Here is a 57,427-nt window from a genome sequence, read left to right on the forward strand (position 1 = left end):
GGCCGGCCCGGTGACGGGCGAGGGCGCTGTCCACGGTGCCCCGGGTGGTGGTGATCACCATCGTCCGGTCGTCGATCATGCTGAGCCGCCCGCGCATCCGTTCGGCGTGTTCCAGCAGCGCCTCGCGCAGCCGCAGCCGCTGCCGTTCCACCTCGTACGGGTCGTGCCGGCGGCTGGCCGGCTCGGCGAACTCGATCATCATCACGGCGATCTGGGTGGCCCGGGACTGCCGGATCTCGGCGGCCAGCCAGGCGCGGCGCAGCGCGTCGCGCACCGACGCGCGGGTGTGCTCGACCCGCCAGACCGGCACGCCCGCCTCGCGCAGGTCGCGGTGCACCGCACCGAGGCAGGTCAGGCAGGCTTCGACGGCACCGGTGGCGTACCGGTCGCGGTGGTAGGCGGTGACGTCGTCGAGGGTGGCGTAGAGCAGTCCGGTCGAGTCGGCGATCGGCAGGATCTCGGTCGGTGCGGGCACCTCGATGTCGTGGTACGTCTCCCGTACCACCCCGGCCTCGATGGTGTCGACGCTGACCGTCGGCAGCTGCCCGCCGGTCGCCAGCAGCATCCGGGACAGGGTGCGGTAAAGGTCGATGCCGCCATGGCGGATGTAGTCGACCTCGGCGCGCAGGTCACCGGCGGCGGTGGCGAGCGCGTGCGGGATCCGGCCGGTGAACAGCAGTACCTGGCAGAGCTCGTCGAGCTCGCGGGCCAGTTCCGGGGCCTGCTCCGGCCGGGCGTACGCGCGGCTGGTGAGTTCGCCGGCCCGCCCTTCGCCGGCGGCGACCTCCTGGACCAGCCGGATGGAGTCCTCCGGCCCGATGATGCCGATCATGTGTTGCTTGCCTCCACGTCGTCGCCGGCTTGCGGGCGGGCTGCTCAGCCAGGCCGTTCAACCGGTGTAGACGGTGCCGGTGATGCTGGCCGACAGTGGTGCCGCGAGCAGCACCAACGCCGACGCCACATCTTCCGGCCGGCCCAGGTCGGCTTCGATGTCGGCGACCCGGCCGGCATCGACCCCGTTGGTCCGCGCCTCGTCCAGCGAGCGGCGCATCAACGGCGTGTCGATGTCGCCGGGGCAGAGCGCGTGCACTCTGACCCCCCGTGGGCGAAGCTGGCGGTCCAGGGTCAGTGCCAGGCCGTGCAACCCTCCCTTGCTCGCGCCGTAGGCTACCGACCCGGAGCCGGTGAGCACGCCCGCCTTGGAGCCGACCAGCACCAGCACCCCGGTGCCGGCGGCCAGGTGCGGGACGGCGTGCTTGGCGACCAGGAACGGCCCGGTCAGGTTGACCGAGAGCACCCGGTGCCACAGCTCGATCGGCACACCGGTCACATCCAGGCCCTGGCCCTGCATGATCCCGGCGACATGCAGCACCGCGTCGATGCCGCCCCAGGCGGCGGCGACGCCGCCGAACGCGTCGGCCACCTCAATCTCGACCGTGACGTCGACCTGACGGGAGTAGGCCGTGACACCGAGGTGGCGAACCTGTTCGGCGGCGCGGGCCGCGCCGGCTCCGTCCGCGTCGATGACGGCGACCGCGGCGGCGCCGGCCGTGGCGGCGGCCCGGACGGTGGCCAGCCCAATGCCGGAGGCGCCGCCGAGCACCACGACCCGCCGTCCGGCCAGCACGGGCGCCGTACCGCTGGCCGGTGTGGCCGCCGCCGGATCCTCCGCCGGCGGGGTGTCCCGGGCGTCGCTGGTCACGCGCCGACCGTCCGGCGCACGGCGGCGGCCACGTCGGCGGCCTCCGGCACGACGGCGGCCTGCAACGCCGGTGCGGCCGGCATCGGCACATCCGGGCAGGCGACCCGGGCGATGGGGGCACGCAGGTCGGCGAAGCACTCGGCGGCGGCACGGGCGGCGATCTCCGCGCCGAAGCCGCCAGTCAGGTTGGCCTCATGGGCCACGACGAGCCGGCCGGTACGGGCCACCGACGCCGCGACGGTGTCGAAGTCGAGCGGATTGAGCCAGCGCAGGTCGATCACCTCGGCGTCGATGCCGTCGTCGGCGTGCAGCTGCCCGGCGGCGTCCAGCGACGCGGACACCATTCGGGACCAGGCGACCACGGTGACGTCCGCGCCGGGGCGGACCACCCGCGCGCCGCCGACCGGCTCCACCGCCGCGTCGGTGCGGACCTCGCCCCGAGTCGGGTACAGCATCCGGGCCTCGCCGACGACCACCGGGTCGTCGCTGGCCACGGCGGTACGCAGCATCTGGAACGCGTCGTCCGGAGTGGCCGGTAGAGCCAGCCGCAGCCCGGGGGTGTGCGCGAAGTACGCCTCCGGGGAGTGCGAGTGCTGGGCGCAGGCACCGGGGGAGTAGCCCTGCTGCATCCGGATCACCAACGGCACCCGCCACCGGCCGTTGCTGGCGTAGTGGATCGTCGGGATCTGGTTGACGAACTGGTCCATCGCGACGAACGAGAAGTCGGCGTACATGATCTCGGCGATCGGCCGCAGGCCGGTCATGGCCGCGCCGAGCGCCATGCCGAGGAAGCCGGACTCGGAAATCGGGGTGTCGAAGATCCGTGCCGAGCCGAACCGCTTGTGCAGCCCCTTCGTCGCGCCGAACGGTCCGCCGGGCAGGGCGACGTCCTCGCCGAAGTAGATGGTGTCGTCCCGGCTGTCCAACGCCCAGGTGAGGGCGGCGTTGACAGCCTGGATGTAGCGCAGGGACTCAGGCATGGACATGCTCCTTGACGGTCGCCGGGTCGGGCAGCGTCGTGGTGCGGGCGGCGGCGACGGCGGCTTCGATCTCGGCGTCCACCTCGGCGTCGATCGCGTCCAGGGCGGCGGTCAGCGCCGCGTCGGCGGCCTGCCGGATACGGGCGAGGGGTTCACGCTGACGGGCGGCGGCGATCTCGCCGGCCGGCCGGTAGTGCTGGGCGTCGCCGCTGTAGTGCCCGACCAGGCGTTCGGTCATCGTCTCCACGATGGATGGGCCGGAGCCCTCGCGGGCGCGGGCCACCGCCTCGTCGACGGCGGCCGCGACCGCGTCCGGGTCGTTGCCGTCGACGACCCGACCGGGTACGCCGTAGCCGGGTGCCCGCTCGGTGAGCTGGCGTACTCGCACCATGTCGGAGATGCGCGACATCTCCGAGTAGACGTTGTTCTCCACGACGACGACCAGCGGCAGGTCCAGCACGGCGGCCATGTTGATCGCCTCGTGCACGTTGCCCTGGTTCATGGCGCCGTCGCCGATGCTCACCACCGACACCGCGCCGGAGCCAGTGCGCTGCGCGGTCAGCGCCGCCCCGGTGGCTACCGGCACCCCGGCGCCGACGATGGAGTTCTCGCCGACGAACCAGCGGCTCGGGTCCGACAGGTACGGCGAGGCGGCCCGGCCGCCGCACAGCGCGCTGTCGCGGCCCATCATCTCGGCGAACAGTCCGGCGAGGTCGACGCCGCGAGCAATCGCCCAGCCGTGGCCACGGTAGGTGGCAGTCACGTAGTCGCCGTCACGCAGCGTACGGCAGGCACCGACCGGGATCGCCTCCTGGCCGTCGCACAGGTGGATCGACCCCGGGATCTCGCCGCCGTCCTTGAGGGCGGTCAGTCGCTCCTCGAACCGGCGGATCCGGGTCATCGACCGGTAGTCGTCCGGCAGCCCCATCACACCCCCAACGCTCATTAGTCCCTTATTGAGGCTCGTTGAGAATGGAGCCTAGACCAGGGGCATCATGCTATGGAAGAGTGAGGTGGCAAGTTTCTGGCCGTTATAGGTCTCAAATTTTCTGGGGGCAGCTATGGAGATCGTCGCCGTCGACTCGGTGGTGCTCGGCGACGCGCACTTCGTCCAGGTGCACACCGCCGACGGGCTGACCGGCGTCGGCCAGTCCGCCTGCTGGGGCTACCCCGCGGCGGTGCACGCCGTGGTCGAAGCCTTCCGCCCGTACCTGCTCGGCGCCGACCCGCGGCGGATCGAGCACCACTGGCACCACCTGTACCGGATGGGGCCGTTCCGCGGCTCGGTGCTCACCGCCGCCGTCTCCGCGATCGACATCGCGCTGTGGGACGTGCTCGGCAAGCAACTCGGCGTGCCCGTCTGGCAGCTGCTCGGCGGCCAGGTCCGGGACCGGATCCGGCTGCACCTGCTGCTGGGCGGCACCGGTGCCGACGACCTGGCCGCCCAGGCGGCGGCCGCCGTCGCCGACGGGTTCACCGCCGTCAAGTTCGACCCGCTGCCGGCCGACTACGCGAACCTGTCGGTGGCCCGGCTGGTCGCGCAGACCGAAGCCACCACCGCAGCCGTGCGCGACACCGTCGGGCCCGACGTCGACCTGCTGATCGAACTGCACCGCAAACTCACCCCGCTACAGGCCGAATCGGTCGTACCCGTACTGGCCCGGCACCTGCCGCTGCTGGTCGAGGACCCGATCCAGATCGACAGCGTCAGCAGCCAGGCCGACGTGGCGCGTCGGGCGGCCGGCGTACCGATGGCCAACGGCGAACGACTGCACACCATCTGGGAGTTCAAGGAGTTGCTCGCCCAGGGCGGTGCCCAGTACGTGCGCCCCGACGTCGGCCTGGCCGGCGGACTCAGTCACGCCCGTAAGATCGCCGCCCTGGCCGAGGCGCACCACGCCGCCGTGGTCACCCACAACTGCCTCGGCCCGCTGCTGACCATGGCGTCGGTGCACCTCGACGCGGCGATCCCGAACTTCGTCGTGCAGGAGTACTCGCCACTGGACGACACCCTCGCCGCCGGCCCCGCCCGCCCGGCGGTCCGCCGTGACGGCGGCTTCCTGCCGGTGCCCGACCAACCGGGCCTCGGCGTCACCCTCGACCTGACCGACGCCGCACCACTGGACCTCACCGGCCGGCCACTGACCCGGATTCCGCGCCGCGCCGACGGCTCCGTCGCCTACGCCGTCTGAGCCGGATCCTTCCGGCCTGCCCGACCCCTCCGGCGTACTGTGTCACTCCAATTCCGACAGGTCGGACGAGCGAGGGGTCGATACGCTTGTCGGCATGTCGCAACCGACGCCCGAGACCCGTTCGGACCGGCAACTGGTCTTCGCCTCCGACGAGGTGATGGGCCGGATCGCGCAGCAGGTCCAGCCGCAGATCCAACAACCTGCGTCGCGCCGTCGGCGACCAGCGGGGCCAGCGTCGCGGCGACCGCGCTGTGGGCCCTGCAGTTCGCCACGCTGATCGCGATCTTGGCGGTCGTCACCACCCTGGTCCGGCGGCGCGCCACCCCGGCTGAGCAGGGTGGTGACACCCCGCCCAGCCAAATCCTGTTGCGTGCCGTGCGCGGCGCGCTGTTCACCGTCGTCTGCGCGGCACTGGTGCTGGCGTGGCAAGGGCTGTCGGTCGGTCAGATCGCGGTGCTCGCCGGGACGATCGCCGCCCTCCTGCATCTGGCACCGATGTTCATCGCCCGGCTACTACTGCGCCGCCGACAGCGCGGCGACGCAGCAGCCCGGTGACTCGCCCCGTGACCCGGTGACCTCAGGCCGGTTCGACCGGTAGCCACAACTCACAGGTCGCGGTGCTGAAATCGGCAGCGCGGTCGAGCACCGCGACCATCGACGGACCTGGCCGCAGCCGCCACGGATTCGACGGGAACCAGTCGGCCGCCGTCGCCGCCCAAGCCGACTGCAGGGCCTGCGGGTACGGCCCGGCGACGCGGAAGACCGCCCACCTGCCGGCCGGTGCCGTCACGGCGTCCAGGTCGGCGGGCGTGGCCGTCTCCGCCGCGACCGCGACCCCGTGCAGGTAGGTCAGCTCGCTGCCTTCGGTGGCGTCCGGGTCGAGGTCGGCGAAGACCTGCAACAGGCCGGCCGGATCGGTGCCACACAGGTCTTTCAGCCGCCCATGCTCCTGGGCCGGCAGCGCGGCGATGTGCTGCTGGATGTGCGGGTTGACGCCGTGGTGGATCAGCGGGACCCGGGTCGCGTGTCCAACGAGCCGAAACTCGGGCCGGTCGACGATACGGGTGTCCATCGGGATGCTCCCTTCGACGGTCAGGCGGAACCTGAGCTGTAACTGGCTGCGAAGGGGGCCTCCATCGCGGCGCACGTCACTCGGGCCGACACCGTGGACCGCCCGGAACGCCCGCCCGAACGCCTCGGTCGAGCCGTACCCGTGCCGGACGGCGATGCTCAGCAGATCGTCGTCGCCGCGCACCAGCTCGGCGGCGGCAACCGTCATCCGGCGTCGGCGCACGTACTCCGACAGCGGCATCCCGGCCAGCGACGAGAACATCCGCCGCAGGTGGTACTGGGTCGTGCCGAGCGTCCTGGCCAGCGCGTCCATGTCGAGCTCCTCGGTCAGGTGCTCTTCGACGAGGTGGACCAGCCGGTTGAGTGCCGAGATCACGTAGGCCTCCCTTCGACGTCCAGCCTGGCCGAGCGCACCCTGGCGGTGCCCGACCGTCGTGGCCCGATCCGATCATCCGGCCGCCCGACCCGGTTTGGGCGCCGATCAGACGTCAGTCGGCGATCGGGCTGCGGCGCTCGAGCAGCACCACGTCGCGCCAGCGGCCGTGATGGCAGCCGACGCGCTCACGGGTGCCGATGGTGCGGAAACCACAGCTGTGGTGCAGGACGAGGCTGGCGGTGTTCTCGGGGAACACCCCGGCCTGGATCGTCCAGATGCCGGCCTGCTCGGTCGAGGCGATCAACTGCCGGAGCAGCAGCCGGCCCACGGCGCGCCCACGGGCGTCCGGGTGGACGTAGACGGAATGCTCGACGACTCCGGCGTAGACGCACCGGTCGGAGACCGGGGTGCACGCGGTCCAGCCGAGGACGGTGAGGTGAGCGGCATCGGCGTCAACGGCGACCCAGCGGTGGTCCGGCAATCGGGTGGCCGTGAAGCTGTCCCAGCCGGGCGGTTCGGTCTCGAAGGTGGCGTTGCCGGTGGCGATGCCGAGCCGGTAGATGTCGAGCACGACGTCGCGGTGCACGTCGGTCATCGGGATGAGCGTCACCGGCGGTGCCGCGCCGGTGTCGGTCACCGCGCGGCTCCGGCGGTGGTGGCGACGTCGAGGAGCCGGGACAGGGCGGCGAGCCGGGTCGGGACGATCCAGTAGTACACCCAGGTGCCCCGGCGCTCGCAGTCGATCAGGCCGGCTTCGCGCAGCACCTTCAGGTGGTGGGAGATGGTCGGCCCGGTCAGGGTGAACGCCTCGGTCAGGTCGCAGACGCACACCTCGCCGTCGGCCTGGGACGCGATCAGCGACAGCAGCCGCAGGCGTACCGGGTCGCCGAGGGCCTTGAAGCCGGGGGCCAGGCCCGTCGCCGCCCCGTCGGTGAGCGCCTCGTCGGTCAACGGGGCGCAGCAGGTCGACGGGTCCGGCACGACCGGCAACTCTTGTCTTGACACACGTCTAGTTTGACAATCATCAAGTCGGCGCGCAACCTTGCTGTATAGATATCCGTCTAAGCGGTGATCGAGGTGCGGGACGTTCCGTTGCCAAAAGCGGTCCGCTGTCAGGCGGGCGGCGGTGGGTGGCCCGGATGGTCGAAGACCGGGTACGCCCAGAGCGGCTCGCCGTCGGCGTCGGCGACCTCGGCGAACAGGTGTGCCAGCGAACGGGTCCACCGGGCCTGCACCTGCGACGCGGCGGTGACCCGGCTGGCGTTACCGAAGCCGTTGCGGGTCCGCAGCACGCAGATCAGCATTAGCCCGTACCGGTAGATGCGGTAGTCGTAGATGCCGGCCTCGTCGATCAGCGCTGACAACTCCGGCCAGACCTCGGCGTGCCGCCGCTCGTACTCCTGCTCGGCGCCGGGGCGCAGCCGGTACACGTGACACAGCTGCGCGCCCGGCGTCTCGCTGTCGGCGGGTGCGCTCACTTGCCGGAGCCCGCGAGCGCGCCGGAGACCAGTTGCCGCTGGAACACCAGGTAGACGATCAGCACCGGCAGCAGCGCCACGATCAGGCCGGCGCTGACCAGCGGCACCGACACGTCGTACTGGCCGGACAGCAGCGACACCCCGACCATCAGGGTCTTGGAGTCCGACCCGCCCATGATGACCAGCGGCAGCAGCAGGTCGTTCCACATCCACACGAAGTTGAAGATGGCCAGCGCGGCCAGAGCCGGGGTGGCGATCGGCACCAGGAGCCGGAACAGGATGGTGAAGTGCCCGGCACCGTCCATCCGGGCGGCTTCGATCAGCTCGTCGGGCACCTGCTGGAAGTAGCCGGCCAGCTGGTAGGTGCCCAGCGGCAGGCCGAACGCCGCGTACGCCAGGATCAGCCCCTGGTATTCGCCGGACATGCCCAGGTCGAGCACGGTCTGGTAGAGCGGGTAGATGATCGCCTGGCTGGGGATGGTCAGCGTGATGATGATCAGCAGGAAGACGGCCTTGCCGCCGCGGAAACGCAGCTTCGTCACCGCGTACGCGACGAGCAGCGCGGCCAGCACCGACAGCACCAGCCCGCCCGCGGTGGTGATCAGCGAGTTGAGCAGCAGCCGGGGCATGTCCATCCGGCGGAACGCCTCGGCGTAGTTTTCCAGGGTCACCCCGGTGGTCGGCAGCCCGAGCGGGTCCTCGGCGAAGCCGTACTGCGTCTTCAGTGAGCTGATCACGGTGAACAGCAGCGGGTAGATCGCCGCGACCGCGACGACGACCAGCGCGAACGTCAGCAGGTAGCGCCCGAGTCGGGCGGTGGTCCGTCGGCTCATCGCGGCTTGCGGGTCCCCTCTTTGAACATGTGCCGCACGGAGAAGATCGACAGCACGGCGACGAAGACGAACAGGGCGATGCCGATCGCGGACCCGTAACCGCGGTCGAGGAAGGTGAAGGTGGTCAGGAAGACCAGGTACTCCGGCAGCATGGTGGCGTCACCGGGGCCGCCCTGGGTCAGCGCGTAGATCAGCGGGAACAGCCAGATCAGCACCCCGGAGGCGCACAGCACACTCCAGTACGCCACGGTCGGGCGCAGCATCGGCACCACGATCGAGAACAGCCGTCGCCAGAAACCGGCCCCGTCGAGGTACGCCGCTTCGAGCATCTCGTCGGGAATGGTGGCCAGCCCGGCCAGGTAGGTCATCACCCCGAGCCCGAAGAAGCTCCACAACGCGACGGCGACCAGCGAGAAGAGCGCGCTGTAGCGGCCGTTGAGCCAGGCGACCGCCAACGGGTCGAGCCCGATCGTGCGCAGGCCGGCGTTGATCGGGCCGTCGGGCGCGAGGATCTGGCGGAACATGATGCCGACGACGATCGGCGCGATCGTGTACGGGACGAAGTAGACGGCCCGGAAGAACTTCCAGCCGGGGGCCCGCTGGTGGATCAGCACCGCCAGCACCAGCGGCAGCACCACCCACACCGGCAGGGTGGCGACCACCATCAGCGCGTTGCGGAAGCTGGTGATGACCATCGGGTCGTCGAGCATCCGCAGGTAGTTGTCGGCGCCGGCGAACGTGGCGCCGCCGAAGCCGGCCGACGACTCCATGCTGGTGATCACACCCCGTACCAGCGGCACCAGTTTGAACGCCACGGCCAGCGCCAACGCCGGGGTCACCAGCAGCGCGGCCAGCCACCACTCGCGGGCGTGCCGGTGGCGGCGGGCCGGCCGGCGGGCGGATACGGGCGTCCGGTCGGCGGACGTCGGCTCCGGTGCCGGCGCGGTGGAGATCGTCATCGCGGTGTCCTTAGCCTGGCAGGGGTGCCGTCGATGGGCAGGCGGTGCCATGCCTGCCCACCGACGCGGCGGTCAGTTCTGCTGCTTGGTCGGGCTGCGTTCCAGGGCCTGCTGCATCTGTTCGGCCCACGCGTCAACGGTGAGCTGGCCGAGCGTGACCTGCTGCCAGCCGCGGGCCAGCGCGTCGGCCTCCGGGCCGGAGAGCATCACGCCGGCGTGCAGGGTCGGGTCGGCGACCAGTTCCTGGATCTTGAGGAACGCCGGTGAGTCGGGCAGCAGTGCGGAGTCCACGTTCCTGTTCAGCGGCTGCCCCTTCGCGTACTCCACCCACAGCTCGCCGTTCTCCTTGCTGGCCAGCCAGGAGATAAAGGTCAGACCGGCGTCCTTCTTGTCGCTCCACTGGGTGACGCCGTAGACGGCGCCTTCGATGCCGGAGAACTTCTGCGCCAGCGGCGCGTCCGGGTTGATCACCGGCCATCGGGTGACGCCGAGGGTCTCGTCGCCGAGGGCCTCGCCGAACGCCTGCCAGTTGACCGCGTCGGAGATGATCGTGCCGGCGAAGGCGGCGTCACCGCGCTGGAAGATGTCCGCGCCATCGGGCAGCATGGTGATCGACGGAGCGTTGTCGTTGGCCCAACCGCTGGTGGTGATCTCCGCTAGCTTTTCCAGCGTGGACACCAGCTTCGGGTCGGTCCAGGAGATGGTGCCGGCCAGCAGGGCGCGGATGTCGTCCTCGGTCAGGTAGTTGCGGGCAATCTCCGGGAAGTCCCAGTACGCCGGGAAGGTGCCGGACAGCCCGAGCGCCAGGCAGGTCTTGCCGGTGGCGGCGACCGCCTCGCAGGCCGCGCCGAACTCGTCCCAGGTGGCCGGCGGCTGTTCCGGGTCGAGCCCGGCGGCGGCCAGCACGTCCTTGTTGTAGTAGAGGACGTTGCCCTGGTAGGAGAACGGCACGCCGTAGCAGTTCTTGCTGGTGTCGAAGTCCTCGCAGGTGCCGCTGTAGGACACCAGGTCCTTGTTGATCTCGGCCGCCTGCTCGCCGAGCGGCACGTACGCGTTGCGCCGATCGAACAGCTCCAGCCCGGCGTTGTTGGCCATCACGTCCGGCCCGGACTGGGAGGTGATGTACGGTCCCTGTACCTCGGGGTACTTGTCGAACGGGACCGATTCCATCTCCAGCTTGATGTCCGGGTGGCTGGCCTCAAAACGGCTCTTGACCTGCTGCCAGTATTCGGCACCACCCGGCTCCCAGGTCAGCACCTTGAGGGTGACCGGTCCGTCGGCGGTGCCGTCGTCACCGCCGCAGCCGGTGAGCAGCACGGCGGCTGCCGTCCCAGCGGCGGCGAGGCCGGCAAGGGTACGTCGTCGATTCATCCGGTGAAGCTCCTAATCAGCGAGAGATGTGGCGGATCCGGTGGGTAGCGCCACCGGCGGCGGCGCTGTCGGCGATGGCGGCGGCGACCTCGACCACGCGCAGGCCGTCGGCAAGCGGTACGACCGGACTGTGGTCGCTGCCGTCGACGCGGTGCAGGAAGTGCCGCAGTTCGGTGGCGAGCGCACCGCCGCCGTCGGCGGGCGACACCTGCCAGTCCGGCGCTTCGGTCTGTTCGGCCTGCACCAGCAGGGTGGGGTGGGCGAGGTCGACGTGACCGACCCCGTCGGTGCCGTACACCTCGACGAGGTCGCTGGTGTGGTTGGGCGAGTGTTCGGGCAGCAGGTAGCTGTTGCGGATCGACGACACGACGTCGTTGGCGTGTCGCAGCTCCGCCCAGACCAGGACCGGCGTGGCCGATCCGGGTCGGGTCCGGGCCGTGGCGCGCACCTCGACCACCGGCGCCTGCGCGTACCACAGAGCGAGGTCGATGTCGTGCACCGCGGTGAGCAGCGCGGGATGCTCGTGCGGGAAGAGTCGGCTCAACGTGCGCGGCCGGTCCCGGCGCGACGAGACGGCCAGCACCCGGCCGAGTCGGCCGGCGCGTACGGCGTCGTACAGTGCCCGGTGCGCAGGACTGAACCGCAGGATGTGGCCGGGCTGGCAGAGCACGTCGTGCGCCTGGGCGGCCGCGACGATGGCAGCGGCGTCGTCGACCGTCGTGGCCAGCGGCTTTTCCAGCAGTACGGGTACACCGGCGGCGAGCAGCGCGACGGCGACCGCCCGGTGGACCGGGCCGGGTACGCAGACCGAGGCGGCGTCGGGCCGGGCCACGGCGAGCAGTTCGGTGACGGTGCTGAAGGTGCGGCCGATGCCGTACTGCCGGGCGACGTGTTCCCGGGCGACCGGGTCGGGGTCGACGACGGCGTCGACGGTGACACCGAGTGATCGGTAGGCGGCCACATGCCGGGTGCCGAACGCGCCGGCTCCGAGCACGGCGACCCGCGGTTCGGAGTTCATCGGTCCGCCGCCCCGGTGACCCGTCCCGGTTCGGCTCGTGCGGACGGCTGTGCCGGGATCGTGGTGCCGGGCTGGGCGAGCCCGCCGGCGAGGACGGCCCGGGTCAGCCGTTCCAGCACCGTCACCCCGACGCCGATGCACCGTTCGTCGACGTCGAACGAGCCGGAGTGCAGTGGCGCACCGCCGACTGTGCCGTTCGACACGCCGAGTTTGACGTACAGGCTGGGGCCGAGAGCGCCGAGCAGTGCGAAGTCGTCGGTGGTCAGCGGTGGGACCGACAAGGGGTGCAGGTCGACAAGACCGGGCAGTACGGCGTCGGCAAGGGCGACGAGCTGGTCCGCGTTGCGTACCGGCGGCATCTCGTTGGCCCAGGTGAAGCGTAGGTCGAGGTCGAGAGCGTCGGCCTGCCCGACGGCGACCCGTTCGATCGCCTGTTTGAGCCGGGCCCGGGCGGCCGGATCGTGGGTGCGCAGCGTGCCGGTCGCTTCGGCGCGTTCGGCGACCTGGCTCTGGCTGGCGCCGCCGGTGATCGTGCCGATGTTGAAGGCGACCAGATCGTCGGGGTTCTGTGCGCGGGCGACGGCGGCGTGCAGGGCGGTCACGGTGGTGGCGAGACCGAGGATGGCGTCGCGGCCGCTGGCCGGGGTGGCGGCGTGTGCGGCCCGGCCGACCAACTCGACGCGGAAGGCGTCCTTGGCGGCCATCGCGGTGGTCCGGTCGACACCGAGGGCTCCGGCGGGTAGTCCTGGCCAGCAGTGCAGCCCGAGTACGGCGTCGAAGCGCCGGTCGGCGAGTGCCGGGTCGGCGAGCACGGCGGCGGCCCCTGAGTCGGCGCCGAACGGGATCTCCTCTGCGGGCTGGAAGAGCACGGTGACGCTGCCGGCCGGTGGCGGGTCGCCGGCGATCCGGGCGGCGACCCCGTACGCGACGGTCATGTGTACGTCGTGCCCGCAGGCGTGGCAGACGCCCGGGGTACGGGAGGCGTAAGGCACCTCCTTGGCATCCGACACCGGGTACGCATCCATATCGGCCCGAATAAGTACGGCTGGTCCAGGAGCGGCGGAGTTGAGCTCCAGAAGCAGTCCGGTGCCGGCTATGCCAGTGTGTAGCCGGCCCAGTGGTCCCAGCAGTCTCTGCAGTGTCGCTGCCGTCTGCTGCTCCTCGAAACGCAGCTCAGGGTGCTGGTGAAGTTGGCGCCGCAACTGCGTCAGCGCTTCGACCTCGCTGCCTGCCAGCGTCACCTAGCTTCACCTCACGTGTGACATAAATCCGGACCTAATAGAGACAGAACTTAGGTCAGCGGGTGCGTCGCGTCAATGGGCTGGTCGGATCCGGGTTAGGGTCCGGCCATGGAACGGGCCGACGCACACCTGCACCTGTTCGCCGACGGCTATCCGGGCCGGTACGGCAGATCCCCGTCAGGCGGGCAAGAAATATCTATATACCAGGACATACGGCGAGAACACGTGATCAGCCGTGCTCTCGTCGTCGGCTACGAGGGCGAGCCCCGCTTCGCCGGCAACAACCACTACCTGGCGAGCCTCGCCGCCGTACACGACTGGCTGGCCCCGGTCGCCTACCTGCACCCCGGCGGAACGAAACCCGGCGACGAGAACGGCGGTCGGCGGAGCCAGACCGGCGACACCGCACCCGGCCACTGGCTGGCCGCCGGGTTCGTCGGCTTCGCCGCCTACCTGGGCGACCGGGACAGCGCCGACTGGTTCGCCGACTGGTTGACTCGGCACACCGCCACCGTCAACCGGGCGCACTGCCTACTCAGCTTGAACGCCGTACCGGCCGCTGTCGCCCGGCTCGGCCCGGCGCTCGCCGCGGTCGGCGACTGCACCGTGCTGTTCAGCCACCTCGGTCTGCCTGGCCGGCAACCCGCACCGCCGGCACCGTCGACGGCAGCCACCATCCTCGCCCCGCTGGGTGGGCTGGCCAGGCTGCCCCACGTCGGGGTGAAGGTCTCCGGTCTGTACGCGGTCAGCGACCCCCCGTACGACCACCCGCACGCGGCCGCCCGGCCCTTCGTCGAGCAGCTGATCGAGTGGTACGGGCCACAACGGCTCTACTGGGGCTCCGATTTCCCGCCCTGTCTGGACCACGTCTCGTTCGCCCAGACACTCGATCCGGTCGGCCTGGTCGGCCTGAGTGCCGACGAATATGCGGACGTGGCCGGCCGGAACCTGCTAAGGACTCTCGGCGACAACAGGTAGCGGATGGTCAACGATCGTTCACCCGGGGTCGGGGCTCGCGCCACATCGGCCAGATCGGCGGGCCGTCGGGCAGCCGGACCGGTCCGTGCGGTCGGTAGCCGTGCCGGAGGTAGAGATCCCGGTTGCGGGGCGTGGTCGCCTCCAGGTAGCCGGGGGTGCCGTAGCCGTCCAGATGCCGGTGGTGGTGCCGCAGCAGCGCACTGCCCAATCCACTGCCCTGCCGCCATGGCACCACCGCCAGGTAGGCCAGATGCCAGTGCGGCTGCCACGGATGGTGCGCCGCCAGGATCCGGCCCAACGCGGCGAAGCGGGGTTGCCACCGTCCGGTCGCGGTTAGCAGTTGCAGCTCGTGGTCGCTGACCGCCTCCGGCTCGGTGGGCGTACGTCGCCCGCGCGGGTGCCAGACCGCGACCCCGCTGAACTGGCCGGCGACGTGCACCGTACCGCCGGCCCGGATGGCGTGATCGAGCTCGATGGTGAACAGCGTCCGGAAGATCTCCGCCCGTGCCTCCAGGTCACTGATCAGCCACTGCGACACCGGCGCGATCAGAAACGCCTCGGTGAGCAGGGTGGCGGCCTGCAGGAGGTCGTCCACTCCGGCGGTACGGATCGTCACTGCGGCTGGGTGGATCGCGGTCATCAGCGGCCTCCTGCCGGTCGGCGTATCTGCGCGACGGGTTGGCCCAGCCGGTGGGCCGGGCAATGCAGGTGACGCCCGTGGTGCCGGGCCGGATGGCGTAGCGGCAGGTCAGATGCCCGACACTCGTACTGTCGGTGGTGGATGCTGCAATACCCCGACCGGCGTCGGTGTGACGACCGGTGTCGCGGCAGAAGCGGAGGCTCGGTGGCGACGTTCGTGCTGATCCCCGGCGGTGGGACCGATCCGTGGTACTGGCACCGGCTGGTCGACGAGTTGCGGGTCCGTGGGCATGAGGCGATCCCGGTCGACCTGCCGTGCGAGGACGACGCCGCAGGGCTCGACGAGTACGCCGACACCGTGGTCGCCGCGATCGGCGGTCGGGCGGACGCCGTACTGGTCGCGCACTCGCTCGGCGGCTTCACCGGGCCACTGGTGGCCGCCCGGGTGCCGGTGCGGATGCTGGTGCTGCTCAGCGCGATGATTCCGGTGCCGGGCGAGACCGCCGGGGACTGGTGGGCGAACACCGGTCACGCGGCCGCCCTGGCCGGGCAGCCCGAGTCGGACGTGCTCGCGCTGTTCACCCACGGGATGCCGGACGACCTTGCGGCGGAGGTGCTGCGGCACGACCGAGACCAGTCCGGCACGCCGTTCGGACAGCCCTGGCCGCTGCCGGCCTGGCCGGATGTGCCGACCCGGTTCGTCGTCTGCCGCGACGACCGCTTCTTTCCCGCCGACTTCATCCGCGGCCTGGTCGCGCAGCGGCTCGGCTTCACGCCTGACGAGATCGGCGGCGGCCACCTGGCGGCGCTCACCCACCAACGGGAGTTGGCCGACCAGTTGGAGGCGTACCTCCTCGACTGACGCGACCAGGTGCCCGCCGAGCGTGCAACCGGCGCGCACCGGACCGGGGGGCGCCGCAGGTCCGCGGCGCCCCCCGGGCTCGGTGCACTGTCTCGCCGGGCCCGGTCAGGGTCGACCCGACCGGGCCCGGGACAGGATCACAGCTCGAGCGACCAGGTGTTGATGTAGCCGGTGTCGCCGCTGAAGATGTCGCGGACCCGCAGCTGCCAGGTCCCGTTGGCGGTCTCCGACGACAGGTTCACCGGGTACGTCTCGATCACGTTGTCGGCTCCGTCGAAGAACGCCCAGCTCTTCAACCGGTAGGAGGAGCCGTCCGGGGCGATCAGGTCGACGATCAGGTCACCCCGGTAGGTGTGCTGGATGTTGACGTCCACCGTCGACGACGACGAGGGGGTGCTGCTGCAGCCGCTGATCGAGATGCTGCTGCTCACCCACGATCCGCTGTCCGGGATCGCCACGTCGGTGCCGTTGGTGCCGGTGCAGCTGCCGCCCGGACCGATCACCGTCAGGGTGAACGTCGCGGTACGGGTCGCCGAGCTGCCGGTGCCGGTGACGGTGACCGGGTAGCTGCCGCCCGGAGTGCTCGCCGAGGTGCTGACGGTCAGGGCGGCCGAGCCGCCCGAGGTGACGCTCGACGGGCTGAAGCTGGCGGTCGCGCCACTCGGCAGACCGCTGGCCGAGAAGCTGACCGACTGGGCCGATCCGGACGTGGTGGCGGTGGAGACGGTCGCCGTCACCGAACCACCCGGGGTGGTCGAGCCGGACGTCGGGCTGACCGACATGGAGAAGTTGTCCGCCGGCGGGGTGCCGTCGTTGACTACGTACAGCAGGCGGTTGGGCGAGCCGCTGCCCGGGTTGCCCACCGCGCCCACCGTCGCGTTGTCGTACAGGTAGTCGCGGACCTCCTGCGGGCTCCAGCCGGGGTTGGTCGAGGCGACCAGGGCAGCCGCGCCGGCCACGTGCGGCGCGGCCATCGAGGTGCCGCTGATGGTGTTCGTCGCGGTGTCGCTGGTGTGCCAGGCCGAAGTGATCGACGACCCGGGGGCGAACACGTCAAGGCAGGTGCCGTAGTTGGAGAAGCTGGACCGGCCGTCGTTGCTGGTGGTGGAGCCGACGGTGATGGCTTCGGTGACCCGGGCCGGGGAGGTGTTGCAGGCGTTGGCGTTGCTGTTGCCCGCCGCCAGGCTGTAGGTCACACCGGCCGCGATCGAGTTGCGCACCGCGGTGTCCAGCGAGGTGTTGGCGCCGCCGCCGAGGCTCATGTTGGCCACCGCCGGCAGTTCGGCGTTGTCGGTCACCCAGTCCACCCCGGCGATGACCCCGGCGGTGGTGCCGCTGCCGGAGCAGTTCAGCACCCGGACGCCGACCAGGGTGACGTCCTTGGCGACGCCGTACGCGGTGCCGCCGACGGTGCCGGCGACGTGCGTACCGTGGCCGTTGCAGTCGTCTGCGGACCCGCCGTCGACGGCGTCGAAGCCGCTGACTGCCCGGCCGCCGAAGTCGTTGTGACCGAACCGGATCCCGGTGTCGATGATGTACGCGTGCACGTTGGACGCGGTGTTCGGGTAGGTGTACGAGTCGTCCAGCGGCAGATCGCGCTGGTCGATCCGGTCCAGCCCCCATGACGGCGGGTTCGGCTGCGTGCCGCTGATCCGTACGGTGTGGTTCTGCTCGACGTACTCGACCGCTGGGTGGGCGGCGATCCGGGCCGCCTGCTTGGCGTTGGCGGAGATCTCGAAGCCGCGCAGCGCGGCGGCGTAGGTGCGGGCGACCGTCCGACCGTGCTGGCTGGCCAGGTTGCGGGCGGTCGCGGCGACCTGTCCCCGGGTGACCGCGCTCTTCTTGAAGACCACGATGTAGCTGTCCGGTACGGCGGTCGGTCCACCAGCGTGCCGGATCGTCCCCTCCGGTTCGGCGGCGGTGACCGGTCCGGTGACTGCCGCCACCATGGCCAGTGCGGTGGCACCGACGATGATGATCCTGCGGGGGAGATTCATCTCCCGTCCTCCCATCAGATCGGCAGGGCGTCAGTCCGCTGACGGTGACAGCGGATCAGTGAACGCCGATCTTGCTGAGAGTAATCTGAGCGGACACTGGCAAGTTATATTCCGGAACGTCTATACCACTGGTGCGATGGAACCGACGGGATCATCGCCCACCTGCAATGCCGTGCCCGAACAGCGGGTAGTGCCGGGTGGTCCGAAACAAGGAATTTTCGTGATCGCCCCTTGGTGGGGGGCGGGTGATCGAGGCTCAGCGGGAGACCAGCCGACGGCGTACCCCGCGGGCGTACTTGCGGGCGACGAAAACGGTCGCCCGGCCGAGGCTGCGTGCTCCACCGACGGTGACCGTCTGCCCGGCCCGTCGGCCGCCGCGCGGTCCGGCCGTAGCCGAGCCGCCCGCCGCGCCCGACCCGGCTGGGGTCAGGTCGACCACGTCGTACTCGCTGCCGGTCTCCCACCGTTGCCCGTGGCTGGCGGCAACCGCCTCGACCAGCGCGCCGTCGGCGGTACCGGCGTGCAGCGCCCGGCTGCGGGCCGCGGTGGACCACAACTCGACGGCGTGGGTCGGGGCACCGGCACCGGCCGGCAGCACCCGGAGCAGCCCGCACCGCCACTTCTCCATCGCCTCGACCAGCGAGCGGACGGTCCGCGGACCGACGCCCAGCCGGGCCGGCACCCGGAGCAGGTACGGCGCGGGGAAAGCGGTCACCGGAGCGCTGCTGACCATGCGTACCCGTGGTTCGCTGCGGTACTCGGCGGCCAGCAGCCGCAGGTCGGCTCGGCTGCTGTCGGTCCCGCTGCTGTCGGTCCCGGCCACGGCCCAGTCGCCGACCAGGGCCACGTGCAGGTCGCGCTCGTCTCCGCCGAGCAGCCGGTCGACGCAGGACCGGACCACCTGGTACGGCTGGTCGACCGGTATCACGACGGTCACCAGTGGCACCTGCCAGACCCGGCCGGGCCGGTTGCGACGCTCGCGGGGGAACGGCACCAGGTCGGTCAGCTCGGCGTCGGCCCGCTCCCCGGCGGTGACCGAATCCGCCGGGGCGGCCGTCCACAGCGTCGCCGCCGGCTCCGGCACGAACACCGCCCCAGCCTGCGCCAGCCGGTAGGCGACCTCGACGTCAGCGCCCTGGAACCGGTCGGAGCCGGCCTGGTAACGGTCCCGCTGGAAGGCGTAACCGGTGCCGGCGGCGGCCAGGAAAACGAGATGGTCGGCGGTGCGGAGCTGATGCGTGGTGTCGATCAGCCGGGCCAGCCCGGGTTCGACCGTACTGCCCGGGAAGAGCTGGCCGAGGGTGCCGGCGCTGGCATGGGCCACGATCACGTCCGGGTCCGGGGCCCGGCCGGAGAAGATCATCGGTACGGCGACACTGACCGCCGCCGGACTGGCCTGCTGCCAGCGGGTGAGCGCCGAGACCAGGTCCGGTGCCGGGACCGCACCGGCCGGAATCCGGACGATGATCTCGCCCTTCGCGGCACCGACCTGGTCGGCGAAGTCGCTGTCGGCGGTGACGGTGACGATCTGCAACAGCCGGTCCGGGTACCGCTGCTGGCGCAGTGCGGCGACGGTACGGGCGGCGCCCGCCGGGTCGCCACCGTCGCCGACCACCAGCACGCTCACCTGGGCGGTGGGCGCCGGGTGACCGGGCTCCACGGGGGCGATCAGGGTCCAGTCGTTGTGTGGTGACGGAGCGGCGGACACGGCACCAGGCAGGGACACGCGTGCAGCGTACCGGAAGCCTGGCCGGTAGCCTCTGCCGTGATGTGGGTCGGTGTCGCGTGCCTCGACCCGACGTGGTGCTCCGAGCCGGAACGACAAGGTGGCGCAGGGTGGCGGAGAATGCGGTGGGCGGCGTCGTGCGCGGCGGGAGCCCCGAGCACCGGCGCTGGTGGTGGCGGGTCCGATTGCCTGATCGACCGGACGGCCGTCCAGTGTCCGGGCCGACCACCGGGGCGGCCCGCCGCGCGCTGGTGGACGCCGACTCGGTGGCGGCGCTGCGCCGCCTGCTGGCTGAGCCGGCCGCGGCTACGCCGACCCGCCAGCTGGTGGTCCGGGTACGCCGTTGGCGTCCGCCGACCGCCGGCTGGTCCGGCCGGCTGGGCCCGGTACCGGGCCTGCGGCGGCACCGGGTGCGGCTGCCGCGCGGTGGCGGCAACGCACGGCTGAGCGTGGACCTGGCCGAGCCGGTCCCGCTGCACGATCTGCTCACCGCCGCGCTGGCGGTGCTGGCGCCGGTCCGGCCGTTGCCGCGACCGGCCAGCGCCGACGTCGCGGCGGTCGGGGTGGCGCCCGGCTGGCTGCCGGTCGACGCCAACCACTCGGTGACCGGGGCGCTGACGACGAACCCCGAGATTCGCGGGTACGACGTGGTGCTCGCCCCGGACGCGGCGACGCTGGCCGCGCCGTCGGACCTGGTCGGGGTGGCGGTGACCGCCGGTGGCACCGGCGCCCGGGTGGCCAACCGGCAGCCGCTGGTGCTGATCGATTCGGCGGTGGCGAACCCGGTCGGCCGGGGTCGCTGGTACGGGCCGACGGAGCCGACCGGAGTGTTGGAGTTCCTGCCCGGCGACCCGGTGTCGGGCTGGCAGGTGCGGCCGGCTGAGTCCGATCCGGCACCGGCGAATTCGCCACCGGTCGGGGTGGATTCCCCAGCAGCCGATGCGATGCCGGTGGCACGCGGCGGGTTGGTCGGCGCGCCGCTGTCCGGCGACCAGCTGGCGGCGATCCGCCGGTTCACCCACCTGACCTGCCCCGACGTGCCGGCGGTCGCGCCGGCGGCGGAGGCGACGCTGCTCGCCCAGCTGGCGGCGACCGGTGCCGTGCTGCGGGTGCCGCAACTGCCGCCGGCGGTAGCGGACCGGCTGGCCGAGCCGTTGCTGGCGGTGCTGCGCACCGACCTGCCCGGGGTCGGCGCGGATCCGTTGGAGTGGGAGATCCGCAGCGTACGGCAGCGGTCGGCGGCGTTGCGTGGGCACGCCGCCGCGTTCGCCGCCGGTGACGTCACCGGCGACACCTTTCCGGCGCTGGCGGCACCGCCGTCGGTGAGCGCGGTGCTGGTCACTCGGCGTCCCGAGTACCTGCCGGATGTGGTCCGGCAGCTGGCCGGGCAAACCTACCCCGAACTGGAGATCGTGCTCTGCCTGCACGGTATCGAGTTGACGGCGGACCTGCGGGCGCGGCTCGGTGAGTGTGGCCGGCCGATCCAGATCTTCACCGCGCCGGCCGGGTTCAGCTTCGGGGAGGTGATGGGCGCGGCGACCGCTCGGGCGCGGGGCAGCCTGGTCACCAAGGTCGACGACGACGACCTGTACGGCCCGGAACACATCTGGGACCTGGTACTGGCCCGGGAGTACTCGGGCGCGATGCTGGTGGGCAAGGCGGCCGAGTTCGTGGTGCTGCAGATGCTCGGGGTCACGGTCCGTCGGGCGGCGGTGCCGCCGGAGGCGTACGGCGCCCCGGTGGCCGGCGGCACGATGTTGATGGCGCGCGGGGACCTGGAGGCGGTCGGTGGTTGGCGGCCGGTGCCCCGGTCGGTGGACCGTGGCCTGATGGACCGGGTGCTGCGCGCCGGCGGGCTGATCTACCGCACCCATCCGCTCGGCTACCTGTACGAACGACGGGCGGCCGGGCACACCTGGGACGCCGGTCTCGACTACTTCCTGCGTCGAGGTGGCCAGCAGTGGGACGGGGTACCCCGGCACCCGGAGTTTGGTACATCGTTGGCCGGGTTACCCGAAGTAACCGCTCGGTAGCTAGCTCGACCCTCCCGGTAATCGGGCTGTCACAGTATGAACATGGCACGTTTACCCGATGTGCCAGGGCGATGGCGCTCGTCACAGTCATTCGGGGGCCGGCAACCGATGGCTGGGGAGGTGGCGGTGACCACCGTCGCGCTCAAGGATGTATCCAAGGTCTTTGTTGACGGAACCGTCGCCGTCGACAAGGTCAACCTCGACGTCAACGACGGTGAGTTCATGGTGCTCCTCGGCCCGTCCGGCTGCGGCAAGTCGACCGTGCTGCGGATGATCGCCGGGCTGGAGGATCCGAGCAGCGGTGCGGTGCTGCTCGACGGCGAGCTGGCCAACGACATTCCGCCCCGGGACCGCCGGGTCGCGATGGTCTTCCAGGACTTCGCCCTCTACCCGCACATGTCGGTGGGGGACAACATCGCCTTCCCGCTGCGCCTGTCCGGAGTGGAGACGGCGTCCCGGCAGGAGCGGGTGGCGGACGTCGCCAGCGCGTTGGGCATCGGCGACGTGCTCGCCCGCAAGCCCAGTCAGCTATCCGGTGGCCAGCGGCAACGGGTGGCGATGGGGCGGGCCATCGTCCGCCGTCCCGGCTTGTTCCTGATGGACGAGCCACTGTCTAACCTGGACAGCGGGCTGCGGGCCGAGCTGCGGGCGGAGATCTCCGGGCTGGTCCGCGAGCTCGGCGTCAGCACCGTCTACGTCACCCACGACCAGGCCGAGGCGCTCACCATGGCCGACCGGGTGGCAATCATGCGCAAGGGCGTGCTGCAGGACGTCGGCACCCCGACCGAGGTGTACGGCCGGCCGGCCACCCTCTACGTCGCCGCGTTCCTCGGCAGCCCCCGGATGAACCTGCTGGAGGCCTCGGTCTACGTCCATCTCGACCGCTACGTCGCGCTCAACCTGGGCGAACAGACCCTCTACCTGCCCTGGACCGATCTGCGCGCCCGGGCCGTGTCGCACTACCACGGGGAACGCATCGTGGTCGGCCTGCGGGCCGAGGCCCTGACCCCGGTGGCCCCCGGCAGCTCGGACGACGTGCTGCAGGGCCGGATCCGGTTCCTCGAACACCACGGCCACGAGTCGTTGGCCTACCTCGACATCGGGGCCACCGCGATCGTGGTCGACGACCTCGCCGGCACGGCGGTGGAGCCGGCCGGCACCGGCAGCCGGCTGCGCCGGTTCGGCGGCGTGATGCAGCGCCTCACCGGTCGGTCCGTCGGGCGGGCGGGCGTCGCCGACCAATCGGCCGAGTCCGGCCCGGACCGGGAGAGCGTGCTCAGCGACCCGGGGCGGCACCACCGCCGGCCGGCCGAGCTGGCCGTGCGACTGGCTCCGTACCCGGCGGTCACCACCGGCCATCCACTGGCCGTCTCGGTCCGGATGGACGCCCTGCACTTCTTCGACGAACGGGGTGACCGGATCGACGTCGGCTGGCGATGAGTGGGCAGATGGCGATGAGTGACTAACCGGTCACCATGGGCTGGCGCGCTGGTGGAAACCGAGCCGGCCGACCGGAGATCAGGTTAGATTGGCTGCGTGCTCGGTCTACCCGCTCATGTGACCGCCTGCCTGTTCGACCTCGATGGGGTGTTGACTCAGACCGCGAAAGTGCACAACGCGGCGTGGGAAGAAACTTTCAACAACTTCCTCCGCGCCCGAGCCGACGAGACCGGCCATCCGTTCCAGCCATTCGATCCGGGCGCCGACTACAGCCGGTACGTCGACGGTCGGCCACGGTCCGACGGGGTGCGTTCCTTCCTCGCCTCGCGAGGCGTTGAGCTTCCCGAGGGGTCGGCGGACGACCCCCCGGAGGCCGACACCGTGTACGGCATCGGCACCCGGAAGAACGAGGTGCTGCTGCGACGCATCGCCGAGGACGGGGTGCAGGTCTACGACGGTTCGCTGGCCTACCTTCATGCTGCCCGCTGGGTCGGGCTGCACCGGGCCGTCGTCTCGGCCAGCGCCAACTGCCGGGACATGCTGATCGCGGCGGGGATTGAGGAGTTGGTCGAGGTGCGGGTAGACGGGGTGATCGCGCGCGAAAAGGGCCTGCGGGGCAAGCCGGAACCGGACACGTTCCTGGCCGCTGCCGCGCAGCTCGGCGTCGAGCCGGGCAACGCTGCGGTGTTCGAGGACGCGCTGGCCGGCGTGACGGCGGCGCGTGCGGGGGAGTTCGGCTGTGTCATCGGTGTCGACCGAGTCGGCATCGGTGACGAACTGCTCGCCAACGGTGCCGACATCGTAGTGAGCGATCTGGGGGAGTTGCTGGTCGGAGCCGAACGGTGATCCGCGAGCGGGCCTACCCCGTGGAGCCGTGGCACGTGCGGGAGATTCGGCTCGACTTCGACATCCTGGCCCAGTCGGAGTCGGTCTTCGCCCTCGCGAACGGGCACGTCGGATTCCGCGGCAACCTGGACGAGGGCGAACCGCACGGCCTGCCCGGCACCTACCTGAACTCGTTCTACGAGTTGCGGCCGCTGCCGTACGCCGAAGCCGGCTACGGCTTCCCCGAGTCCGGCCAGACGCTGGTCAACGTCACCAACGGCAAACCGATCCGGCTGCTGATCGACGACGAGCCGTTCGACGTGCGCTACGGCGACCTGCTCTCCCACGAGCGGGTGCTCGACCTGCGGGCCGGTCTGCTGGACCGCCGGCTGGAGTGGCGCTCGCCGGCCGGGCGTACCGCCCGGGTCCGCAGCACCCGGCTGGTGTCGTTCACCCAACGGGCGGTCGCGGCGATCTGCTTCGAGGTGGAGGCGGTCGACGAACCGTTGCGCATCATCGTGCAGTCCGAGCTGGTCGCCAATGAGGAGCTGCCGGCACAGAGCAAGGACCCGCGCGTCGCGGCGGTGCTGGAGACGCCGCTGCAGGCCGAGGAGCGGCTGGTGCAGCCCGACGGCGGGCTGCTCATTCACCGGACCAAGGCCAGCGGGCTGCGGATGGCGGCGGCGATGGGGCACGATATCGACGGCCCCGGCGAGGTGTCGGTCAGCACCGAGGGTTTCGACGACTGGGTCCGGACCACCGTCTCCTGTCTGCTGGAGCCGGGGCAGCGGCTGCGGATGGTGAAGCTGCTGACGTACGGTTGGTCCAGTCAGCGCTCGTTGCCGGCGCTGCGCGACCAGGTCGGCGCGGCGTTGGCCGGCGCCCGGATCTCCGGCTGGGAAGGGCTCTGCGCCGAGCAGCGCAAGTACCTCGACGACTTCTGGGGCCACTCGGACGTGCGGGTGGACGGCGACCCGGAGATCCAGCAGGCGGTCCGGTTCGGGCTGTTCCACGTGCTGCAGGCCGGTGCCCGAGCCGAGCAGCGGCCGATCGCGGCGAAGGGCCTGACCGGACCGGGATACGACGGGCACGCCTTCTGGGACACCGAGATGTTCGTGCTGCCGGTACTGACCTATACCCAGCCAGGGGCGGTCGCCTCGGTGCTGCGCTGGCGGCACTCGACCCTGGACCAGGCGCGGGAGCGGGCCCGAATGCTCGGGCTCAACGGGGCGGCGTTTCCGTGGCGGACCATCCGTGGCCAGGAGTGCTCGGCGTACTGGCCGGCCGGCACGGCCGCGTTCCACGTGGCGGCGGACATCGCCGACGCGGTCCGACGGTACGTGCACGCTACCGGGGACGTCGAGTTCGAGCGGGAGATCGGCCTCGAACTGCTGGTGGAGACCGCCCGGTTGTGGCGTTCGCTGGGCCACCACGACCGGCACGGCCGGTTCCACATCGACGGGGTGACCGGGCCGGACGAGTACACCGCCGTGGTCGACGACAACATCTACACCAACCTGATGGCGCAGCGGAACCTGCTGACCGCCGCCGACTGCGCGCTGCGCTACGCCGACCGGGCCTGGGTGCTCGGCGTCGACGACGAGGAGACCGCGGCCTGGCGGGACGCGGCGCTGTCGATGCACGTCCCGTACGACGACGAGCTGGGCGTGCATCCGCAGTCGGCCGGGTTCACCCGGCACCAGGAGTGGGACTTCGCCGGCACCCCGCAGGACCACTATCCGCTGCTGCTGCACTACCCGTACTTCGATCTGTACCGCAAGCAGGTAGTCAAGCAGGCCGACCTGGCGCTGGCGATGCACTGGCGGGGCGACGCGTTCACCGAGCAGGAGAAGGCCCGCAACTTCGCCTACTACGAGCGGCGTACGGTGCGGGACTCGTCGTTGTCGGCGTGCACTCAGTCGGTGATAGCCGCGGAGACCGGCCATCTGGAGCTCGCCCACGACTACATGGGTGAGGCCGCGTTAATGGACCTGCACGACATCAACCGCAACACCCGCGACGGCATCCACGTGGCCGCCCTGGCCGGGGCGTGGCTCGCGCTGGTCGCCGGCTTCGGGGGGATGCGTGACCACGGCGGGGAGCTGACCTTCGCTCCCCGGCTGCCGCAGCGGATCAACCGGCTGGAGTTCGCCATGATGTGGCGGGGCCTGCGGCTGCGGGTGGCGGTCCAGCATGACGAGGTGACCTATTCGCTGCGTGACGTCGACCCGAACGCCACCGTTGACCTTACCCATCACGGCGAGCCGATCACGGTGGCTGCGGACAAGCCGGTCACCCGGGCGATCCCGCCGGCCAATCCGGTCGGTCCGCCGCCGCAGCAGCCGACCGGCCGGTCACCGGTACGCCGGTCGGCGCGTACCGACTGACCACCTCCTCGTGCGGTGCCGGGCCGACCCGGCACCGCACGAGGAGAGGAGGTCAGGTCACAGCAGGGACAGATGTACGTGGTTGGTGTGGTCGCTGTTGGGATCGCCGTTGGCGCCGCTGTACGAACTCCAACCGGTGGTCGGTGACCAGAACTGGCGGTACCAGATGACGTAGAGGATGCCGAGCTTGTCGGCGTTGCGGACCAGGAAGGCGGTCAGGTTGTTGCCGTACAGCCGGTCGTCGCCGAAGGCGTCGCCGCCGAACCCCTGCTGCTGGGCGGAGAAGTCGCAGGCCCGCCCCTTGGGGTGCTCGAACGGCCCACCGGGGCGGAAGCAGGAGACGAAGCGGGTGAAGCCGGCCTTTTTCGCTTCGTTCAGCGCGTGCATGGTGCGCGGAGTGATGCAGCCGCTCGTGGTGGGGTCGTCCAGACTGCACGACTGGGACGGCCAGGAACCGTCCGAGTTACGCGGCGCCTGGGCGGCGACCGGCGAGGTGGCCGAGACGAACCCGTTGGTGGCGACCGCGCCGACCAGTTGCAGGGCCTTTTCGGCCTCTTCCTTCTGCCGGGCCATTGCCTCGAGTTGCTGTTCCTCGCGGGCCACTTCGGCGTCGATCGCGGCGACTGCCCGAGCTGCCTGTTCGCGTGCCTCGTTGAGCTCCCGAATCCGCTTGTTGTCGTGCATGGCGATCATGTCCAGGCCTTCGGCGCGTTCCAGCAACTCGTCCGGGTCCGCGCTGTTGAGCAGGACCATCACCGGGGTGATCCGGCCGAGACGGTACGAGTTGGAGGCGACCTGGCCGATCTGTGGGGTCAGCGCGGAAATCCGTTCCTCGACCTTTTCCAACTCGAGGTTGAGCTTCAACTGGCGTTTGCGGGACTCGTCGACCGCCGCCTTGGCTTCGACGAAGCCCCGGCCGGTCGATTCGAGCACTTCGCTGAGCAGTGGCGGGGCGCCTTCGTCATCCGGATCCTGAGCGGCGGCTGGCGACACTACGACGAACCCAGCGAGCAGGGCGGCGACGGCGGCGAGGGCCGCGGCCGTCGGAATCCGCCGGCGGAGGGGTGCGGTCATCCTGTTCCTTTCCTTGGCCGCCGACCGAGTTAGCTGACGGGTTCGGGACGGAACGATCCCTACCGCTGGCGCGGATTCACCCCGGTGGAAACGTGGTTCCCCGGCTCACCCCGGAGGGCGATTGGGCGGCGGTCACCGCCGGCACCGGTGGGCGCCGCCTGGCGAAGACCGCCGGCAAGCTTACCGGATTGGTCACCGGCATCAACACCTCGACAATCCTGACTGAGCTGGAAAAATCCGTTACCAGCCAACGACTTTCGGTGATGTCCACTTTCTGCGTTCGACGGCGTACGACAAGTCGTCAGGGGTCGGTATCGCTGCGCCGAGGTTAGCGGCTGACTACAGTGCGTATGAGGAAAAGCGGGAAAGTCGTAGCGTCGGACGGATCTTCGGTGAGAGATGACGATTCCCCGGTCGGGCCGCCGGACGCCGACAGCGTGGTGGTGATCGGCCTCGGCCGGTTCGGTGGTCAGGTCGCCCAGTCTCTGCTCCGCCTCGGCCACGACGTGCTGGGCATCGACGAGCATCCCAAACGGGTGCATCGCTGGTCCGAGCGGCTGCCGAGGGTGGTCGAGGCGGATTCAACCGATGACCAGGCGTTGCGCCAGTGTGGCGTCGCCGACTACTCCCGCGCGGTGGTCGGCATCGGCTCGGACGTCGAGGCCAGCATCCTCACCGTGGTGGCGCTGACCGAGCTGGATGTCCCGGAGGTCTGGGCGAAGGCGGTCACCGCCAAGCACGGCCGGATCCTCGCCTCGGTCGGCGCGCACCATGTGATCCTTCCGGAGGCGGCGATGGGTGACCGGGTAGCCCGCCTGCTGGCCAGTCGGATGCTCGACTTCATCGAGTTCGACGACGGGTTCGCCATCGCCAAGGTCTGCGCCCCGCCGGACGCCGCCGGCCGGACGTTGGCCGAGTGCCGGCTACGTCAGCGGTACGGCATCACGGTGGTCGGGATCAAGGAGCGGGACCGGCAGCTGAGGTACGCGGGACCTGAGACGTTGATCCCGCCGGATGCGCTGCTGATCGTCGCCGGGGCAACCACGGCGGTTCAGCAGTTCGGCCGGTGAACATGGGCGTGAACGCCTCATCACACCTTCATTTCGTGAGCTGATCAGCCGCCGGACTTTCGCAAACTCGTGACTCAGGCTACAGTCCCTGCATGGGAGCGCTTCCATCGATGGATGTGCCCACGTTGAAGTAGTCGACGCGTGGCGCGGCGATGGCGACATCACCGTGTCAACCGCACAGCTCCCGAGGCTGGCGGCGGGCCAAGCCCGGACTCCGCCGCCAGCCCGCGCACCACCTGTCGAGAGGAGGTGGAACCAGAGCCACTCGCGTGGCCCGGCTCCCGCGCGTCACGCACGACCCGGACGCCAGACCGCTCGTGCGTGTTCAGCAACTGATGGTGGGGACGGGGGTTGCCCTCCCCGTCCCCACGCTAGTCCTCGATTGTTACGGCGGGGAATCGCCAACAAGTCAGGACCGCGACGCCGATCTGTCCGACAGCGCTGCCCGGCCTGTCGATGCATCGGCAGGCTTCGTTGTGTATTGGGGCCTGGGCAGTGGCTGGGTTGCCGCGCCCGATCTGCGGCGACGGTCGGGCCGGGCCCTTACCGGTCGACCTGGTCCCGCCGGACATCACCGTCACCAACACGCCGTGGAACAGCCGGATCCCGGCCGGCGGCAGCGTACAGCTCGGTTTCGTGGTCAGGCACTCGGCGAGCAACCCGCCGCCGACGGACTTCCTGCTCAACGGCGACCGGTGCGCGTCCTCGGGTTGACCCTCGTCGAAGACGCGCTGGTGACGGCGGCTTGCTAGCCTCGCCCGCATGCGGGTGCTGGTGGTCGAGGACGACCCCGAGGTACGCAGTGCCGTCGTCACCGCGCTGCGCTCCGGCGGATCCGCCGTCGACCAGGCGGCCGACTGGAGCCAGGCCGACCTGAGCATGAGCATCAACGACTACGACTGCCTGGTGCTCGACCGGATCCTTCCGGAAGGCGACTCACTGCACCAGCTCGGCCACCGACGGCGGGCCGGGCTCACCACACCGGCCCTGGTGCTCACCGCGCTGGACAGCGCCGGGGACCGGATCGCCGGGTTTCAGGCCGGCGTCGACGACTACGTGGTGAAGCCCTTCGTCACCGCCGAACTGGTGCTGCGGGTCCGGGCGCTCTGCCGACGCCGTGGCGCCACCACCCCACCGCTGCTGCGGGTGGCGGATCTGGAGGTCGACGCCGCCCGCCGGGAGGTGCGCCGCGCCGGCGTCCTGCTGACGCTCACCCGCAAGGAGTTCGCCGTACTTGAAATGCTGCTGGTCCGGCGCCCGGCGGTGGCCAGCCGCAGCGACCTGTTCGAACACTGTTGGGACGAGCTCGCCGACCCCAGCTCGAACGTGGTGGACGCGGTGGTCGCCCAGCTGCGCCGCAAGCTCGGCGAGCCGCAGTTGATTCACACCGTACGCGGGGTCGGCTACCGGGTTGGCGGGGCGCCGTCGTGACCGCCGGCCGAATTGGCGGGGTGCCGTCGTGAACCGCCGCGATCGGCGGGGTGGCAAGCCGCTGCAGACCGCCGACCGGCTGCGTAACCTGCGGATCCGGATCACGCTGCTGGTGATGGCGATCAACGTGGTCGGCCTGGCCGGGATGGGTGCCGTCGCGTTGCTGGTCGACGGGCGGCAGCGCGACGAGGTGGTCGCCGCCGAGCTGCGGCGTACCGCCAGCACCGCCGCCGCCCTGCTCTACTACGAGTCCGGGGCGCTGCAGCTCGACAAACTGTTCGACAACGCGGTCGCCAACGGCACCACCGCCGTCTACGTCTACGAGGCCGGCCGGGCCGACCTCAGCCTGGTCTTCGCGTATCCGGCCCGGCTGCCGGTCGTACCGCCGGACAACCTGCTGGCGCCGGCCCGGACGGTCTGGACCTCCGGCACCGAGCTCGCCGGCGGGGTCGGCGACACCGCCGAAACCTCCACCCCACTGCTCGCCGTACCGTTCGAGCACGCCGTCACCGGGGCGGTTGCCGGCGCCGTCGTCGTGCTCGGTGACACCGGGCCGGCCGAGACCGCCAACCGGCGGCTGGCCCTGGCCCTGGTCGCTGGCGGCGTCAGCTTCACCGCGCTGGCCTGCGCCGGCGGTTACCTGCTCGCCCGCCGCGGCACCGAGCCCATCGCCGACGCGCTCAACCAGCAGGAACGGTTCGTCGCCGACGCCGCGCACGAGCTACGCACCCCGTTGACCGTGATCCGTGCCGTCTCCGAGACCGCGCTGGCCGAGCCGCAGCGCCGCCCGGCGGCGCTGCGCCAGGTGGTGCGCTCCGCCGACCGGCTCGCCGACTCGGTCTCGGTCCTGCTCACCCGGGCCCAGCTCGTCGCCGGCCTGCGCGACCTGCGCCGCGAGCTGTTTCGCCTGGACCAACTGGCCGAGGAGGTGCTGACCGACACCGTCGTCGCGCCGCACCGCGCGGTGCCGGTCACCGAGGCGGTGGTGGCGTACGGCGACCCGGCGCTGGTCCGGATCGCGCTGCGCAACCTGATTCAGAACGCGGTCCAGCACGGTCGGGCCGCCGACCAGCCGGCCGAGATCCGGCTCGAGGTCACCCCTGGACCGCCGACGGTACGGGTACGCGACCGTGGCACCGGGCTCAGCGAAGCCGTCGCCGCCGCGCCCGAGCAGCGGTTCCGCAGCGGCACCGAGGACGGCACCGGGCTCGGGCTGGCCATCGCCAGCTGGGTGGCGCAACTGCACGGCGGACAGCTGCGGCTGGTCAACGCCGAAGGCGGCGGTGCCGAGGCCCGGCTGCGGCTGCCCGGCGGTCAGGGCGGGTAGGGCGGTATGCCCGAGCGGACAGGCCAGCGTGCCGGGAGCACCCGATCAGGGCACGTAGACCGCGTTGCCGCCGTCAGGGCGGATCGCGAACCAGCTGCCCGACTGGCCGTGACCGTTCGCGTCGCCGGGCATCCGGTCACCGGCGTACCCGTACAGCGGCCAGCCGGCCAGGCTCAGCTGCCGGGTTCCGTCGGACCGGTCGAAGCAGCCGACCAGCTGCCGGTCGATCCCCTCCACCCGTACCTCGCCCTCGCAGGGGGCCGGAAGCCAGGATTGCCGGCACTGTCCCTCGCAGGCGGACCAGGTCGGTGCCGCGGTGTCCCGGTCGGACCGGTACAGCACGAACCCCTGCGCGTCGATGACGATTTCGTCCAGCGTCCGGGAGTCGACCGCGTACAACGCGGTGCCGGTCGCGGTGGACGACGGCGCGGCGGAGACACCCGCCGGGGTCCCGGCCCCGGGGTCACTGCACCCGGTGAGGACCAACCCGGTGAGGGTCAGCACCGCGCCCGAGATCAACCGTCTCATCAAAATCTCACGCTCCTACCAGCAGGATAGGCGGGTCCGACCGGGTCCAGGAGGTGGACGTGCGCACGTTGCTGCGGCCGACGGCGGTGCTCGGCCTGCTGTCGGTGCTGACCGGATGCGTCGCTGCCGGCGGCGGCGAGCAGACGGCACCGGCCAGCGCCTGCGGCAGCCGCATCGCGGTCCTCGGCCCGCTCTCCGGCGACTCGGCCGATCTCGGCGGCAACGTCCGCGACGGAGCCCGCCTGGCCTTCGACCAGTACCGGGCGGAGCATCCGGACTGCCCGGTGGAGCTGGTCGAGTTCGATTCGCAGGGCGACCCGAAGCAGGCCCCCGCGCTGGCCCAGCAGATCGTCAACGACGCGCGCATCATCGGGGTGGTCGGTCCGGGTTTCTCCGGCGAGGCCGAAGCGGCACTGCCGATCTTCGACCAGGGTGGCGTCGCCACCATCACCACCTCGGCGACCCGTACCGAACTGAGCGAACGCGGCTGGTCCACCTTCCACCGGCTGGTCGGCAACGACGCCGCGCAGGGGCGTGCCGTCGGTCGGTACATCGACCAGGCGCTGGGCGGCACGGCGGTGTTCGTCGTCGACGACGGCGGGGCGTACGGCCAGGGGCTGGCCGACCAGGTGGCCGCCGGACTCGGCGCCAAGGTGGTGCAGCGGGCGACGGTCGCCGCCGGCGCGACCGACTTCAGTGCGGTCGTCGGGCAGATCCGTTCGGCCGACGCCGACGTGGTCTTCTACGGCGGCTACTACGCGGAAGCCGGTCGGCTGCGCCGCCAGCTCCGCGCGGCCGACATCCCGGCGACCTTCGTCGCCGGTGACGGGGCGAAGGCGGACGGCTTTCTCCGCGAGGCCGGCGACGACGCCGAGACCGGGGTGGTGATCACCTGCCCCTGCCTGCCGCCGGAGCGGGCCGGGGCCGAGTTCCCGCAGCGCTACCGGGAACGCTTCGGGGTGGAGCCGGGCACCAACTCCGCCGAGTCGTACGACGCGGCGACGGTGTTTCTCGCCGGAATCCAGGCCGGACATGGTGACCGGGCCGCGATGGCGGCGTTCGTCGACGACTACGACGCGCCCGGGGTCACCACCCGGATCGCCTGGACCGGCACCGGTGAGCTGGTGGCGTCGTCGGTGGTGGTCTGGGCGTTCCGCGTCCAGCAGGGCCGGTTCGTGGCGGAGCGGTCCATCCCGGCAAGTTGACCTGTGCGCCCCTGGCGGGCGCGTCCGTGAACGTGGCAGAGGAGTTCAGTCATGACCCTACCGACCACGGCTGGCAGTGGCGGTGCCGGCGACGCCTGCCCCGGGGCGGGTAACCGGCCCGGTGGTGGCACCGAGAAGGTGCTGCGCGCCGTCGCGGCCGGCCCGCTCGGCGCGTACCCGTTGCTGGAGGCCGCGTTCTGCTGGAACGAACGGCGGCCGGTCGGCTGGCGTCGGCTGGGGGCGGCGCCGGCCACCGCGGACCGGCAGCTACCGGTGGCGCAGACCGAGCAGCCGGCAGCGGCGGCCCGGACCGCTCGCCTGCTGTCCACGATCACCTGGTCGGTGACCAGCCCGGTCGGTGCAGCCACGTCGCTGACCAGGGTCGAGGTGTCCTCGGACGGGTACCACCGGGTGTTGCGGGCGTTGGCCGGCGCGTGGCGCGACGGGCGGCGGATGCTCGGCAGTCCCGGACTGGCGGCCGCGCACTACCCCGCTGCGCTGGCCGTCTGGCGGATGGCCGCGCTACTGGCTCCGGCGGACCGGACCGCCGGGGTGCTCGCCATCTCGGTGAGCACCCCGGCGGCGGCGCTGCTGCGAAGTGCCGCGCCGGCGTTGGCGCTGCCGCACACGGTCGTCGAGCGCAGTGGGCGCAGCACCGTGATCCGGGTGGACCGCCCGACGCTGTTCCGCCGGCTGCTGACCGAGATCGACCCGGCCGCCGCCGGTGCGGGTGACGGTAGGCCCGCCGGACGGCCGGTGGTGGCGGTCGGACGCCGGCTGCCGGCCGAACCGATGCGCCGGCTGGCGGCCGCCGGCTGACCGTGCCGTCGGCCGGGCCGACCGAGTCCACCGGCTGGGCCGCCGGAGCCCGCAACCGGTCAGCAGGTCAGCCGGCTGCGGCGGGGCCGGTCCGGCGACGCGGCCGGCGGGTCAGCCCGAAGCCGACCACGCCACCGACGGCGGCCAGTACACCACCGGCCACCGTCCAGATCCACCGACTCGTCAGGCCGGGCAACCAGCCGCTGAACCAGCCGACGACGCCCTCCCACCAGGACTCATCGCTGACCTGTCCGGCGGCGACCGGGTCGCCGGCAACGGCATCGCTGGCGAGCACCGCCCCCTGCCGTACGGTCGGCGTCAGCGGCGCCGCCAGCCGGCCGCCCTCCGGGCTGGTGTCGCCCGACACGTCGGCGCTCACCTGCAGCTCGACCTGCACCGGCAGACCGAGGTCCTGCTCCGGCAGGTCGGTGACGGAGAGCCGGACGTAGTAGGTGCCGGGTAGTGGATCGGCGGACCACGGCTCCGCCCAGGCCCGGACCTGCCGCAGTACGCAGCCCGCCCGTACCTGCCGGTCGGTGGCGGAGCCGACGGGTGCCTGCATGCCCGCGGTGCACGGCTGGCGGCGGCGCAGCCCGTCGAACACGTCGATGGTCCAGGTCGACGCGCCGCTGCGCGTCGCCGGGTCGGCGAGGGTCACGGTTGCCGCGATCGAGCTGGTCTGGCCGGCCTGGGCCGGGAACGACCAGTACAGGTACTCGCCGGTCGCGGCGGAGACCCGGACCGGCTGGTCGATGTGGACCGCCGCGGCGGTGAGGAACGACGTACCGGCCTTGGTGAGAGTGGCCTCCGCCGGTGCCGGGGTGGGGCCGTCGGCCGCCGCCGGGGTCGCGACGAGAAGGACGGCGGCGCCAGCGGCACCGACGGCCAGGCCGGTGCGGGTCAGCCGGAATGTACGGCGGGTCAACTCAGCTCTCCTTCCAGACAGTGGTCCACCAGCGGGTCAGCCAGCCGGCGAGGACTCCGGTGACCAGCCCCGCGAGGCTGAGCACGATCAGCAGCAGCCAGCCGCGGCCCAGGCCCGGGCTTTCCGGGGTGGGGGAGGCGGCGACCAGATCGACGGTGAGCTCGATCGGCATGCCCGGGGCGTCACCGGCCCCGCCGACGGCGGCGAACGAGTTGCTGACCACCAGGCAGACCTCGGAGGGCGGTGGCTCCACGCCGGCGGCCGTCGGCGCGGCGGCGGACGGAGTACCGGCCAGGTCAGCAGTTCCATCGGGGTCGTCGGCCCGGTCGGCGTCGGCCCGGTCGGTGCCGTCGGCCTGGTCGGTGCCGTCGGCCTGGTCGGTGTCGTCCGCCCGGTCGTCTTCCGGGCCGGCGGACCAGCGCAGGCCGGTGGACAGTACGTCGGTCCGGCCGCTGCCGGCGTCGGTACCCCGGACCAGTTCACGGCCGTTGGGATGGACCGCGCGGAGCAGGATCCCGTAGTCCCGGTTCACCGGTCGGTCCAGCGCGATGCTCACCGAGGCGCGCAACTCCTGGTCCGCTCGGATCGGTACGCGGTACCAGCGGTGCTCCTCGAAGCGTTCCCGGTCGGTGTAGACACCTGCCGCGAGCAGCGGTGCCGCCGTGCAGTCGGTGCTGCCGGTGACCAGCTCCGGGGTCTGGGTGTAGGTGTCCTGGGCCCGGTCGACCAGCTGGTTGATCCGGTCGGCGAGCTGGTCGGCGCTCTGCGCGGTGGTGTACGTGCCGCCGGTGGCCCCGGCGATGCAGACCAGTTGCTGACGGACCTTGTCGTCGAGGGTGAGGCCGAGCGTGTCGACGATCAGCCGGGTGCCCTGGGCGGCGAGTTCCCGGGCTACGTCGCACGGGTCGGGCGGGGCGCAGGTGTCCTCGCCGTCGGTGATCAGGACGATGCGGCGGGCGGTCTCACCGGAGCCGAGATCCTTGGCCGCCTCCCGCAGCGCCAGCCCGATCGGGGTGAAGCCGGTGGGCCGCAGACTGGCGATCGCGGCCTTCGCCTGGTCACGGTCGACCGGCTCGACCGGCACGATCTGCTGGGTGTCCTGGCAGCCGAGTGCCTTGTCGTCGCCGGGGTAGGTGGCACCGAGGACGCGGATGCCCAGGTCGGTGCCGGCCGGCACGGCGTCGACGACCTCGTTGAACGCGCGTTGGGCGACGGCCATCCGGGTCTGGCCGTTCATGTCGGGCTCCCGCATCGAGCCGCTGACGTCCAGGACCAGCTGCATCCGCAGGTTCTCGGTGGTCTCGTCGGCGCCGGCGGGCGGGGTTCCAGGCAGGATGATTACGCCCAGTAGTCCGATCAGGACAACCTGGGCGGTACGTCGGATTATCACCGGTCGATCGTAGTAATCATCCTATGTGCCCTCCACATTGGTAGGCAGCCCAGTGCACGGGCGGTCGCCAAGGCCACCGGCTCAGTCGAGGGGTGGGGCCTCGAACAGTTCGGTGACCATCTTGGCGTAGTCACGGGCCATGTCGCCGAACTGGTAGCTGCGGGCGGCGGCCCGGGCCGCCAGTTCCACGTGTCTGCCGCGCAGATTGGTCGAGGCCAGCAGGGCGTCGGTCAGCCCGTCGCGGGCCGCCGGATCGAAGCCGATGGTGTACGCCGGATCGAGCAGTGCGGTCAACGCGCCCACCCGGGGCGCCACCACCGGGCGGCCGAACGAGACCGCCAGATGGAAGCTGCCCGAGTTGAGCACCGTGCGGTACGGCAGCACCACTGTGTCCGAGGCCTTGAAGTAGAACTGGACCTCGTCGTCCGGGACCGGATCGAACATCGCGGTGATCCGGGGGTCACCGTCGCAGCGTTCGGCCAGCCCGTCGCGCGGGTCGAGCCGTTTCGGCGCCCCCGCGACGACCAGCCGCAACCGGGGATCCTGCTCACCGGCCGCGTTGAACGCGTCGAGCAGTTCGCTGACCCCCTTGTACGGTCGGATCCCACCGAAGAACAGCAGGACGTGGTCGTCTGCGGCGTACCCGAACCGGCGACGGGCCGCGAGTCGACTCACCGAGTCGGGATACACCCCGAGGTAGCTGCTGTGCCGCACGATCCGGACCTTCTCCGGCGGCAACGGATAGTGTGGCGCGGTCGCCGCCACCGTCTCCGGGCAGAGCAGGTGCACGACATCGGCCTCGGCAGCGAGGTACCGGGCCAGTTCCTTCTCCACCTCCGGGAACTTCCACTCGTGCGGAAAGACGTTGTGGATGGTCCAGATCAGCCGGCCGCCCCGACGCCGTAGGTCGGCGATCCGGTTCTTGAACTCGGCCAGCCGCGCCGCCGCCTGCTGGGCGTCGGTGGCCGGGTGCACGATCGGGTCGGTCCAGTGCACGTGCAGCACGTAGTTGTCCAGCCGACCGGCGGCCAGGTGCGGGGCGGCGGAGACCCGGACGGCGTCGGCGACCGGGAACCACCGCACCCCGACGTCGCGTAGACCCGACATCAGCAGCTGCTGGTACGGATTGTCCAGGTAGTAGGGGTACGTGCCGACGAACCGGCTGTTGGCCCGGCGCGGCTGCGGGTCCAGGCCGCCGATCACCGCGTGCAGGTCCGCCGCCCGGCGGGCGAACGAGTGCCGCTCGCGTACCACTGCGGACAGCTGGCCGGCCAGCGCGACGGTGCCGGCGGGGTCGCCGGTCAGCCGGGCGATCAGGTCGCCGAGGCCGGCCGCGTCGCTGTACGTGGGCAGCTCCGCCAGCCCGAGTTCGGCAAGTCCGATCCGGCAGTTCGTCAGGGGCAGCGCGCCCGCCGCCAGGCTCTCCAGCAGCCGGGAGTTGACGTTGCCGTACGGCCGGGTGGTGTGGTTGAGGTCGTCGAGCACCAGCAGCGCCCGCCGGTACAGGCCCGGCAGGTTGAAATAGCTGGTCGGGCCGCCGGCGTACCGGGAGAAGTACGGATTCAGCCCGCGCTGCTCGCCGAAGACGACGAACGGGAAGGTGATGTCCACCCCGCGCAGGCACTGGTACAGGTGCCGCTCCCGGCCCCACGAGTTGACCGTCGTCACCGCGCCACCGCGGACCTGGTCGGCACCGGGCAGGGTGAACAGCTCAGTGTCCACCCCGAGCGGCAGCAACCCGACCGGCCCGTCGTAGTGCTCGCGCAGCCGGCTGACCGAAGCGGACGAGGAGGCGACCACCGTGTCGAACAGGGCGAGGTGCGGATGCTCCCGCCAGCGGTCGGTCTCGTTGCGGACCCAGGCGACGATCCGGCAGCGGTCCGGTACGGTCAGCGGGTCGAACGTCGGGATCATGGCGACCGCCACGTCGGTCTCCGGCGGCAGGTCCGTCCAGCGCTCCGCCGGCAGGTACGCGACCTCGTAGCCGTGTCGCTGCAGGTAGCGGCCGATTCCGACGGCGACGTAGAGGTCGCCACGGCCGGCGTCCAGGTCGACGGTGGAGACGCAGAACACCACCTTCGCCGCGTCCGAGCGGTGGAACCGGTCCTGCCCGCAGGCCCGCCGGTAGGCGTCGCACAGCACCGGATCAGCGGTCAGCCCCCGAAACTGGGCCGGCACGTTGGTGGCCGGCGCCCTGCGGCCCTCCGAGCTGTCGGCACCGGCACCGGTGCCGGCCGTGGCGCGTCGGTTGGTCGACCGGCTCCGTCGGCGTTTGACGGCCCGCAGGCCCTCGTTCGGCCGGAACACGTACCGGACCATCTTTGCGGCCCGGTACGTGTTGCTGTTGGTCATCTTGTTGATCCGGGTCTGCAGCCTGGTGGCCGTCTCCTGCAGTTCCTTGACCTTCTGCTGCGAGTCCTTCAGCTTTGCCTGGAACTGCGTCCGTTCCTGCTCGGCCCGGCGCAGCGTCTCACGGGCCTGCAGCGCGTCGAGTCGTTCCTGGCCGACCAGGTCCTGGGCGAGGCGGAACTGCTCGTCCAGCTGCCGGTGCCGGTGCTGCAGGTCGTCGAGTTGCGCGGCCAGCCGCTCGTTGACGGCCAGCGCGTCGAGGTGGGCCGAATGCTCGGCGGTGAGCCGCTGCTCGGTCAGGCTGATCCGGACCGCTTCGGTGGACGGCCGGCACTCCACGACGTACTGGTAGGTCTCGGCCTCCGCTCCGAGCTGGGCCACCACCCGGCGCAGCTCGGCGCTGATCTCGAAGGCGCGGGCCCGGTGCGGAGTCTGCTCGGCGGACCGGATCGTCCGGTGTGTCGCGCTGACCAGGAACCCGTTCGACTCGAGCAGCGTCTGCATGCTGGTCCGGGTGAAGAAGCGCAGGTGGGTCGAGTCCAGCAGGCCCGTCCTGGTGTACTCGAAGTTGCCGGTCATCAACTGGATGATGATCGACTCGTGCGCCATGTTCGGGAAGCTGACGACCAGGAGGCCGTCCGGAGCGAGGATCTTGTCGTCCCGCAGCGTGCGCAGCACGGCACCCGGCTCGATCAGGTGCTCCAGTACGTCGGCGAGGATCACCACGTCGTACTCGCGGCCGGCCAGCACGCCGGGCCAGTCCGGTTCCCGCAGGTCGACGACCACCGTCTCCTGTACGCCGCCGGCCCGGGCCTCGGCGAGCGCCTCGGTGTCGACGTCGGCGCAGGTGACGGTGCGCCCCGCGACGGTGGCGAGCATGCCGGAGACGACGCCCGGCCCCGAACCGAGGTCGAGTACCCGGGGGCCACCGCTCGCCGCCAGCCGGTAGACGGCGGCGGCGGTGTTGTTGGTGTCCTCCGGCTCGAAGCTGTAGGAGTATCTGCTCAAGTCCGTCTCCGCGGGTGCGCCGTGGGCCTCGTCGGCCGGGCGGTGCGTAGTCGGGGCTCAGGGGGTGGCTGAACAGCAACTTTACTGGATCAACGGGGTGATCGGCGGCGAAGCGACAGCAACCGCGTCAAATCTGGTTGGCGAGCCGTCGGGCCCGGCGCGGCTGGCGATCCGCTCGTCTCCGGCTGGTGATCGGGCTCGTCGTCTCCGGCTAGCCGCAGACGAGTGCGTCGATGTCGTCGCGGCGGCCGAGGCGACCGTCCCGGCCGTCGGCGAGAGCCAGTTCGACGAGCTTCTCGTAGCCGACGCGCAACTGCGGGGCATGGGTGGCGACCTGCTGGAGCCAACAGGTGGCAAACGCCTCGAGCTCCGACTCGATCTCGCTCAGCGAGGCGGTGAAGAACCGCTTGCTGAAGTGCAACCGGTTCCGGCACATGTAGTAGACGTAGTACGGCGGCGGGTACCTGCCGGCCGACCGCTTGTAGTGCCAGACCCGGGCGTAGGGCGCGAGGACGGTGCGCCAGCCGGCCTGCTGGGCACGCAGGCAGTAGTCGGTCTCCTCGTAGTAGAGAAAGTAGTCCTCGGAGAGCAGACCGATCTGGCGTAGCGTCTCCCGCCGGATCAGGAAACACGCGCCGGTGACGTAGTCGACGTCGCGTACCGTCCCGTCCGGCGCGGCCGGATCGAACACCCCGGCGTCGGCGTGGTACGTGGACCCGTGGCCCTTGATCACGCCGCCGTTGAACAGAATGCGGGCCGGGTGTCCGCCGTCGAGGATGCGGCTGCCGACGATCCCTGCGTCCGGGTGCTCCTCGGCGGTCTGCAGCAGGCGCGTCAACGTCTCCGCGCTGACGACCGCATCCGGGTTGAGCAGCCAGACGAACTCGGCGGACGACGTCAGAGCGGCCCGGATCCCGATGTTGCAGCCGGCGGCGAAGCCGACGTTGTCACCGGCCGAGACGACCTCCACGGCCGGATCCAGCAGGTCGGTGAGATCGGGCCCGTGGTGCTCCTGTTCGGTGTTGTCGACGACGATCACCCGCTGGTCGGCGGTGTCACTGGCCTGCAGCGAGGTGAGGCAACGAACAGTGTCGTCGTAGTGCCGGTAGTTGACTACGACGGTTGCTACCCGCGGCCCGATTCGCACCGGTGACCTCCCGAACGGCAGGCGTCCGCAGCCGGTCCGTCCACCTGGGCCGAGGCTATCAGCTCGGCCACCGGGTGTACGGCGGACCGCGCGGAGCCGGTCCGCCGTACACCGCTTGGTCATCGCCAGGTGTCGGTGAGGGTCGTCGCGTCGCCGGCCGGGGTGGCACTGCGGTTGCCGCCCGACTCCCAGTCGACGGTGCCGTCCGGTGCCCGCTTGACGTATTTGTACTCGAAGGACTCACCGGCCGGCAGCGTGACGCTGCCCGACCAGACCGGGTAGTCGTCCGCAGCGAGGGCGACCGCCCGGGTCGGGTCCCACGAGCCCAGCGCCGGGACCGAGCCGACGACCAGGACGTCCTGGCCGTACCAGGTGGTCGAGGTGACGTCAAAGGTGACCGCGACGGTGCCCGGCTGCTCTCCGCCGGAGCCGGGCTGGCCCCAGATGGCGGTGAGCGGGGTGCCGCCGACGCCGGTGCGGTTCGCGCCAGCTTCCCACTCGACCGCGCCGTTCGACGCCACCTTGACCAGTTTCCACTCGAACGCCGTACCGTCCGGGACGTCGACGGAGCCGGTCCAGGTCGGGTAGCTGGCCGCGTCGGTGTTCAGTGGCGCCGCGCCGGCCGGGTCCCAGGAGCCGAGTTCGGGCAGTGAGCCGACCACCCGTACTTGCTGGCCGGGTGTGGTCTGCACGGCGGCGGTGACCGGGGTGCCGTCGCCCGGGGGCGGGTCGACCGGGCCGCAGCCGGCCGGGTCGGTGCAGTCGAGCCGCGCCGCGACGTGCAGTGCCACCGCCCGGTTCGCCGGGATGTCGGCGTGGAAGCCGCCGTCGGTGATGGCGATCGTGCCACCGGTGCAGGTGCCACTGTCCGCCCGGTAGGTGCCCCGGGCCACGTTGCAGTACCGGCCGTCCGGCAGGCCGGTGGCGAAGCTGCGGCTCCAGGTGCTGCCGGTCGCGTTGAACGCGGCGTACCCGCGGTCGGCGCGGGCGAAGCCGAATCGGCCGTTGCCGTCGGTGACGACGCCGCCGATGCCGGCGCCGGCGGTGGCGTTGCGGAAACCGACCATTCCGGCGACCTGTTCGTCGCGGTGCTCGCAGATCCACTCGGCGCTGGCGCAGTCGGTCGGCAGCGTGGTGCCGTCGCCGGTGCTGGGCGGGCCCTGGGCGACCACCGGGCCGAAAGCGTAGCTGGACATCAACTGCGGGGTCCCGTACGGGTGGGCCAGCATGAACGCGTCGGCCAGGTAGTAGCGGTCGCCGTCCTGGTAGGTGAGCGTCGGGGTGGCTCGCTGGGTGTCGTGGTTGTCGATGAAGACGACAGCCTGGTCGCCGGTCAGCCCGCCGTAGTCCGGCAGGCTGGCCAGCTGGGCGATGTTGCCGTCGCGGAAGGCCGCGGCGACCGCCCGCTGGTAGTCGAAGTTGGTGACCTTGCCGTACGGCGCGTACGCGGTGTACGGAATGGTGGCGTCGCCGTACACCTCGTGGAACAGGTCGGGCCGGCCGCCGAAGCCGGGCACGTCGTCCAGCCGGGAGATGATGTCCGCCAGGTGGGCTTCCTGGACGTGCTTGGCGGCGTCCACCCGGAACCCGGCTACGCCGAGGGCGATCACCGAGTTCATGTACTTGGCGATCTTGCGGCGTACCTCCGGGTCGGCGGTGTTGAGGTCGGCCAGGTCGAGCAGCTCGCAGTCCTGCACCTCGGTCTTGCTGCCCCAGTTGCTGATGGTGCGGTAGCAGGGGCCGAAGTCGGCGTAGCCGTAGCTGTCTCCGGAGCCGTCGCCGAACAGGTCGGGATAGCCGTACTTGCGGTAGACGGTGCCGGCGCTGCCCGGCCCGCTGCCGACCGATCCGGTGCCGCTCATGTGGTTGAGCACCATGTCGACGTAGATCTTGACGCCCTGGTCCCGGCAGCGTTCGACCATGTCGACGAAGTCGGCCCGGTCGCCGCGCCGGGTCTGGTCGATCCGGTACGAGACCGGCTGGTAGTCCTGCCACCACGGGTAGCTGGCGCCCTCCGCGCTGGGCAGCACCACATGCTCCTGCGGTGGGGAGACCTGGACCCCACCCCAGCCGTCCGGGCCGAGTGTTGTCTCGCACTCCTCGGCGATGGAGTTCCACCGCCACTGGAACAGGTGCACGATCGCGTCGCCGTTGCCGACAGCGGTGGCGGTCGTCTCGGCGGTCGCGGCCGGGGCCGCTGCGCGGGGCGTTGCGGTGGCGGTGGCGGGCGCGGTCAGGGTGACGGCCAACGGGATCCCGAGGACGGCCGCCACGGCGGTGGCCACCGGTCTGGACACGGTCGATCCGGGCACGGACATCAGCGCTCCAATGCTGGTGATGGCTTGCCTGCGAGGAGGCAGGCAGCAGGGCCTGGCCCTGAAAGATCCTGCAAGGTTCGCAAGCACTTCCAGGCGTGTGGTGAGGGTAACAATCAGATGTCTCGCTGTGAACAGCTTGTTTCGGCCGGGAGCTTAGGGTTTCAGATGGCGGTCCCGGATCGGGCTGCAAGATCTGGTCTCAGCTTGCAGCAAGATCCGTCGAACTGCGGTCCGGCCTGGGGTCAGCCGGCGGTACGCGGAGTCCGCCCCCGACCGCCGACGGCCGGCCGACCGGCGGCCCCGACCGCCTCACTGACCGCCGTCGCCACCGCCGGATCGGCGTCCGGACGGGACAGCAGGATGAACTCCACCTCGCCCAGCGGCGGCAGATCGGCCGGGGCCACCGGGGTCAGGCCGACCGGCACCAGCCGGGCCGAGTGCGGCAGCAGGCCGAGACCGGCGCGGGCGGCGGCCACCAGCCCGCCGAGACTGCCGCTGGTGCAGGCGATCCGCCACGGCTGACCGGCCGACGAGAGCGCGGCGAGCGCCTGCGCCCGGGAGATGCTCGGTGGCGGGTAGACCACCAGCGGCACCGGTTCCCCGACGGCCCGCCGCGGCGGCGTCGGCTGGTCCGCCGCGCCCAGCCAGACCAGCCGGTCACGCCAGACCAGGGTGCCCCGGGACTGGCCCGTCAGACGTTTGGCGAAGACCAGGTCGAGTGCCCGGGCGTCCAGCAACTGGTGCAGTGTGCCGCTCAGCGCCACGGTCAGCTCGACGTCGACCAGCGGGTTGCGGCGGCGGAAGGTCTGCAGCACGTCCGGCAGATAGCTGGAGATCAGGTCCTCGGAGACGCCGAGCCGCAGCTTGCCGCGTACCACCGTGGTGCTGAAATGCCGGCGGGCCCGGTCGTGCGCGTCGAGAATGTCCCGGGCGAAGCTGATCATCGCTTCGCCGTCCACCGTCAGCTGCACGGTGTGCGTGTCGCGCAGCAGCAGCGGCCGCCCGGCCGTCTCCTCCAACCGCCGTACGTGCGCGCTGACCGTGGACTGCCGCAGACCGAGCCGCTCGGCGGCCCGGGTGAAGCTCAGCAACTGGCTCACCGCCAGGAAGCTGCGCAGCTGGACGGGCTCGTACACGACCTGCATGTTATCGCGTTACGCGATGACAGTCAGTGCGTTGATCAGCTTTCCCGCTGATCGGCAGCCGCTCAGAATGGGTGGACCGCCCCCTGTTCACCTGGAGCACCCGGATGCGCTGGCCCCGCTGGCTGATCATCGACCCGTTCATCGCGATGCTGTTCGCCGTCGTGGCGCTCGCCGCGCTGCTCCCGGTCCGCGGCACCGCCGCCTCGGTCGCCGGTGTCGTCGCCAGCGTCGGCATCGCCCTGCTGTTCTTTTTGCACGGGGCCAGGATCGCCCCGGCGGCGGCCCTCGCCGGCGCCCGGCACTGGCGCCTGCACACCGTGGTGCTGAGCACCACCTTCGTGGTCTTCCCGCTGCTCGGCCTGGCCGTCGCGGTGATCAGCCCGCAACTGCTGCCGGCCGACCTCTACCAGGGGGTCCTCTTCCTCTGCGTGGTCCCCTCGACGGTGCAGTCGTCGATCGCGTTCACCTCGATCGCCCGGGGCAACGTGCCGGCCGCCGTGTTCAGCGCGTCGTTCTCCAACATCGTCGGGGTCGCGCTCACCCCGCTGCTCGCCGTGCTGCTCATGCAGAACACCGGTGACCTGCGGCTGACCGCCGGTTCGATCGGATCGATCGTCGGGCAGCTGCTGCTGCCGTTCGTCGCCGGTCAGTTGTCCCGACGGTGGACCGCCGACTGGATCGGCCGGCACAAGAGCCTGACCTCGGTGGTCGACCGGGGCTCGATCCTGCTGGTGGTCTACACCGCGTTCAGCGCCGGTGTGGTCGCCGGGATCTGGCAGCAGATCGCCGTCAGCCAGCTGCTGGTTCTCGGCGCCACCGTCGGTGCCCTGCTGGCGGTGGTGATGGGGCTGTTGTTCGGAGTCACCCGGCTGCTCGGCTTCGACCACGCCGACCGGGCCGCGACGGTCTTCTGCGGCGCCAAGAAGAGCCTGGCCACCGGGTTGCCGATGGCGGCCGTGCTGTTCAGCCCGCAACTGCTCGGCATGCTGGTCCTACCGCTGATGATCTTCCACCAGATCCAGCTGATCGTCTGCGCGGCCCTGGCCCGGTGGTGGTCGAACCGGGCACCAGCGGCCCGTCCGTCAGGCGAGACGACCCGGGTGTAGGTGGGTTCGGCCGACGGTGGGTCGGTCCGGTCAACGGACGACCGAGTCGAGCTGCTCGGCGCCGTACCGCTCGATGTACCGCTCCAAGGTGTCGTCGCGCACCGCGGTCCAGAAGCCGACACCCTGATAAGGGTCCAGCCACATCACCCACTGGTCGCCGACGTACCCGGTGTCCGCCACCGGGGCGGTGACGAACCGGACGTCGTTGCGGATCTTGCGCAGGTCGAAGGCGAGCTGCCGGAGTTTGTCGTTGGTCAGGCCGTCGTCGACGGTGACGGTCGCGGTGATCGCGTCGAGCAGCGCGCCGAGCTGTCGCGGGCTGGTCAGGGTGTCCCGGTCGAGGGTCTCGTCGAGCAGCGCGCGCAGGTAGTTCTGGTGGCGGCGCATCCGGTCGAAGTCGCCCTCCGGCAGGCCGTGGCGCTGGCGAACGTACTGGACGGCCTGCTCGCCGTTGAGCCGTTGCAGTCCTGCGGGCCAGGTCGACTGCAGGCTCGGTCCGGGCGTCCCGGCCGGGATATCCACGGTCACCCCACCGACCGCGTCGGTCAGGTCCTGCAGCCCGACGAGGTCGATCAGGGCGACGTGGTCGATGCGCAGCCCGGTCACGTTCTCGACCGTCTGTACGGCGAGGCTGGCACCACCGAGCGCGTACGCAGAATTGATCTTGAGGTTGCCGTGCCCGGGGACCGGCACCCACGAGTCGCGGGGGATGGAGACGACGTACGCCCGCTCCCGGTCGGCGGTGATCCGGACCACCATCAGCGAGTCGGTCCGGCCGTACGGCCCGGCGGGGGAGTCCGCGCCGGTGGCGCTGGAGGCGAGGCTGTCGATGCCGGCGAGCAGCACGGTCAGCCCTTCCGGCGTCGGTGCCGGCCGCTGGTCGGCCGGGATCGTGGCGAACGGGTCGGGGATCCGCTTGATCTCGCCGAGGTAGTAGTGACTGACGACGGCCACCCCGGCCACCCCGGCGAGGGCGGCGACCACCAGGCCGGTGATGCCGAGCAGGGCGATGCGGCGCAGCCGGCGACGACCGTGCCGGGCCGGTGGCCGCCGGTGCTGGCCAACGCCGGCGCCCGATCGGGCCAACGTCACCGGGCTGGTCGCTGAGACCCCCGGCTGCCGGTCGGACCACTGCGGCTGGTCCGCCGACCACTGCGGCTGGTCCGCCGACCACTGCGGCTGGTCGGCGGTCGTGGCCCACTGGCCGTACGCCTGGTCGGTCGTGGCCCATTGGTCGTGCTGCTGGTCGATGGTCCACTGGTGTGACTCGGCCCAGTCGTCGTCCGCCGTGGCGGGGCGGTGCTGGCTCTGGTCGTGCGCGGGCAGGTCAACCCAGTTCTCCCGGGCGGGTTCCGGATTGTCCTGATCGTCAGGTCGCCCGGTCATGTGGTCACCTCTGGCTCTCGATCGCGATCGCTGAGAGACCCAGGCTAACCAGACATTAGGGATCTATAACTCCAATCGGCGAAATCTAGACGAGACACGGGCTGAACGGCGTCGTCGGGTGAGCCGGATCGACAACTCGGCACCCGGCGCAGCCAACCGGGTTAGCGTCACAATATGTCAGCAATAGTCGGTATTGTCGGTGATGTGGGTGGCCGCCAAGAGGGCGTCGACCAACTCGCCCTGGCCTGCACCCCGCACGACCTTCAGCAGACCGGTCGCTACCTGGACGACCGAGCGGCGATCGTCGCCCGCTGGTCCGACGGCGACCGGGCGGCGAGTCGGTCGCCGTACTCCGCGGGTCGGTCGCCGTACTACGCGGCCACGACGGACGCGGTCGCGGTCAGCTGCACCGCCCAACCCGACCTGCTCGACCTGTACCAGCGGCACGGTACGGCGGCCGTCACCCAGCTGACCGGCGAATTCGCGATCGCGGTCTGGGACCGCGACCGGAACCAGCTGCTGCTGGCGGCCGACCGGACCGGCGAGCGGACGCTGTACTGGCGGCTCAGTGGCGACCGGCTGACCTTCGCCTCGCAGCTGCGGGCGTTGCTGGCCGATCCGCATGCCAGCCAGGAGCTCGACCAGGTCGCACTGCACCACTACCTGACCTACCGGTACGTCCCCGCGCCATGGACGATCTACGCCGGCATCCGCAAGCTTCCCCCGGGCACGTCGCTGACCTGGGCGGACGGGCGGGTCACCACCCGTCGCTACTGGACACTCGACGCCGCTGCCGGGCCGTCGGCACCGGGCATCGACCAGGCCGCCGAGCAGCTACGCGAACGGCTGGTCGACGCCGTGCGTTCCCGGCTGCCGGCTACCGGGCCGCCGCAGGTGCTGCTCTCCGGCGGGATCAGCGCCACGCTGGTCGCGGCCGCCGTGACCCGCAGCACCAGCGTCAGGGCGCACACCTGCTCCGTCGGGTTCGGCGAACCCCGGCTCGACCAGCGGGCGGCGGCGCGAGCCGTCGCCCGGGCGCTCGGCACCGAGCACCAGGAGTATCTGGTGACCGGGCTCGATCCGGCCGTACCGCAGCAGATCGCCGGCCTGTTCGATGAACCGTTCGCCAGCCCGGCCGCGATCCCGGCCTACCTGGTCGCCAGGTACGCCGGGGTGCGACGGGCGGAGGCATTCTGCGGCCTCGGCGGTGCCCTGCTGTACGGCGGGTTCCCGCACCACCTGCTGCTCGGCTGGCTCAACGGCTGGCCGCAGCGGCCGGCCGGACTGCCGGGGTTGCAGCGGGCCGGGGCCGCGCTGGTGCGGCGGAGCACGGCCGGGACCCCGGTGCGTCGGCTCGGCCGGCTGCTGGAGGTCGCCGGCTGCCCACCGCCGACCCGGTACGCACGGATCGTCGCCGAGTGCAGCGCCGAGCAGAAGAACGCCCTCTACCCGGCGCGGCTGCGCGCCGAACTCGCCAACGTGGACAGCGGCCTGCTGGCTGAGGCGGCCTACCTCGCCTCGTCGGGGGACTCCCAGGCGGTCCGGATGACCGGTGCGGATCTACTCGGATACCTGCCCGGCGACGTACTCGCCCGGTGGTCGACGGTGTCGGCCGGCGCGGGACTACGGCTGCAGGCACCGTTGCTCGACCACCGACTGCTCGAGTGGGTGGCCGGCCTGCCGGCATCGTGGAAGGTGCCGGGGCGGCGGCGGAACCTGGCGCGGCGGGCGGCGGCCGGCTGGTTGCCGGGCCGGGTGGTCACCTCCGATTCGGTGGACGCCAGGCCACCGCTGGCCAGCTGGCTGCGGGCCGAGCTGCGCGAACTCGCCGGGGACCTGCTCACCGACCGGACCTTCCAGGACCGTGGTCTGTTCCAGCCGGCAGCGGTCCGCCGGCTGCTCGACGAGCACCAGGCCGGGCTGGACCACGCTGGCGAGATCTACACATTGCTTCAACTCGAACTCTGGCTGCGGCACCGGCCGGGGCCGGTGAGAGACCCCGCACTTGCTGGTCAGCGCGACATGACCTTGGAAGAATCGGGGTACGGCACAACCGGTGCCGGAGGTTGTCCGGCGGCGGCATCGCCAACCGGAGACCTTCGGTAACCGTGCCGGAACGGATAGTGTGATCATCATCGACGCGCCGGTCAACCAGGACCGGCGTCGCTGTACCTGCTGCATGTACGTGGAGGTGGAGTTCTCTACATGACCGACCCGACCCCCACCAAGGCCTCCGGATCCGGCGACAAGTCCGGATCGAGCCAAAAGTCGGACTCAACCAGGCCGCCGGAGTCCCGGCGTCCGTTCCAGCTCTCCTCCTGGGCGGAAGCCAAGTTCATCGGCGACGTGCTCCGCACCGAGACCGTCGGCGGCGGGCTGCTGCTGCTCGGCGCGGTCATCGCGCTGATCTGGGCCAACTCACCGTGGGGTGACGCCTACACCGACCTGGGCCAGTTCGTGCCCTGGCCCGGCGGGGCACCGCTGCACCTGGACGTCGACCTGGCGCACTGGGCGGCGGACGGCCTGTTGGCGATCTTTTTCTTCGTGGTCGGTCTGGAGCTCAAACGCGAGTTCGTCGCCGGTGAACTGCGCAGCCCACGCCGGGCCGCGCTACCGGTGATCGCCGCGATCGGCGGCATGGCCATGCCGGCGCTCATCTACGTACTGATCAACCTGAACACCGGCGACAGCGCGCTGCGCGGCTGGGCGATCCCCACCGCCACCGACATCGCGTTCGCCCTCGCCGTGCTCGCCGTCATCGGCTCCCACCTGCCGCAGGGCCTGCGCGCCTTCCTGCTCACCCTGGCCGTCGTCGACGACCTGCTGGCGATCACCATCATCGCGTTCTTCTACACCGAACAGGTCAACTTCCTGGCACTGGCCGGTTCCCTGCTACCGCTGCTCGCCTTCGCGCTGCTGCTGCGGTTCGGCAGGACCTGGTGGTGGGCGCTGATCCCGCTGGCCGCGATCACCTGGACGCTGATGCACGCCTCCGGCGTACACGCCACCATCGCCGGCGTACTGCTCGGCTTCATGGTGCCGGTGCTGCCCCGCAAGGGCGAGCAGCACGGCATGGCCGAGCACTTCGAACACCGGTGGCGGCCGGTCTCCGCCGGCTTCGCCGTGCCGGTCTTCGCCTTCTTCGCCGCCGGGGTGTCGCTGCGTGACGGCGGCATCGGCTCGGTGCTGACCGATCCGGTGGCGATCGGCGTGATCGCCGGTCTGGTCCTCGGCAAGACGATCGGCATTCTGGGCGCCACCGGGCTGATGACCCGCTTCACCCGCGCCGACCTGGGCGGGCTGAAATGGGTCGACCTGCTCGGGGTGTCCCTGCTGGCCGGTATCGGGTTCACCGTCTCGCTGCTGATCGGCGAGTTGGCGTTCGGCGCCGGCAGTGAACGCGACGCCCATGTCAAGGCGGCCGTCCTGATCGGCTCGCTGACCGCGGCGCTGCTCGCCGCCATCGTCCTCAGCCGGCGAAACAAGGTCTACCGGCGGATCTCCGAACAGGAACGGCAGGACCGCGACGGCGACGGAATCCCGGACATCTACCAGCAACTGCCGCAACCGACACCGGACGACGACCGACGCTGAGCCGGACTGCCGCTGGCAACCGCCGCTGACCCGGATTGATCGGCAGCGGCCCCGCAACCCGGTCGTACCCCCTGGTCCTGCCCCTAGTCGAGGGACAGGTCCAGCATCGACCGGAACGCGGGGCCGCCGCCGCCCAGCGTGATCCGCCGGGTCACCCGCACCGACTCCAACATCCGCCGGTCGTGCGTGACCAGCAGCAACGTGCCGGTGAACGACGCCAGCGCCGACTCCAACTGCTCGATTGCCGGCAGATCCAGATGGTTCGTCGGCTCGTCGAGGACCAGCAGGTTCACCCCGCGCGCCTGCAGCAACGCCAACGCCGTACGGGTCCGCTCGCCCGGCGACAGGGTGGCCGCCGGCCGCAGCACATGGTCGGCCCGCAGCCCGAACTTCGCCAGCACCGTACGGGCCTCGGCGGGGGCCAGGTCGGCCGCCGCCCGGAACGCGTCCAACACCGGCTCGTCGCGCAGGAACAGTTGGCGGGCCTGGTCGATCTCGCCGACCACCACCCCGGGGCCGAGCCACGACTCGCCCGAGTCCAGCGGCAGCTGCCCCAGCAACGCACCGAGCAGCGTCGACTTGCCGGACCCGTTCGGCCCGGTGATCGCCACCCGGTCCGCCCAGTCGATCTGCAGATCCACCGGGCCGAGGGTGAACCCGCCCCGGCGTACCACCGCCTGGCGCAGCACCGCGACCACCGCGCCGGACCGGGGCGCGGCGGCGATCTCCATCCGCAGCTCCCACTCCTTGCGCGGCTCCTCGACGGTCTCCAGCCGCTCGATCATCCGCTCGGTCTGCCGCGCCTTCGCCGCCTGCTTCTCTGCGGCCTCGGTCCGGGCGTTGGTGGTCAACTTGTCGCTGTCGTTGGCCTTGCGACGGGCGTTGCGGACCCCCTTGTCCGTCCAGGCCCGCTGGGTGCGGGCGCGGGCCTGCAGCCCGGCCCGGGTGTCGGCGTACTCCTCGTACGCCTCCCGGGCGTGCCGGCGGGCCACCTCCCGCTCGGCCAGGTACGCCTCGTACCCGCCGCCGTAGTGGTTGACCTGCTGCTGGGCCAGGTCCAGCTCGACCACCCGGTTCACCGTACGGGCCAGGAACTCCCGGTCGTGCGACACCAGCACGGCACCGGCGCGCAGCCCGGTGACGAACTGCTCCAGCCGGGCCAGCCCGGCCAGGTCCAGATCGTTGGTCGGCTCGTCGAGCAGCACCACGTCGTAGCGGCTGAGCAGCAGCGACGCGAGCTGGGCGCGGGCCGCCTGGCCGCCGGAGAGCGCCGTCGTCGGCTGGTCCAACGTCACCGTCAGACCCAGGTCCGCGACCACCTGCTCGGCGCGTTCGGCCAGGTCGGCGCCGCCGAGATCCAGCCAGCGTTCCAGCGCCACCGCGTACGCGTCGTCGGCGCCGGCCCGGCCGTCGGCCAGCGCCTGCGTCGACGCGTCCAGGTCGTGCTGCGCCGCCGCCACCCCGGTCCGGCGGGCCAGGTAGTCGCGTACCGACTCGCCCGGTCGGCGCTGCGGCTCCTGCGGCAGCAGCCCGACGGTGGCGGTCGGCGGGTTGCGGGTGACCGTGCCGGACTCGGGCGCGGCGGTGCCGGCGAGGATCCGCAGCAGCGTCGACTTGCCGGCACCGTTCGCGCCGACCAGACCGACCACGTCGCCGGGCGCGACGACGAGGTCCAGCCCGGTGAAGAGCTGCCGGTCACCGTGCCCGGCGGACAGGTCCCTGGCGATCAACGTGGCGCTCATGGCCCGGCGATCGTAGCCGCCGACCGGCAGACTGTGCTGATGATTTCCACGCTGGCGATCGACTGTGGCGGCGGCGGCATCAAGGCGTCCGTACTCGACGAGGCCGGCACCATGCGGGCCCGGCCGCTGCGGGTGCCGACCCCGTACCCGCTGCCGCCGAAACGGTTCGTCGACACCCTGCGCGGGTTGAGTGACCAGTTGCCGGCGGCAGACCGGGTCACCGTCGGGATGCCCGGCATGATCCGCCACGGTGTCGTGGTCGCCACCCCGCACTACGTGACCAAGGCCGGTCCGCGGACCAGGGTCGACCCGGGGCTGCTCGCCGAATGGTCCGGCTTCGACGCCCGTACGGCGCTCGGCGCCGCCTTCGACCTGCCGGTGCTGGTGCTCAACGACGCCGAGGTGCACGGCGCCGGGGTGGTCGCCGGCACCGGCTGCGAGCTGGTCCTGACCCTCGGCACCGGGCTCGGCTGCGCGCTGTTCGACGGCGGCCGGCTCGCCCCGCACCTGGAGCTGTCGCAGGCGCCGGTGCGCTGGGGGCAGAGCTACGACACCTACGTCGGCGAGCACGAACGCCGCCGGCTCGGCGACGCGTTCTGGTCCCGGCGGGTACGCGGCGTGGTCGACGGTCTGCGGCCGGTGTTCTGCTGGGACCGGCTCTACCTCGGCGGCGGCAACTCGCGGCTGATCCGTCCCGAGCAGGTGGCCCGGATGGGTGACGACGTGGTGGTGGTGCCGAACACGGCCGGCATCGTCGGCGGCGTACGGGCCTGGACGCTGATCCGACCCTGAGAACCGATCCGACCCTGACCGGACTGTGCCGGATCGTCCCGAAGCTGACTGGGTGACCGGCGGATGTCCGGTACGGGAACAGTCGCATTCCGCCGGTGGTTGTGCCAGCGTCAAGGGTGTCGGTGATCGCGACCGGGAAGGTGGGGCGGCCATGGATCTGTTGGAGGAGTACCGCCGGGCGAACCTGTACTTCGAGTCCGGCGACCCGTCCGGGGCGGCCCGGCTGCTGGAGCCGATCATCGCCGCCGAGCCCGACAACTCGGCGGTCCGCCAGCTGCTGGCCCGCTCCTACTTCAAGTCGGCGCAGCTCGGCCGGGCCGAGGAGCAGTTGCGCGAGCTGATCGACCGCGACCCGAGCGACCACTACGCCCATCACGTGCTGGGCCGTACCCTGGAACGGCTCGGCCGGCCGTCGCAGGCGCTGCGGCACCTGCGGCTCGCCGCCGCCATGCGCTCCGAGCATTCGGACTACCTGGCCGCGCTGCGCCGGGTCGAGGCGAAGGTCAACGGAAGGGCGTCGTGAAGATCAAACTGGACCTGCACGACATCTACAACCGTGGCCAGGACATCGACCGGGCGCTGCGGGGCGTCATCGACGAGGCGGTGGCCAAGAAGGCCACCCTCGTCGAGATCATCCCCGGTAAGGGATCCGGCCAGCTGAAGAAGCGGGTGCTGCGCTTCCTCGACCAGAAGGACGTCAAGCAGCTCTACCACCGGGTGGAGAAGGACTCGAAGAACTTCGGCCGGCTGTTCGTCCATTTCAGATGGAAGTGACTCCGATCGGAGTTACTCGGCCGCCTATCGTGGGCTGAGGGCCGCCATCGCCCGGTCGACGTAGTCGGCGAGTGAGTCCTCGGTCGTGGACGCCAGCCAGGCGTGCTGCGCCGCGACCAGACAGCCGAAGGCGGCGGCGGCGAGCGCCCCGGGCGTCGGATCGTCGGCGGCGTACGGGGCGCCGGCCGCCGTGGCGCGCTCCCGTAGCACCGCGACGGCGGCGTGCTGCATGCTCTGCAGCTTGCGCAGGTAGACGGCGAGCAGCGCGGGCGTCTCCAGGATCACCCGCTGGACGGGCTTGCTGACCTGCTGCTGGCCTGACGTGTCTGCTGAGGCGTCCACGATGTCGAACAGCCGGCGCAGCGACGTCCAGACGGGTTCGCCGGCGGGGCGCTCGCGCAGGTTGTCGAGCATGTCGTCGGCGCCGAGGTCGAACTTGCCGACGACGATGTCCTCCTTCGTGGCGAAGTAGCGGAAGACGCTGCGTTGGGACATGCCGACGGCCGCCGCGATGTCGTCGATGGTGGTGGCGTCGTAGCCCCGGGACACGAAGAGCTGCAGCGCCGCGTCGGCGATGTCGCGCTGCACCGCCCGACGGGTGCGTTCGCGCAGGGTTGGCTGCTTTCCAGTCATGATGTGGCCAGCTTAGCACTGGCCGTCGCAGTTGACAGTGACTGACAGTTTCGTCGTACAGTGTCGTCATGACCAAGGTGATCGTCATTACCGGATCCAGCGACGGCATCGGGGCCGCAGCCGCCCGTCAGCTGCACAGCGCCGGCCACCGGGTGGTCGTCGTCGGGCGCTCCCCGCGCAAGACCGAGGCCGTCGCCCGCGAGATCGGCGCGGAGCACTTCCTCGCCGACTTCGCCCGCCTCGACGAGGTACGCAAGCTCGCCGCCGAACTGGACGCCGCGTACCCGCGCATCGACGTGCTCGCCAACAACGCCGGCGGCGTCTTCGGTGACCCCACCAAAACCACCGACGGCTTCGAGCTGACCTTCCAGATCAACCACCTGGCACCGTTCCTGCTGACCCGGCTGCTCATCGACAAGCTGACCGCGTCGCGGGCCACCGTGATCCAGACGTCGAGCGTCGGCGCACGGCTGGCCGGCAAGCTCGACGTCGACGACCTCAACCTCGACCGCAACTTCGACCCGGTACGCGCCTACAGCGCCGCCAAGCTGGAGAACATCCTGTTCACCACGGAACTGCACCGCCGCTACCACGCCGAAGGCATCGCCGCCGCCGCCTTCCACCCGGGCAACGTCGCGACCAGCTTCGGCACCCGGTCGGCGAGCCGGCTGATGCGGTTCATCACCACCAACCCGGTCACCCGGGCCATGCTGACCACTCCGGAGAAGGGCGCCGACCAGCTGGTCTGGCTGGCCACCAGCCGGCCCGGCGTCGACTGGGAGCCCGGCCGCTACTACGAGAAGCGCCGGCCCGCCAGGCGCGTCAACTCCCAGGCGTACGACCCTGATCTCGCCCGCCGGCTGTGGGAGCGTTCGGAGCAGCTGCTCGGCTGACCGGCGTCGCCGCAGCAGACCGCGTCGCGGCATCCCGGCCGGTCGCGGCCTGCCGGGTCGACCAGGCCGACAGTGCGGCGACCGGGTCGTCGGCGAAGAACCGGATCGTCCGTACGTGTGCGATGCGGCCCAACGGGCGGACCACCCGCAGCGGCTCGGCCAGCTCGACCACCAGGTTGGTCTGCGCGATCGCCGACACGATGAGCACGTCACCGTCGACCCGGATGGTGCCCTGCTCGTTGTAGTTGCGGACCAGCCGGACCTCGGTGACCAGCCGACGGGGCACCCGGACGTCCAGGAACGCGGCGTTGCGGACCCGGATCCCGTCGGGCCCGACCACGTGCGGTCGGGTCACGGTCGCGGCGATCACCGCCAGAGCGATCAGTACGCCGTACGCGTCGATCAGCAGGATCGCGTGCCGCAGCGGGTCCGGGGCACCGATCGCCCGCAGCAGGATCTCCACCGCGACCAGCTCCACGATCGACACCACCAGGAACATCACCATCGTCGACGCCACCGCCCCGGCGTAGGGCACCGCCGTCGCCGACTCCGGTACGCCGTGGCGGCGACGGCGTACCCACAGCCAGAGGCTGACCAGGCCGGCACCCTCGAAGCCGACCAGCCGGCGCAGCACCACCCCGACCCGACGCGCGGTCATCGGTGACCTCGCAGCCGGGCGAGGATCAGCCGGAACACCTCGGCCTGGGCGGGGGAGAACTCACCGGTGATGGCGGCCAGCCACTGGACGCCTGCCGCGTCGCCCGCGTTCGTGACGATGGCGTCGGTCATCTCGGCGGGCAGGAAGCCCTCCAGGTCGGCGGCGAGCGACGCCACCCGCGCGTCTGCCGGGTCGGCGTCGGCGATCTCGTCGAGCCGTCGGTAGAACTCCTGCGTACGGGCCAGCATCGCAGGCTCGGTCAGCGGCTGGAACAGCGCGCTGAACTCACCCCGCTGCTCCGGCCCGACCCCGGTGTCCAGCAGCGCCAGCATCTCCCGGTCCAGGGCGGCGAACGCCGAGCCGTCGGTCGGCAGTTGACGCAGCACCACTGCCATCTCCTCGGACACCGTGGCATCGGCGTCCAGCTCGTCGATGGACTCGCCGGCGGCCAGCAGCACAGCGAGCCGCCGCCGCCTGCTGGCGATCGCGGCCTGCTGGCGGGCCAGGTCGGCGTCCAGTTCGGTGAGCACCTCGCGCAGCTCCCGGCCCCGGTCGTCGGCGAGCACGTCCCGGATCTCGTCGAGGGAGAGTCCGAGTTCGCTCAGCCGGCGTACCCGGGCCAGCGCGACCGCGTCCCGCAGCCGGTACTCCCGGTAGCCGTTGGACAGCCGCTCCGGTTCGGGCAGCAGCCCCAGGTGGTGGTAGTGGCGCACGGTCCGGGTGGAGACCCCGACCAGCGCGGCAAGCTCGCCGATCCGCATGCCACCAGTAGAAACGTTGCCGCTACGGCAAGGTCAAGCTTGCCGTAGCGGCCTCACAGACTGTCAGGCGTCTTGGAGTTCTCGGAGGTGGTGGTCGGTTGCCTGGAACCGTGGCCAGTCCGGCGTGTGACAGCCGACCGCGTGCAGCGCGGTACGGATGTCCATCAGCAGCCTGCTGGCAGCGAACTCGAAGCTGGTGGCCTCGGTCGACGTGGCGATGTCCACGATCCGGTCAGCGAGCTTCGCGGCGATCTGGACCTCGACGTCCAGAGAATCCAATTGCTCCTGGACCGCATCGATGAATTCTTCGAACTGCTCATCGGTGCCATGGGGGGTGCTGACGAAGGTCATCTGGACCGCGAGACGGAACTCTTTCACGTTGCCTCCCAGCACGTCGCCCGACGAAGCTGAGCCCTCATGTCTCGCAAGTAGTTCGGGTTCGAGGGCGTTGTTGACATCGTCTTCATGCACTTACAGGGATTCGGGCACTTCAACTTGAAGTGCTTGTTCCCTCCTCCGGTGACGGACCAGCCATCCTTCTCGACCTCCTTGAGGAGTTCCTCGTACTCGCCGCCGAGCCTGTGACGAGGTCGTGACACCGTGAGTTCTCCTCGTGTTCGAGGGTACCTTGGATTGCTGCCGCTACGGCAGAGGTCTTTCGTGGGTCGATCCTCTCGTCAGTATCGATGTTCAGGGCGCAGGCCGGGTCGGACATATAACTCATTTGGCGCACTGTCGGTTATGAGACAGTCACTGAAAGCTACTTTTGGCGGATGTTGCCGGCCGATCGGCTACGGCCACCAGTGCAGTGTCGACGAACATGACGACGGGGGTGTGGCGTCGTTGCCGCCGCGACAAGGTCAAGCAGCGATCGTCAACGCGATGGCCCCCGTGCGGCGGCGCTGTCGAGGGCGACGGTGACGACCTTACGCACCGCCGGTTCGTCCGGCGGGTCGCTCTCCCGGTCAGCGAAGAGCAGATGTCCGGTTCCTGCCAGTATCGGCGCGAGCGTGTCGATGTCGGCGTCGACCGCGATCCGGCCGAGGTCGCGCTCGGCGGCCAGGTAGGACGCGATCATGGTCGTGGCGTCCGAGAGGATCGGCAGTCGGGGGTCCGGTCTGGTGCGCCGCAACCGGCTGCGTAGCTCGTCGCGGGAGACGATGAGACTGATCAGGGCGAGGGTCACCGATCCGAACAGCTCGGTGAGCAGCCCGGTCAGGTTGCCGGCGACGGTGCCGGTCCCG

The 57,427-nt window shown here is 71.1% G+C and carries 52 protein-coding genes and 1 riboswitch (2 of these 53 cut by a window edge); of the genes, 21 read left to right on the forward strand and 31 right to left on the reverse strand.

What is annotated here, in order from left to right; all coding sequences use genetic code 11:
- The 4 genes in view from ACFHW1_RS00255 to ACFHW1_RS00270 are tightly spaced (at most 57 nt apart) and all read right to left on the reverse strand, a layout consistent with a single transcriptional unit that may run on beyond the window.
- Positions 1–832 carry the 5' portion of a hypothetical protein gene (locus ACFHW1_RS00255; protein WP_416551150.1) on the reverse strand. The gene continues 491 nt to the left of window position 1, outside the view, so only the first 832 of its 1,323 coding nucleotides appear in the window; its start codon is at positions 830–832; its stop codon lies beyond the left edge, outside the window.
- 57 nt (positions 833–889) lie between these two features.
- Entirely contained in the window at positions 890–1,702 is an 813-nt protein-coding gene (locus ACFHW1_RS00260) for an SDR family NAD(P)-dependent oxidoreductase (protein WP_416551151.1), read from the reverse strand.
- Positions 1,699–2,682, reverse strand: coding sequence for an alpha-ketoacid dehydrogenase subunit beta (locus ACFHW1_RS00265; protein WP_416551152.1), 984 nt, complete (start codon positions 2,680–2,682; stop codon positions 1,699–1,701). The genes ACFHW1_RS00260 and ACFHW1_RS00265 overlap by 4 nt, the downstream gene beginning before the upstream one ends.
- On the reverse strand, positions 2,675–3,628 hold the full coding sequence (locus tag ACFHW1_RS00270; RefSeq protein ID WP_416614596.1) for a thiamine pyrophosphate-dependent dehydrogenase E1 component subunit alpha: 954 nt from the start codon (positions 3,626–3,628) through the stop codon (positions 2,675–2,677). The genes ACFHW1_RS00265 and ACFHW1_RS00270 overlap by 8 nt, the downstream gene beginning before the upstream one ends.
- 115 nt (positions 3,629–3,743) lie before the next feature.
- Between ACFHW1_RS00270 and ACFHW1_RS00275 the strand changes: the two genes are divergently transcribed.
- Both ACFHW1_RS00275 and ACFHW1_RS00280 read left to right on the forward strand, forming a co-directional pair.
- Positions 3,744–4,874, forward strand: coding sequence for a mandelate racemase/muconate lactonizing enzyme family protein (locus tag ACFHW1_RS00275; RefSeq protein ID WP_416589922.1), 1,131 nt, complete (start codon positions 3,744–3,746; stop codon positions 4,872–4,874).
- Between the two features lie 285 nt (positions 4,875–5,159).
- The gene (locus ACFHW1_RS00280; RefSeq protein ID WP_416551155.1) at positions 5,160–5,429 is read left to right on the forward strand and encodes a hypothetical protein; all 270 of its coding nucleotides are present in this window, start codon (positions 5,160–5,162) and stop codon (positions 5,427–5,429) included.
- Between the two features lie 22 nt (positions 5,430–5,451).
- On the opposite strand, the gene ACFHW1_RS00285 is transcribed toward ACFHW1_RS00280, so the two are convergent.
- The 9 genes from ACFHW1_RS00285 to ACFHW1_RS00325 all read right to left on the reverse strand — a co-directional run bounded on the left by ACFHW1_RS00285 (position 5,452) and on the right by ACFHW1_RS00325 (position 13,221).
- A complete protein-coding gene (locus tag ACFHW1_RS00285; protein ID WP_416551156.1) occupies positions 5,452–6,321 on the reverse strand; it encodes an AraC family transcriptional regulator in 870 nt (289 codons plus the stop codon).
- A gap of 112 nt (positions 6,322–6,433) precedes the next feature.
- Positions 6,434–6,916, reverse strand: coding sequence for a GNAT family N-acetyltransferase (locus ACFHW1_RS00290; RefSeq protein WP_416614672.1), 483 nt, complete (start codon positions 6,914–6,916; stop codon positions 6,434–6,436).
- Between the two features lie 38 nt (positions 6,917–6,954).
- Positions 6,955–7,326, reverse strand: coding sequence for an ArsR/SmtB family transcription factor (locus tag ACFHW1_RS00295; RefSeq protein ID WP_416614597.1), 372 nt, complete (start codon positions 7,324–7,326; stop codon positions 6,955–6,957).
- A gap of 107 nt (positions 7,327–7,433) precedes the next feature.
- Positions 7,434–7,799 carry an L-rhamnose mutarotase gene (locus ACFHW1_RS00300; protein ID WP_416551158.1) on the reverse strand — a complete coding sequence of 122 codons (366 nt, stop codon included), beginning with the start codon at positions 7,797–7,799 and terminating at the stop codon, positions 7,434–7,436.
- Complete coding sequence (locus ACFHW1_RS00305; protein ID WP_282233411.1) at positions 7,796–8,632, reverse strand: carbohydrate ABC transporter permease; 837 nt, start codon at positions 8,630–8,632, stop codon at positions 7,796–7,798. Before ACFHW1_RS00305 ends, ACFHW1_RS00300 begins: the two co-directional genes overlap by 4 nt.
- Positions 8,629–9,591: a carbohydrate ABC transporter permease gene (locus tag ACFHW1_RS00310; protein ID WP_416551159.1), complete on the reverse strand. Its 963-nt coding sequence runs from the start codon at positions 9,589–9,591 to the stop codon at positions 8,629–8,631. Before ACFHW1_RS00310 ends, ACFHW1_RS00305 begins: the two co-directional genes overlap by 4 nt.
- Positions 9,592–9,663: 72 nt before the next feature.
- On the reverse strand, positions 9,664–10,962 hold the full coding sequence (locus ACFHW1_RS00315; RefSeq protein WP_416551160.1) for an ABC transporter substrate-binding protein: 1,299 nt from the start codon (positions 10,960–10,962) through the stop codon (positions 9,664–9,666).
- Positions 10,963–10,978: 16 nt separating this feature from the next.
- A complete protein-coding gene (locus ACFHW1_RS00320; RefSeq protein WP_416551161.1) occupies positions 10,979–11,980 on the reverse strand; it encodes a Gfo/Idh/MocA family protein in 1,002 nt (333 codons plus the stop codon).
- Positions 11,977–13,221: a M20 metallopeptidase family protein gene (locus ACFHW1_RS00325; RefSeq protein WP_416551162.1), complete on the reverse strand. Its 1,245-nt coding sequence runs from the start codon at positions 13,219–13,221 to the stop codon at positions 11,977–11,979. Before ACFHW1_RS00325 ends, ACFHW1_RS00320 begins: the two co-directional genes overlap by 4 nt.
- A gap of 108 nt (positions 13,222–13,329) precedes the next feature.
- On the opposite strand from ACFHW1_RS00325, the gene ACFHW1_RS00330 reads away from it, so the two are divergent.
- A complete protein-coding gene (locus tag ACFHW1_RS00330; protein WP_416551163.1) occupies positions 13,330–14,199 on the forward strand; it encodes an amidohydrolase family protein in 870 nt (289 codons plus the stop codon).
- A gap of 7 nt (positions 14,200–14,206) precedes the next feature.
- On the opposite strand, the gene ACFHW1_RS00335 is transcribed toward ACFHW1_RS00330, so the two are convergent.
- Positions 14,207–14,839: a GNAT family N-acetyltransferase gene (locus tag ACFHW1_RS00335; RefSeq protein ID WP_416614599.1), complete on the reverse strand. Its 633-nt coding sequence runs from the start codon at positions 14,837–14,839 to the stop codon at positions 14,207–14,209.
- Between the two features lie 204 nt (positions 14,840–15,043).
- On the opposite strand from ACFHW1_RS00335, the gene ACFHW1_RS00340 reads away from it, so the two are divergent.
- Positions 15,044–15,700 carry an alpha/beta fold hydrolase gene (locus tag ACFHW1_RS00340; protein ID WP_416551165.1) on the forward strand — a complete coding sequence of 219 codons (657 nt, stop codon included), beginning with the start codon at positions 15,044–15,046 and terminating at the stop codon, positions 15,698–15,700.
- Between the two features lie 137 nt (positions 15,701–15,837).
- Here the strand turns inward: ACFHW1_RS00340 and ACFHW1_RS00345 are convergent, their stop codons facing one another.
- Positions 15,838–17,697 (reverse strand): S8 family peptidase, encoded by a 1,860-nt coding sequence (locus ACFHW1_RS00345; protein ID WP_416551166.1) that lies wholly within the window; start codon positions 17,695–17,697, stop codon positions 15,838–15,840.
- A 256-nt stretch (positions 17,698–17,953) separates the two neighbouring features.
- Complete coding sequence (locus ACFHW1_RS00350; protein ID WP_416614601.1) at positions 17,954–19,423, reverse strand: hypothetical protein; 1,470 nt, start codon at positions 19,421–19,423, stop codon at positions 17,954–17,956.
- Positions 19,424–19,635: 212 nt separating this feature from the next.
- On the opposite strand from ACFHW1_RS00350, the gene ACFHW1_RS00355 reads away from it, so the two are divergent.
- From ACFHW1_RS00355 to ACFHW1_RS00370, 4 genes are all read left to right on the forward strand, one after another.
- Entirely contained in the window at positions 19,636–21,456 is a 1,821-nt protein-coding gene (locus ACFHW1_RS00355; RefSeq protein WP_416551168.1) for a glycosyltransferase, read from the forward strand.
- 126 nt (positions 21,457–21,582) lie between these two features.
- Complete coding sequence (locus tag ACFHW1_RS00360) at positions 21,583–22,896, forward strand: ABC transporter ATP-binding protein (protein WP_416551169.1); 1,314 nt, start codon at positions 21,583–21,585, stop codon at positions 22,894–22,896.
- A gap of 96 nt (positions 22,897–22,992) precedes the next feature.
- Positions 22,993–23,742, forward strand: coding sequence for an HAD family hydrolase (locus ACFHW1_RS00365; RefSeq protein ID WP_416567842.1), 750 nt, complete (start codon positions 22,993–22,995; stop codon positions 23,740–23,742).
- Positions 23,739–26,108 carry a glycoside hydrolase family 65 protein gene (locus ACFHW1_RS00370; RefSeq protein ID WP_416551171.1) on the forward strand — a complete coding sequence of 790 codons (2,370 nt, stop codon included), beginning with the start codon at positions 23,739–23,741 and terminating at the stop codon, positions 26,106–26,108. Before ACFHW1_RS00365 ends, ACFHW1_RS00370 begins: the two co-directional genes overlap by 4 nt.
- 57 nt (positions 26,109–26,165) lie before the next feature.
- On the opposite strand, the gene ACFHW1_RS00375 is transcribed toward ACFHW1_RS00370, so the two are convergent.
- A complete protein-coding gene (locus ACFHW1_RS00375; RefSeq protein WP_416567841.1) occupies positions 26,166–27,182 on the reverse strand; it encodes a coiled-coil domain-containing protein in 1,017 nt (338 codons plus the stop codon).
- A 2-nt stretch (positions 27,183–27,184) separates the two neighbouring features.
- A riboswitch (cyclic di-AMP (ydaO/yuaA leader) is annotated at positions 27,185–27,320 on the reverse strand.
- Between the two features lie 254 nt (positions 27,321–27,574).
- On the opposite strand from ACFHW1_RS00375, the gene ACFHW1_RS00380 reads away from it, so the two are divergent.
- The 4 genes from ACFHW1_RS00380 to ACFHW1_RS00395 all read left to right on the forward strand — a co-directional run bounded on the left by ACFHW1_RS00380 (position 27,575) and on the right by ACFHW1_RS00395 (position 31,010).
- Positions 27,575–28,252: a potassium channel family protein gene (locus tag ACFHW1_RS00380; protein ID WP_416551173.1), complete on the forward strand. Its 678-nt coding sequence runs from the start codon at positions 27,575–27,577 to the stop codon at positions 28,250–28,252.
- A 504-nt stretch (positions 28,253–28,756) separates the two neighbouring features.
- Positions 28,757–28,966, forward strand: coding sequence for a cellulose binding domain-containing protein (locus ACFHW1_RS00385; RefSeq protein WP_416551174.1), 210 nt, complete (start codon positions 28,757–28,759; stop codon positions 28,964–28,966).
- 48 nt (positions 28,967–29,014) lie between these two features.
- Positions 29,015–29,683, forward strand: a complete 669-nt coding sequence (locus ACFHW1_RS00390; RefSeq protein WP_416614602.1) for a winged helix-turn-helix domain-containing protein — start codon at positions 29,015–29,017, stop codon at positions 29,681–29,683.
- Positions 29,684–29,711: 28 nt separating this feature from the next.
- Positions 29,712–31,010 carry a sensor histidine kinase gene (locus tag ACFHW1_RS00395; RefSeq protein WP_416614604.1) on the forward strand — a complete coding sequence of 433 codons (1,299 nt, stop codon included), beginning with the start codon at positions 29,712–29,714 and terminating at the stop codon, positions 31,008–31,010.
- A 45-nt stretch (positions 31,011–31,055) separates the two neighbouring features.
- Here ACFHW1_RS00395 and ACFHW1_RS00400 read toward each other — a convergent pair whose 3' ends face one another.
- Positions 31,056–31,538: a hypothetical protein gene (locus tag ACFHW1_RS00400; protein ID WP_416551177.1), complete on the reverse strand. Its 483-nt coding sequence runs from the start codon at positions 31,536–31,538 to the stop codon at positions 31,056–31,058.
- A 59-nt stretch (positions 31,539–31,597) separates the two neighbouring features.
- Here ACFHW1_RS00400 and ACFHW1_RS00405 point away from each other — a divergent pair, with 59 nt between their 5' ends.
- Entirely contained in the window at positions 31,598–32,743 is a 1,146-nt protein-coding gene (locus ACFHW1_RS00405) for a branched-chain amino acid ABC transporter substrate-binding protein (protein WP_416567840.1), read from the forward strand.
- A 51-nt stretch (positions 32,744–32,794) separates the two neighbouring features.
- Positions 32,795–33,562: a hypothetical protein gene (locus ACFHW1_RS00410; RefSeq protein WP_416551179.1), complete on the forward strand. Its 768-nt coding sequence runs from the start codon at positions 32,795–32,797 to the stop codon at positions 33,560–33,562.
- Positions 33,563–33,629: 67 nt separating this feature from the next.
- On the opposite strand, the gene ACFHW1_RS00415 is transcribed toward ACFHW1_RS00410, so the two are convergent.
- The 6 genes from ACFHW1_RS00415 to ACFHW1_RS00440 all read right to left on the reverse strand — a co-directional run bounded on the left by ACFHW1_RS00415 (position 33,630) and on the right by ACFHW1_RS00440 (position 43,835).
- A complete protein-coding gene (locus tag ACFHW1_RS00415) occupies positions 33,630–34,487 on the reverse strand; it encodes a peptidase (RefSeq protein WP_416551180.1) in 858 nt (285 codons plus the stop codon).
- Position 34,488: 1 nt separating this feature from the next.
- Positions 34,489–35,877 (reverse strand): VWA domain-containing protein, encoded by a 1,389-nt coding sequence (locus ACFHW1_RS00420; RefSeq protein ID WP_416551181.1) that lies wholly within the window; start codon positions 35,875–35,877, stop codon positions 34,489–34,491.
- An 81-nt stretch (positions 35,878–35,958) separates the two neighbouring features.
- Positions 35,959–39,234, reverse strand: a complete 3,276-nt coding sequence (locus ACFHW1_RS00425) for a methyltransferase domain-containing protein (RefSeq protein WP_416551182.1) — start codon at positions 39,232–39,234, stop codon at positions 35,959–35,961.
- Between the two features lie 211 nt (positions 39,235–39,445).
- Positions 39,446–40,381, reverse strand: a complete 936-nt coding sequence (locus ACFHW1_RS00430) for a glycosyltransferase family 2 protein (RefSeq protein WP_416567839.1) — start codon at positions 40,379–40,381, stop codon at positions 39,446–39,448.
- A 119-nt stretch (positions 40,382–40,500) separates the two neighbouring features.
- Positions 40,501–42,678, reverse strand: a complete 2,178-nt coding sequence (locus tag ACFHW1_RS00435; RefSeq protein ID WP_416614606.1) for a carbohydrate-binding module family 20 domain-containing protein — start codon at positions 42,676–42,678, stop codon at positions 40,501–40,503.
- Between the two features lie 263 nt (positions 42,679–42,941).
- Entirely contained in the window at positions 42,942–43,835 is an 894-nt protein-coding gene (locus tag ACFHW1_RS00440) for a LysR family transcriptional regulator (RefSeq protein WP_416551185.1), read from the reverse strand.
- 80 nt (positions 43,836–43,915) lie between these two features.
- On the opposite strand from ACFHW1_RS00440, the gene ACFHW1_RS00445 reads away from it, so the two are divergent.
- Entirely contained in the window at positions 43,916–44,950 is a 1,035-nt protein-coding gene (locus ACFHW1_RS00445; RefSeq protein ID WP_416551186.1) for a bile acid:sodium symporter family protein, read from the forward strand.
- Between the two features lie 30 nt (positions 44,951–44,980).
- Here ACFHW1_RS00445 and ACFHW1_RS00450 read toward each other — a convergent pair whose 3' ends face one another.
- Positions 44,981–46,336, reverse strand: a complete 1,356-nt coding sequence (locus ACFHW1_RS00450) for an LCP family protein (RefSeq protein WP_416551187.1) — start codon at positions 46,334–46,336, stop codon at positions 44,981–44,983.
- A 204-nt stretch (positions 46,337–46,540) separates the two neighbouring features.
- On the opposite strand from ACFHW1_RS00450, the gene ACFHW1_RS00455 reads away from it, so the two are divergent.
- Positions 46,541–48,442 carry an asparagine synthetase B family protein gene (locus tag ACFHW1_RS00455; protein ID WP_416551188.1) on the forward strand — a complete coding sequence of 634 codons (1,902 nt, stop codon included), beginning with the start codon at positions 46,541–46,543 and terminating at the stop codon, positions 48,440–48,442.
- 99 nt (positions 48,443–48,541) lie between these two features.
- The gene (nhaA, locus tag ACFHW1_RS00460; protein WP_416551189.1) at positions 48,542–49,930 is read left to right on the forward strand and encodes a Na+/H+ antiporter NhaA; all 1,389 of its coding nucleotides are present in this window, start codon (positions 48,542–48,544) and stop codon (positions 49,928–49,930) included.
- A gap of 83 nt (positions 49,931–50,013) precedes the next feature.
- On the opposite strand, the gene ACFHW1_RS00465 is transcribed toward nhaA, so the two are convergent.
- The gene (locus ACFHW1_RS00465; RefSeq protein WP_416551190.1) at positions 50,014–51,672 is read right to left on the reverse strand and encodes an ABC-F family ATP-binding cassette domain-containing protein; all 1,659 of its coding nucleotides are present in this window, start codon (positions 51,670–51,672) and stop codon (positions 50,014–50,016) included.
- 39 nt (positions 51,673–51,711) lie between these two features.
- Between ACFHW1_RS00465 and ACFHW1_RS00470 the strand changes: the two genes are divergently transcribed.
- From ACFHW1_RS00470 to ACFHW1_RS00480, 3 genes are all read left to right on the forward strand, one after another.
- Entirely contained in the window at positions 51,712–52,464 is a 753-nt protein-coding gene (locus ACFHW1_RS00470) for an ROK family protein (protein ID WP_416551191.1), read from the forward strand.
- Positions 52,465–52,615: 151 nt separating this feature from the next.
- Positions 52,616–52,987 carry a tetratricopeptide repeat protein gene (locus ACFHW1_RS00475; protein WP_123607363.1) on the forward strand — a complete coding sequence of 124 codons (372 nt, stop codon included), beginning with the start codon at positions 52,616–52,618 and terminating at the stop codon, positions 52,985–52,987.
- A complete protein-coding gene (locus ACFHW1_RS00480; RefSeq protein WP_123606272.1) occupies positions 52,984–53,238 on the forward strand; it encodes a Smr/MutS family protein in 255 nt (84 codons plus the stop codon). Before ACFHW1_RS00475 ends, ACFHW1_RS00480 begins: the two co-directional genes overlap by 4 nt.
- A 24-nt stretch (positions 53,239–53,262) precedes the next feature.
- On the opposite strand, the gene ACFHW1_RS00485 is transcribed toward ACFHW1_RS00480, so the two are convergent.
- Positions 53,263–53,871 carry a TetR/AcrR family transcriptional regulator gene (locus ACFHW1_RS00485; RefSeq protein ID WP_416551192.1) on the reverse strand — a complete coding sequence of 203 codons (609 nt, stop codon included), beginning with the start codon at positions 53,869–53,871 and terminating at the stop codon, positions 53,263–53,265.
- A 68-nt stretch (positions 53,872–53,939) separates the two neighbouring features.
- Here ACFHW1_RS00485 and ACFHW1_RS00490 point away from each other — a divergent pair, with 68 nt between their 5' ends.
- Complete coding sequence (locus ACFHW1_RS00490; RefSeq protein ID WP_416551193.1) at positions 53,940–54,764, forward strand: SDR family NAD(P)-dependent oxidoreductase; 825 nt, start codon at positions 53,940–53,942, stop codon at positions 54,762–54,764.
- On the opposite strand, the gene ACFHW1_RS00495 is transcribed toward ACFHW1_RS00490, so the two are convergent.
- The 4 genes from ACFHW1_RS00495 to ACFHW1_RS00510 form a co-directional block, all read right to left on the reverse strand.
- On the reverse strand, positions 54,694–55,422 hold the full coding sequence (locus ACFHW1_RS00495; RefSeq protein ID WP_416551194.1) for a hypothetical protein: 729 nt from the start codon (positions 55,420–55,422) through the stop codon (positions 54,694–54,696). The genes ACFHW1_RS00490 and ACFHW1_RS00495 overlap by 71 nt on opposite strands.
- Complete coding sequence (locus ACFHW1_RS00500) at positions 55,419–56,183, reverse strand: MerR family transcriptional regulator (RefSeq protein WP_416551195.1); 765 nt, start codon at positions 56,181–56,183, stop codon at positions 55,419–55,421. The genes ACFHW1_RS00495 and ACFHW1_RS00500 overlap by 4 nt, the downstream gene beginning before the upstream one ends.
- Before the next feature lie 63 nt (positions 56,184–56,246).
- A complete protein-coding gene (locus ACFHW1_RS00505) occupies positions 56,247–56,654 on the reverse strand; it encodes a hypothetical protein (protein WP_416551196.1) in 408 nt (135 codons plus the stop codon).
- Between the two features lie 403 nt (positions 56,655–57,057).
- On the reverse strand, positions 57,058–57,427 hold the 3' portion of the coding sequence (locus ACFHW1_RS00510; protein ID WP_416551197.1) for a TetR/AcrR family transcriptional regulator. It continues 236 nt past the right edge of the window; only the last 370 of its 606 coding nucleotides appear in the window; its start codon lies beyond the right edge, outside the window; its stop codon occupies positions 57,058–57,060.

This window comes from Micromonospora sp. LOL_014, from assembly GCF_048060245.1.
Lineage (GTDB): Bacteria > Actinomycetota > Actinomycetes > Mycobacteriales > Micromonosporaceae > Micromonospora_E.

Bases quoted from the DNA above. Each gene is read 5' to 3' on its own strand.
- ACFHW1_RS00265 (WP_416551152.1), bottom strand. From the start codon at position 2,682: ATGCCTGAGTCCCTGCGCTACATCCAGGCTGTCAACGCCGCCCTCACC.
- ACFHW1_RS00270 (WP_416614596.1), bottom strand. From the start codon at position 3,628: ATGAGCGTTGGGGGTGTGATGGGGCTGCCGGACGACTACCGGTCGATG.
- ACFHW1_RS00275 (WP_416589922.1), top strand. From the start codon at position 3,744: ATGGAGATCGTCGCCGTCGACTCGGTGGTGCTCGGCGACGCGCACTTC.
- ACFHW1_RS00290 (WP_416614672.1), bottom strand. From the start codon at position 6,916: ATGACCGACGTGCACCGCGACGTCGTGCTCGACATCTACCGGCTCGGC.
- ACFHW1_RS00305 (WP_282233411.1), bottom strand. From the start codon at position 8,632: ATGAGCCGACGGACCACCGCCCGACTCGGGCGCTACCTGCTGACGTTC.
- ACFHW1_RS00310 (WP_416551159.1), bottom strand. From the start codon at position 9,591: ATGACGATCTCCACCGCGCCGGCACCGGAGCCGACGTCCGCCGACCGG.
- ACFHW1_RS00315 (WP_416551160.1), bottom strand. From the start codon at position 10,962: ATGAATCGACGACGTACCCTTGCCGGCCTCGCCGCCGCTGGGACGGCA.
- ACFHW1_RS00320 (WP_416551161.1), bottom strand. From the start codon at position 11,980: ATGAACTCCGAACCGCGGGTCGCCGTGCTCGGAGCCGGCGCGTTCGGC.
- ACFHW1_RS00330 (WP_416551163.1), top strand. From the start codon at position 13,330: ATGGAACGGGCCGACGCACACCTGCACCTGTTCGCCGACGGCTATCCG.
- ACFHW1_RS00335 (WP_416614599.1), bottom strand. From the start codon at position 14,839: ATGACCGCGATCCACCCAGCCGCAGTGACGATCCGTACCGCCGGAGTG.
- ACFHW1_RS00345 (WP_416551166.1), bottom strand. From the start codon at position 17,697: ATGAATCTCCCCCGCAGGATCATCATCGTCGGTGCCACCGCACTGGCC.
- ACFHW1_RS00375 (WP_416567841.1), bottom strand. From the start codon at position 27,182: ATGACCGCACCCCTCCGCCGGCGGATTCCGACGGCCGCGGCCCTCGCC.
- ACFHW1_RS00390 (WP_416614602.1), top strand. From the start codon at position 29,015: ATGCGGGTGCTGGTGGTCGAGGACGACCCCGAGGTACGCAGTGCCGTC.
- ACFHW1_RS00400 (WP_416551177.1), bottom strand. From the start codon at position 31,538: ATGAGACGGTTGATCTCGGGCGCGGTGCTGACCCTCACCGGGTTGGTC.
- ACFHW1_RS00410 (WP_416551179.1), top strand. From the start codon at position 32,795: ATGACCCTACCGACCACGGCTGGCAGTGGCGGTGCCGGCGACGCCTGC.
- ACFHW1_RS00450 (WP_416551187.1), bottom strand. From the start codon at position 46,336: ATGACCGGGCGACCTGACGATCAGGACAATCCGGAACCCGCCCGGGAG.
- nhaA (WP_416551189.1), top strand. From the start codon at position 48,542: ATGACCGACCCGACCCCCACCAAGGCCTCCGGATCCGGCGACAAGTCC.
- ACFHW1_RS00465 (WP_416551190.1), bottom strand. From the start codon at position 51,672: ATGAGCGCCACGTTGATCGCCAGGGACCTGTCCGCCGGGCACGGTGAC.
- ACFHW1_RS00470 (WP_416551191.1), top strand. From the start codon at position 51,712: ATGATTTCCACGCTGGCGATCGACTGTGGCGGCGGCGGCATCAAGGCG.
- ACFHW1_RS00475 (WP_123607363.1), top strand. From the start codon at position 52,616: ATGGATCTGTTGGAGGAGTACCGCCGGGCGAACCTGTACTTCGAGTCC.
- ACFHW1_RS00485 (WP_416551192.1), bottom strand. From the start codon at position 53,871: ATGACTGGAAAGCAGCCAACCCTGCGCGAACGCACCCGTCGGGCGGTG.
- ACFHW1_RS00490 (WP_416551193.1), top strand. From the start codon at position 53,940: ATGACCAAGGTGATCGTCATTACCGGATCCAGCGACGGCATCGGGGCC.
- ACFHW1_RS00495 (WP_416551194.1), bottom strand. From the start codon at position 55,422: ATGACCGCGCGTCGGGTCGGGGTGGTGCTGCGCCGGCTGGTCGGCTTC.
- ACFHW1_RS00500 (WP_416551195.1), bottom strand. From the start codon at position 56,183: ATGCGGATCGGCGAGCTTGCCGCGCTGGTCGGGGTCTCCACCCGGACC.